Origin of the sequence: Sinomonas cellulolyticus, assembly GCF_014656475.1 — a bacterium.
In the GTDB taxonomy this organism is placed as follows: Bacteria; Actinomycetota; Actinomycetes; order Actinomycetales; family Micrococcaceae; genus Sinomonas; species Sinomonas cellulolyticus.
Window position 1 is genome coordinate 57,672 of sequence record NZ_BNCM01000006.1, and the last position, 54,441, is coordinate 112,112.

The following is a 54,441-nucleotide window of genomic DNA, read 5'->3' on the forward strand; positions in this document are numbered from 1 at the left end:
CGCCGTCGAGGCCATCCATCAGACCCTATTGCGGGGCGTGAAGGGCTTCGACGTGAGGCAGTCTGCCCTCGAGGACATCGTCGGGAAGGTCGACGCCGCGAACGCCACGCGCGCCTGGGGGCGGCCGCAGGTGCGCAGCTGGTACAAGAACCGCCACGGCCGGGTGTCCCAGATCTGGCCTTTCAGCCACCTCGAGTACTGGCGACTGACTCACGAGGTCGATTTCGACCGCGATTTCACGGTTCGCCACTGATCGACGCGACCTGCCTGGACAACGGGAGACAACGTGCCACTTGACGCGGCCAGCCAGAAGATGCTCGAAACGATGCGTGCGGCCGGCGGCCTTCCCCTGCACGAAATCCCACTGGCCGAAGCCCGCAAACGAGCCCTGCGCAACCTCCCGGCACTCGGAAACGGCCCGAAGATGAGCCATGAGGAAGACGTCCTCATCGATGCGGAAAGGCCCCTCTCGGCCCGGATCTTCAAGCCCTCCCGCCACACTCTCGGGGTGGTCCTCGTATTCCACGGAGGAGGCTGGGTACTGGGCAGCGTCGATGCTGTCACCCCAATGAGCCGCCACCTCGCGCAGCTTGCCGACATGACCGTGGTGGCGGTCGAGTACCGCAAAGCTCCTGAACACCGCTACCCGGCAGCCTTCGACGATGCGGTGGAAGCCGTGGACTGGGCAGCAGCACACGCTGGCACCCTCACCGGTTCCTCAGCAGCACCCGTGATTGTCCTCGGCGAGAGCGCGGGCGGCAACCTCGCGGCAGCCGTGGCTCTCCGCCGAGCCGAAGTGGTGGCGTGCCAGATCCTGTGCTGCCCGGTAACCGACTGCACGATGGACTACCCGTCCTACGCACACCAGGCCAATCAGCTCTCGCTGACTCGGGAAACGATGGGCTACTTCTGGGACCAGTACGTCCCCGAGGTCGCACGCCGAACCGAACCGAACGCCTCACCGCTTCGCACGACAGGTCTGGCCGGGGCTCCGCCGGCCATGGTGATCTTGGCCGAGTACGACGTTCTGCGAGACGAGGGGCAGGCCTATGCTGACCGCTTGGCTGCTGCCGGAGTTCCGGTCAGTACCCGTCTCATCGAGGGCCAGCTGCATGGCTTCCTCGCCAACGTGAACCTGCTGCCCGGTGCCCTCAGCACTCTCGAAGACATTGCCGCCTTCCTGAAGACGGCGGGGTCGCAGGGGTAGGCCTCGTCAGGGAGACCAGTTTCCAATCCATGCGGCAGCCCTCGTCCCCTCCCGTGTGCGGCATTACGATCGCGCCATGGCGGGTACCTATTCAGCCCAGACGTCGATCACGATCAACGCCCCGATCGAGCGGGTGTGGGATGCGCTCGTCGACCCCGAGACCGTCTCGCTGTACCTCCACGGGACCACGCTCGAAGCCGACTGGCGTCCAGGCGGCTCCGTGACCTGGAGCGGGGAATGGAAGGGGCAGCCCTACACCGACAAGGGCACGGTCCTGCGCTACGAGCCGCCCAGGGTCGTCAGCACGACCCACTGGAGCCCGTTGGCCGGCACCGATGACTCGCCCGAGAACTACCACCATGTCACCTACGAGCTGACGGAGCACGACGGCGCCACAACGCTGACCCTGACCCACGGCAACAGCCCGACCCAGGCCGACGCCGAGGAGATGGTCGCCAATGCGTGGGCGCCCGTCCTGGCGGACATCAAGCGGGTGGTCGAGGAGGGCCGGCCCTAGGGCGGACGCTCCGGTGACGCCGCGCACCCGAGCCGGGGAAGCGCCGTCGTGCGTGCGACGGAACTTCCTGAGCGCCGGGGACCGAGCACAAACGCCATGCCGGCAGCCGGTCTGCCTCAGCAATGCATGCATCGCGACGGTCCGGGGGTCACGCGCGCGCTGGGAAGAAAGCCGCGCAGGCTCTGGGCATTGCGGCACTTGCACAGCTGGTTGGGGAGGCGCCGGATGTGGAAGCGGCAAAGTTCGCAGCTACGGCGCTCGACCCGATCGTCTTCCCGGGTGACGAGATCGAGCTCGTAGACGGTTCGCAGCAAGCCGGGGCACAATCAGAGGACCAGCAGACGGAGGAATCGTGATGGCCGAAGGCACCAAGCGCAACGTCACTGGCACTGTGCGTAAGACCACGTCCGGCAGCCGGTTCGTATCCAAGAAGGCTGCCAACCGCGCCGCAGCTGCCAAAGTCTACGTGGCTGCTCTGAAGAAGGCCGGTCAGGAAGCGCCCGAGTCGGTCAAGAGGCTCGCCCAGCAGGCCCGCTGATCGCCGCGGCATCAGGGAATGCGGGGGCCGGCCCGCTGAAGGCGATCACGCCGGCGACGTTGATGATTGTTCCCTCGCCCCTTTCCTGCATGCCCGCGACGGCGGCGCGCGTGAGCATCGTGGGCTGGGCGCGAGGACCTTGACGTTGACAAGCTCGGCGGCTTCCTCCGTCTCTATTCGCCTGCGTGCGCCGCACGTCGCGGCGTCAGTCCCGCGCGAAGGTCATGTGCACGACGCCGCTCTCGGCGACCTCGCTGCTGACGGTGTAGCCGGCCTCGAGCCCGCGCAGGTCCTCCCACAGGCTCTTCCCGCGGCCGAGCAGGATGGGCGAGATCGCCACGTGCAGCCGGTCGACGAGCCCAGCCTCCAGGAACTCCCGCACCGTGTCCACGCCGCCGCCGATCCGCACGTCGGCCCCGCCTGCGGCCTCAGTCGCCTTGGCCGGCGCCTCCTCGGGGGTGGCCGAGAGGAAGTGGAACACCGTGCCGTTGTCGAACTCGATGGGCGCGCGGTCGGCAAAGCCGTCGAGCGGGAGAAGGCTCCACCGATCCGTGGAACCCACGAACGGCGGGTGCGTGCCCGCCGTCGTGCGCCCCCAGCAACTGGTGCGGTAGCAGGTCACGACCGTGCCGCTTCCCCGCATTCATCCGCCACTGTGGCCACGGGTAGTCCTGCAGTCATGTAGGGCTGGGGCGGCAGGCCGTCGGACTTCACGCCGAGGTCAGGCGGCGCAGCCAGTCTGCTAACGCGTCGACGCTTTCCGGTCCCTTGTCTGCAGGGCGGCGGACCAGGCCGATTTGAACTTGGGCAGTCGGACCATTGACCGAGAGCTCGACGAGCGGGGCCATGACCGAGCCGCGGGCGTAGGGGGGGATGAAGGTGGCGACCACGCCCAGGCCGGCCTCGGCCGCAAGCACGCGGGCCTGCATGCCGTCCACTTCGATCACGGAATGCTCCCCGATGATGCCGCTCTCCCTGAGGATCTGCCGGTAGTACATCGACTCGAGGCTTGTGAGAGGGCTGGCAATCAGGCCAGCCTCCGCGATGTCCTCGATATCAACGGTCTCCTGCCGGGCCAAGGGATGGGACCTTGGGACTAGGAACCTCATGGGTGCTTTGTGAAGCGGTTCGAAGGAAACTTCGGGGGGCAGCTGCCACTTGATTACATATGCAAGGTCCACCTCCCTGTCCAGGACTGCTTGGGCATATTGGCCGCTGTGGCCGAACCGCAGGGAGAGCAATGTCCCCTGATGGCTCCGGCAGAACGGGACGATCACTTGGTCCAGAAAGTACCGCTGCTCGAAGGCGATGCTGGCTCCGAGCCGGACCCTGCCGCGACGGCCGTGCTTCAGGTCCTTGAGCGATTCCTGCAGTGACTCCTGCTCACGGAGCATGAGCAGGGCCGAGTTGTACACTTCCTGGCCGGCGGGCGTCAGGTGTATCGCCCGCTGTTCGTAGCGGAGAAGGTCCGAGCCGAGTGCCTTCTCGAGTTCCGCCACGTGGTGCGAAACGGTGGGCTGCGCTAGGTGGAGGTGGCGGGCAGCGGCGGAATAGCCGTTGCGTTCCACCACCGTGACGAAGACCCGCAGCCGGAAGAGGTCGAGCGCCAGAAGGTTGGGGGATCCCATCTGGCAACAATAGAACAGTGGCTCGATGCGGGCGGGTGCGGCCGGACGACGATCCGCTCATGAGGACTGAGGCGAGGGACGCCGGGCCATTGTGCCGACGCTGGACGTCCCGGTCCCCTAGATCAGGCCTTCTGGGCTGGAGGCCATAGATAGCTTCCATAAGTCCATCGATGTGAGCCCGTTGAGGGTGTAATTCACGCCACATAGGCTCGCTGGCATTGACGCGTATAGGAGGCGCCGTGCAATTCTCAACTTCCAGCCCCGGCCGCGGGGTACAGCTGCTGTGTTGGTCGTCAGTCGCCCTTGACGGGTTCGACCTTATTGCGTTGGCCGTAGTATTTCCGGTCCTCTTGAAGGGCAACGTTTGGGGACTCACCGCGGCCACGGCGTCGGTCATAGCCATGATCGGTCTGGTCGGCATGACGGTCGGAGCCATCGTCATCGGCAGCGTTGCCGAAAGAATCGGCCCGGCCAAGGCGCTGGTGGCATCTGTGGCCTGCTTCTCCGTGTTCACGCTGCTCTCAGCAGCAGCACCGTCGGCGATCCTTTTCACGATCCTGAGGTTCCTCGCGGGTGTGGGTCTCGGTGGCTGCATGCCCATCGCGGTCGCCATCGTGGCCGCGCACCGAGCTGGCCAGGGCAAGAGCAGTAGCGCCACCACAACACTCATGACTGGATACAACGTCGGTGCCGTGCTCTGCGCGCTGCTCGGAATGTTCCTGATCCCCTGGCTTGGATGGCAGTCCATGTTCGTTGCCGGAGCATTGCCGGCGCTAGTGCTCGTCCCCCTGATGATCCGCTACCTTTCAGACCCTGATGCTCAGGGGACCCCCGCGGTGCCCGTGGCGAGAAGCGGCCGCGCGAGCCGCGCGACCATCAGTGGCCTCTTCCGGGGCGTTCAGCTGCGAGCGACGCTAGCGTTCTGGATCGCCACGTTCATGGGTCTGTTGTTGATCTACGGGCTCAACACCTGGCTTCCCGAGATCATGCGCGCTGCAGGGTACTCGGTAGGAAATTCACTGGCGTTTCTGCTGACCCTCAACCTGGGAGCAATTCTCGGCTATCTTCTCGGAGGACGTTTCGCTGACCGCGGAGGAGTTCGTCGAACAACCATCGGCTGGTTCGCTGGAGCTGCGATCTTCTTGGCCGTATTCGCGCTTCCGTTGCCAGAGCCGATTCTCTACGCAGCCCTGTTCCTTGCAGGTTTCTTCGTCTTCAGCTCGCAGGCGTTGACCTATGCCTACACGCAAAAGGTCTACCCGAATCACCTCCGCGCAACGGGCGTCGGCTGGACAGCGGGGGTGGGTCGCCTGGGTGCAATCTGCGGGCCTCTGCTCGGAGGAGTCCTATTGACCGCAGGCATCGCCTATCCGTGGGGTTTCTACGTCTTCGCCATCGTTGGTGTCCTCGGGGCAGCGGCCGCCTGGATCGTGCCAGCGCAGGCTCCGCAACAGCACAAAGCCACAGATGACCTGCCAGTTGCCATCGATCTCACCCCGAGAGGTAGCGGAACCGTATAGGTCTCTGGCGGCCTTAAGGCCCAGAGAACCATTTCACTAACATCTCGTCACGCCCTTTCGGGGTGGCCGGCCCACCTAGCAACACGGATGTATTAGAGGAGAACCAGAATGGATCATCGTGCGACTCGAGTCGCGATCATTGGCGGGGGGCTGGGTGGACTCACTGCCGCGATCGCACTCATGAAGATTGCTGGGGCCGAGGTCACGGTGTTCGAGCAGGCTAGGAAGCTGGCTGAAGTGGGCGCAGGTGTCGGGATCGCCCCGAACGGCCAGCGCGGGCTCGACAGGTTGGGTCTGCTTGATGAGGTCAAGCTCGCGGGTGCGCCATGGGACGGGCCGGGTGTGAACCTGAGCACGGATGGCAGGCCGGTGGCGGAGGTTGCTTGGTCGGACTCTGCCGGGCGGTACCAGAGTTTTGGCATTCACAGAGCCGATTTCATCGATGTCCTGCGCCGGTCAATTCCCAGTGATGCGGTTCGTCTGGGGCACAGGTTGGCATCGATTCACGCATTGGACTCGAGCGTCCGCCTTGAATTCGAAAATGGTGTGAATGCCGAGTTTGATGCTGTGGTGGGTGCGGACGGAGTCCATTCGCTGGTCCGGGATTCGATCGTCCAGCCCTCGGCTCCCATCTATTCCGGATCCATCGCATATCGCGGAGTGCTTGACGCGAGCCTCCTTCCCGAAGACTGGCCGATGAGGAGCCAGGTCTGGATGGGGGGTGGAAAGCATTTCATGTGCTACCCGCTGCGCCAGCGTAAGCTGTTCAACTATGTTGGCTTTGTCCCAAGTGACAGGCCCCTCAAGGAATCATGGTCGGCCGAGGGGGATGTAAGCGAACTCGCCGCCGAGTTCGGGGGCGAGGAATGGGACCCGAGGCTCCGCGAGTTCATCAAACTCATCGACAAGACCTTCTGGTGGGGACTGTACGACCGAGAGCCTCTAGCCAACTGGTCACGAGGTCGAGTCACATTGCTCGGCGACGCAGCACACACCATGCTGCCTTACGTCGGCCAAGGCGTGAACCAGGCAATTGAAGACAGTGTAAGCCTTGCCATCTTCCTCAGGGAGGCTGAAGGCCCCGAGGGCATCATCGATGCCTTCAAACGCTACACGACGGCTCGCTTGCAGCGAACAGCCATTATGCAGGCAAGCTCGCGCAGGAGCGGTTCACAGCTCGACTCCCAAGCTGAGTATGAGGACATCAAGAAACGCGACGCCGACGTGCGCGCCGGACGAGATTTTCGCAGAAGCTTCTTCTACGACTACGACGCAGCAGCTGTCGCTGAGAAGACTCTAATGCGATCACGCAACGCAAGAAGGGCACTGTTCGCATGACATCGATCAGCATAATCGGTACCGGCAAGATGAGTTCGGCGATCGCCGATATGTCCGTGAGGGCGGGGGCTGATATCCAAATAATCAGGCGCCGGGCCGGTGCCAGCTCCTCGCCCGAGCGGCCCGATGCCAGGTACGGGGTGATGGGCGATGAGCTCACAGGTGACCTCGTGGTCCTCGCAGTTCCCTACGAAGCGGTCGCGGACGTGCTTACGCATTACCCGGATGGACTCAGCGGGAAGGTCGTCATCGACATCAGCAACCCGATCGACTTCACCACTTTCGATGAGTTGGTCGTGCCATCTGACTCCTCTGCAGCAGCTGAAATCGCCAAGGACATTCCGGATGCGGCGGTCGTCAAGGCATTCAACATCAACTTCGGAGAAACCTTGGCCAGCGGCACCAATGGTGGAGCGCGCACGACTGTTGTGCTGGCCGGGGACGATGCCGACGCGAAGATCGCAGTCATCGCCCTCGTCGAGGCCGCGGGTCTCCGGGCGGTCGACGCCGGACCACTTTCGCGTGCACGGGAGCTCGAGGCGTTGGGTTTTCTGCAGATCACCATGGCAGCCCTCGCAAAGACCAGTTGGGATTCCGGGTTCGCGCTAGTGCCGTGAGCAAGGAGCGACGATTCTGCGATGAACGACGGGCCTCAGACCGCCCGGCGCCGCGAGAACGGACCGGCCTTCCACACGGATGGAGAGGCCGGTCCAGGCCCGGCAGGCCCGTGGTAGGGGAGGGTCATCTACGAGCTGACGGAGCACGACGGCACCACAACACTGACCCTGACCCACGACAACAGCCCGACCCAGGACGACGCCGAGAAGATGGTCGCCAATGTGTGGGCGCCCGTCCTGGCGGACATCAAGCGGGTGGCCGAGGAGGGCCGGCTCTGAGCGCGTCGCGGTGTCAGTCCCGCGCGAAGGTCATGTGCACGACGCCGCTCTCGGCCACCTCGCTGCTGATCGTGTAGCCGGCCTCGAGCCCGCGCAGGTCCTGCCACAGGTTCTTGCCGCGGCCTAGGAGGATCGGTGAGATGGCCACGTGCAGCCGGTCCACGAGCCCGGCCTGCAGGAACGCCCGCACGGTGTCCACGCCGCCGCCGATCCGCACGTCAGCCCCGCCCGCGGCGTCGATCGCCTTCGCGAGGGCCTCCTCGGGAGTGGTCGAGAGGAAGTGGAACACCGTGCCGTTGTCGAACTCGATGGGCGCGCGGTCGGCATCGTGGGTGAGGACGAAGACCGGCGCGTGGAAGGGCGGTTCGTCGCCCCACCACCCGCGCCAGTCCGGATCGTCGGGGAAGGTGTGCAGGCCGAACATGCCCGCACCCATGATCTCCGCGCCGATGCCCTCGAAGTACTCCGCGCCGTAGCGGTCGTCGACCCCGGTGGTTCCCTCGCCCGAGCGGTCGCCGAGCACCCTCTCGCGGAACGTCCTAGTGCCCGTGTAGGCCGCGACGAGTCGCGGCCAGTCCTCGCCCATCGGGTTCTCCGGCGTCTGGTCCGTGGTCGAGGCGTAGCCGTCGAGTGAGATGTTCAGGTCGGCGCGAACGGCCATGGGTGGCTCCTTGGCAATGGTGGGTGGCGTCGTCGTCCAGAGCCATTGTGCTACCTGGCCGCGGTCTGGGGGCGCGGCGGCGCGGTATCTCGAGCTTCGCCCGGCGGCCGCCCGGTCGAGGCGCGGGGAATCACCGTCGGCGCCAGGACCCGCTGACGCTGCGGTGAGGCGGGCTGGCCGTTGATCGAGGTCAGGAGCTCGTCCACCGCGGCCGCGGCGATCTCCCGGAACGGGACGCGCACGCTCGTCAGGGGCACGGCGAGGCGCGCCACAAGCGGGATGTCGTTGTAGCCGACCACCGAGAGGTCCTGCGGGATGCGCAGGCCGGCCCGCTGGATCACTGAGGTGAAGCCGATCGCCGTGTTGTCGTTGACCGCGAACACCGCGGTGGGCCGGCGCGAGCCCGCCAGGAACGCCTCGGCAGCGGCCTCCCCGCTCTCCATGGAGAACGTCGACGGGTAGACGAACTCTGGCCGCTCCTGAAGCCCCCCCTCGGCCAGGGCCCGGCGGTACCCCTCGCGCCGCCCCAAGGCCGTGGGCGCCTCGTCCGGGCCGGCCACGATCCCGATCTCCCGGTGCCCGAGATCGATGAGGTGGCGTGTCGCGAGGTAGCCGCCGAGCGGGTCGTCGCCCGTCACGCTGGGGCTCGCGCCGTACGCGCGCAGGGCGAGCACGTGCGGGATGCCACGCTCCAGGAGCTCGGCGCACAGGCCGCCCTCCGTCGTCGCCGTCGTGAGGATGAGGCCGTCGACTCGTGAGGCGAGCATCGCGTGGCCGTTCTCGCGCTCGAGCCCGGGGTCGCCGTATGTCGTCGCGACTAGCGCGTGGTACCCGCGCGCAGCGCAGGCCGCGGCGATCTCCTCGTACAGGGTGGCCATCACCGTGTCGGTGAGGCGCGAGACGAGCACGCCGATCGTGTTCGTCTGCCGGCGCCGCAGGTTCGCCGCGGACGGGTTCGGCTCGTAGCCCAGGGACTCGGCCACCGCGCGGATGCGCGCCGCGGAGTCGCTGCGGTAGAACGTGTGCTCGCGGTTCATGGCCCGGGACACCGTGGACCTCGCAACCCCGGCCGCCTCCGCGACGTCGGCGATCGTGGGCCGCGACCCCGCGCGGGCCTCCTTGCCAGCCACCGCAACCTCCTTGAAATCGACCCTTGACGTGCTCCTGTGACCCAGCTTACCGTTGAAGCAATCGATAACGGAATCGATTCCCTCAGCCGAAGGAAACCTTCCGGACGGCATGAACCACACTCGAAGAGGAGCAACCATGAGCACCATCGACCTCCGCGGCCTCGTCCCCGCACCGGTCACCCCGTTCACCCGCGACGGCGACGTGGACGTCGACGCGATCCACCGCCTCGGCAGCTGGCTCGGCAGCGTTGAGGGCGTCAAGGGCCTCGTGGTCCTCGGCCACGCCGGCGAGGGCACCTTCCTGACCCAGGCCGAGCAGGCCCTCGTCATCTCCTCGTTCCGCGACGCGGTGGACGGCCGGCTGCCGATCATCGCCGGCATCACGGGCGAGGGCAACAAGGTCGCCGCCGAGGAGGCCCAGCGCGCCGTCGACGCCGGTGCTTCCGCCGGCCTGGTCTACCCGTCCCACGGCTGGCTGCGGTTCGGCTACCAGGAGGGCGCGCCCCAGAGCCGCTACAAGGAGATCTACGAGGCCAGTGGCCTGCCGCTGATCCTGTTCCAGTACCCGGACGCCACCAAGGCCACGTACAACCTGGACACCCAGCTCGAGATCGCCGCCCAGGAGGGCGTCTTCGCCACCAAGAACGGCGTGCGCAACATGCGCCGCTGGGACACCGAGATCCCCGTGCTGCGCGCGGCCTTCCCCGAGCTGCAGATCCTCACGTGCCACGACGAGTACCTGCTGCACACCATGTTCGACGTGGACGGCGCGCTCGTCGGCTACGGTGGCCTCGCCCCCGAGCCCCTCGTGGAGCTCATCGCCGCTGGCAAGGCCAAGGACTACGCTGCAGCCCGCGCGATCCACGACCGCCTCCTGCCCGTGACCAAGAACGTCTACCACCGCGGCTCGCACATGGAGGGCACGGTCGCGCTCAAGGAGGGCCTCGTGGCCCGCGGCATCCTCGAGCACGCCACGGTGCGCACCCCGCTCCTGCCGCTGGCCCCGGGCGCGCACGAGGAGATCGCCCTCGCCCTCACCTCGGCGAACCTGGGCCGCGCCACCGTCCCGGCCCGCGCCTGAGCCGAGTCCCATCCCGGCAGAGCGCGCGACGGCGGGTGCCCGCCCGCCGTCGCGCGCCCACCCCGAGCGGAAGCTCACCTAGGATTCAATAGAGCCTCAACGACGAGGAAGCGCACGTGATTTCCACCATCAAGGGAGCCCCGATCGTGGGCACCGCCACCATCTACTCGCGCCGCGAGATCCGCTTCATCCTGGCCTTCGCCCTGCTCGGCACCCTCTTCGACGGCGCGGAGCTGAACCTGATCGGCTACCCGCTCGTCTACATCTCCGGCAGCCTGCACGTCTCGACCATCGCGCTCATCACGGTGGCGACCGTGCAGGGGTTCGCCTCGATCCTCGGCGGCTTCGTCTTCGGCACCCTGGGTGACACGCTCGGGCGCCGCCGCACCTTCGCGATCTCTGTCGTCGCCTTCGGCATCGCAGCCCTCCTCGGCGGCCTCGCCGTCAACTACGAGATGTTCATGGCCACGCGGGTCCTCGCCGGCGTGGGCATGGGAGGCCTCTTCGGCCTGTCCTTCTCGATGTTCACCGAGTGCTGGAAGACTGCACGGCGCGGCACCATGGGCGGGATCATCCAGGCCATGTACTTCGTCGGGGAGATCCTCACCGAGGGCGTCCTCTTCCTCTTCCTCACCGTCCTCGGACACGATGTCGGCTGGCGCGCCGGGTACGTAGGCATCGGCGCCATCAGCATGGTCATCGGCATCGCCTCCCTCTGGCTCCTGCCTGAATCCAAGCAGTGGCTGGCCTACCAGCAGCACCTCAAGGCAGGCACCCTCCCCGACGAGCTCCAGCGCACCAAGGTCCCCGTGGTGGACATCTTCAAGCCGCAGTTCGTCATCGGCACCGTGCTCTTCATGGTCCTCTCGACCGCGATGTTCCTCACCACGAACTCGGTCGGCGCCTACCTCTCGACGTACCTGCTGGCCACCCAGAAGCTGCCCCTCGACACCGTCAGCCTCGTCGTCCTCATCGGCTACGTGGCCACGATCATCGCCTACACCCTCACCGGCGTCGTCTCGGATGCCATCCGGCGCAAGTACGCCTTCACCCTCGCCTCCGCCGTGGGCACGGTCGGTTTCGTCTGGTTCCTCATCCTCCTGGCGACCCACTCGGCCCATGTCGGCGCGGACTTCTGGGCCTGGCCCACGTTCTGGGCCCTCATGCTCTGCGCCGGCGCCGCCGGCGGCTTCGGAGTCCTCGGGGTGTGGATGTCCGAGTACTTCCCCACCCGCATCCGCTCTACCGGCTCGAGCGCCAGCTACTACGTGGGCCGCGGCCTCGGCGCCGGCATCTTCCCCCTCTTCGCCCTCACCATCGCCGGCAGCGTTCCCTTCGCCCTTGCACTCGGCATCATCGGTCCGGTCGCCGGCCTGCTGTTCTCGGTCATCGCCCCCGACCGGACCGGCCGTGCGATCGCCGACCTCGAGTAGCGGAAGGGACCGGCGGAAGGGCCCGGGTGCTGGCAGAGCCAGCGCCCGGGCCCTTCTCGCGCTCCGCATCTCCTTCGGCTTCTCACCGCCAGTGGAATCCTGTGGCGCGCCGCGCCCTTGTAGACACGCCGCGCCCTTGTACGCGCTCACCCGTCGGCGCACGATGGACCTGCGGGCTCACGCGGCGTACGTGCGCGGGGCCTCTGCGAAACGCCGGAGCGGATAACGGCTGGGGCACACCGCATCACGCACGAGACACCCTCGCGCTCTATGGCCGCACCTTTTGGAATCGAGCGCCCATCATGCCCACCACCGACGACAGCATCCTCATCAACGCAACCCCCGAGCGGGTCTTCGACTACATCACGGAGCCAGCGAACTTCCCGTCATTCCAGGCCAACACCGTCCGTGCCGAGCTCGAAGGTGACGGCCCCGTTGGCGCCGGGTCCAGGATCAGGGGAGCGAGCAGGATCCTCGGCCGCACGTTCGACTGGACCATGGAGGTCAGCGTGCACGACCGCCCTACAACCTCGGCCTTCAAGTCGGTCGAGGGCAAGGTCGGCATCTCCGGGGCCTACACGCTGACCCCCGAGGGAGGCGGCACGCGCCTCAACTACCACCTCGACGCGGCCCCGGGCCTTGGTGGGGTCTTCGGCCGGATCGCCGACCCCCTCGTCAACAAGGCCTATTCACGCCAGGTCCACGCCGATCTCGAAACGCTGGCGCAGATCCTCACCGAGCACGACGACGAGTGACGGGAGGGGCCCAGAGCGGCTCACGGCGAGCGCACGACGGCGGATGGGAGCCCGGCGTCGTGCGCTCGCTCTGACTGGGGCAGACGCGCGGATGGCCATCCTGAACGCAGCGGCGGCCCTCGCCCCCTCCGTGGCGCGGCAGTAGCATCACGCCATGGCAGACACGTACTCAGCTCAGACGTCGATCGAGATCAACGCCCCGATTGAGCGCGTGTGGGACGCGCTGATCAACCCTCAGACCGTCTCGAAGTACCTGCACGGGACCACGCTTGAGGCTGATTGGCGGCCCGGGGGTGCCGTGACCTGGAGCGGCGAGTGGAAGGGCCAGTCCTACACCGACAAGGGCACTGTTCTACGGTTCGAGCCGCCGAGGGTCGTGAGCACGACCCACTGGAGCCCGATGGCCGGCAGCGAGGACGCCCCGGAGAACTACCACCACGTCACCTATGAGTTGGCGGAGCACGACGGCGCCACCATCCTGACGCTGACCCACGGGAACAGCCCGACCCAGGCCGATGCCGACACCATGGTCGCCAACTCCTGGGCGCCTGTCCTGGCGGACATCAAGCGTGTAGTTGAGGCGGGGCCCGACACTCGGCGTGGCGTCTGAGGCGCCATGACGGAACAGCAGCCCTACGAGCTTGTGCGGCGGTACGCGGACTTCGAGCTGCGGCGTTACCCGGCGTATGCCGTGGCCGAGGTGGAGGTCCGCGGCACCTTCGACAGGGCGGGCAACGCTGCTTTCCGCTACCTGTTCAACTACATCAGCGGCAACAACACGTCCCGCCAGTCGGTGGAGATGACCGCGCCCGTGCTCCAAGCCTCCGCGCCCCGGACGTCCCAGTCGCAGAAGGTGCAGATGACGGCGCCGGTGCTCCAGGAAGGGCCGCTGGGTCTCGCTGAAGGCGGCTCGGACGAGGGCCGGTATGTGGTGGCCTTCGTGCTCCCCGCGGGAATGACCGAGGATGCGGCCCCGATCCCCGCCGACCCGCGGGTGAGGATTCGGACGGTGCCCGCCTGCGTCGCAGCCGTCGTCCGCTTCTCCGGCAGGGGAACCGAATCCGACTTCGCCAAGCGCAATCGCCAACTCCAGGATGCCCTGGCCGCAGCCGAAATGAGACCGTCCGGGCCACCCCGCTTCGCCCGATTCGACCCGCCGTTCAAGCCATGGTTCCTCCGCCACAACGAGGTCGTCCAGGACGTGGTGCCCGGCGACGCCGCGGGGCCGCAGGCGGAGAGCTGACGACGGCGGGTGCCCGGCCGCCGTTGTGCGCCGAAGGCTGAGAGCTGATTCGCACTTAATTTCTCAGGCTGTCATAGGCAAAGCCGCACGCTGTATCGACGTTTACGGACGTGCGCGGATAGTCTTCGGGATGTCGCGACTGCCCATCGCATCGACCGGCGACCCGGTGGCGTTGGCGCAAGTCCATCGACGCGGGCCATGGCAGCCCGGGAGATCGAGAAGATTCTGGAGTTCATCAAGTCGCACCTCTGAGGAGGAGCCAGGTCGGATTCTTCTTCCCGTCAGAGGGCGCGGCTGAACAGTTCGAGCGCGTGCTGCACCACAGCGTCGGGACGGTCGTCTGCGAGGAAGTGCGCGGCGCCGTCGACCATGTGGCCGGTGAGGTCGTCCGCGCGGTCCCCGTCCACGGCCAGCATGTCCGGGAGGACGGCGCGGTCGTCGCTGCCCAGGAGGGCGACTGTCGGTACCGTGAGGCGGTTCTGGCCGTACTTGCCCGAAACCAAACGCCCCATCTCCGGCAGAATCAGGTTCCTGTACAGCGCGGACCCCGCCTCGGGATGCCCCGGAGCATGCAGTCTCCGGGTGAAGACCGCGGTGTCCTCCTCGCTGATGGAATCGGTGAAGCCGCTGAGCAGGTGGTGGGGAAGTGCCCGGCCGCTCAGCACCCATGGCCCCAGCCCGGGCGCGGCGACCACCGGCTGGAACCACAGCTGGGCCAGACCCGCCAGCATCTGTGGCTTGAAGCCGAGACGGATGTAGGGATGCGGGCCGAGGCAGAGGTAGGCGCCGATCCGATCGGGGTAGTCGAAGCAGAGGCGATAGCCGATGAACGCACTGAAGTCGTGCGCGATGAGCCCCACCCGGGGGAGCGCCAGCGCATCGAGCAGGGCCACGACGTCGGCAACCATCCCGTTGACCGTGTAGCCCTCCGCGGGCGCGTCCGTCCATCCCGCGCCGCGCAGGTCCGGCGCGATCACCCGATAGCGCTCGGCGAGCTGCGGGATCACCTTGCGCCACTCCCACCAGTTCTGGGGGAACCCGTGGAGGAGGACGACGGCGGGCGCCTCCCGCTCGCCGGCCTCGGCGACGTGCATCCGCAGACCCGAGGGAAGCCCCACGAACCTGTGGGTCACTCCGGGGAGCTCGGGAAGGTCGCTCGGGTGTCCGTGCCCTTGGGGTGTATTGGGAGCATCCGGCATGTCGTCCACGACACCGTTGTACTGCTCGCAGCGCTTCGGGTCACTAGATCGCGCGGTCGTCGCTCTGAGGAGCCTCCGCGACCGCGGAGGCTCGTGAGCAGGCGGGCCGTCGAATGGTTCATGCGGTAGTACGTGCCCGACTCTGCCGATCGTCTCACCCTTACTTTGCTGCCCTCGCCTCAGACAGTGTGGCGCACCGGCAAGCCATTCCATCTTTGGCCCGTGGCGGGATTGATCCGGTTGTCATGGCCTGGAAGGAAGCGCGAGGTCGGCCGTGCAGGAGGGCCGCCGCACCCGCACTGGCACTCTCGGCGGTTCTCGTCGACGACGCGACGCGGGGTTTCGCGTCTGCTGCTGTGAGCTGGCGTCGCGGGGACGCGCTCGTACCTGTCGTGCAATTCGCGCACCGGAATGAGCATGGCGTCCCGGTCCTCACCGACCCAGGTGTGCGCTCCCTCGAGGGCGATGAGTCCGGTGAGGGCGCCGACAGCTGCATCTACCAGGTCGGCGCCAGCCAGTTCCGACTCCTTGATTCCCTGTGTGGCGAGCACCTGCCGGCGGAACCGGACCTTGTCGGTGAATTCCCCGATGTGCCCGGCCAGCGCGACCGCGGACGCGTGCGGATAGAACTCGGCCGCGGTCCAGAGCACGCTGCCGCCGGTGTACCGCGGGTAGTCATCAGCGAGTGCTGCGTAGACAGCCATTCCGTCGCGCATCCAGAGGTGGAACTGGCGGACGCGGTCTTCCGACGGCGTCGCATACAGGTTGATTCCCCGTCGCGTCAGATCCAGCTCGGCAGGCCTGCGGACGCCGCGCTCAGCCCATTGCGAGGGCGAATCAATGCAGACAACGTCGGGTGCCAGCGCGTCGACGGTTCGTTTGAGCAGGCCGAGATCCCGAATGTGGCGGATGCTCTCGACTATCCGGCGAGACGAGTCCAACGCCACGAGGTCGTGTCCCCTGCCGCCGATAAGAGCGACGTCGATACCGATGGCTGCAGCCTTCACTCAACAAGTTCACCGCCGTCGGCACCAAGCTGCAAGGGTCGCGTTCCCCCGGCCGGCACTCCTCTCCTTGCGGCCACCCACCCCGAGCCCTACCGTCGTCGCATGAGCGAACCGGCGCGTGCGCCTGCAGTTCAGGCCGTGGTGCTGGTCCACGGCATGTGGGGGGCGCCCCAGGACTGGCAGTGGGTGCGGGACCGGCTGGCCGCCCGCGGCGTTGAGGTTGTGGTCCCGGATCTCGTGTCCCATCGGGTTCCGGGGGCAGGGCTGCTCGACGACGTCGAGGTGGTGAAGGCTGCCTTGCGCTCTCTCGGCAGGGGACCGATCGTCGTGGCGGGCTGGTCCTACGGGTGCGATGTCGCCGGGATCTCCGCTGCGGGACACGAAAGCGTAGCGAGGCTGGTCTATGTCTCCTCGGTCCCCCAGCCCGTGCAGCCGCACACCCGCGACTCCTCGCTTTTAGACGGGAACCCTGCAATCGTCTGGGATGAGGAGGGCCAGTTCCTCCCGCGCGGCGGATGGTGGAATGAGGACCCGGGACTCACGGCGGCGGCGCGGGCCTTTCTGGACTCCCATCCCCGCAGGCCCGTCGGCAGGCGCACGCTCTCCGATCCGGTCCCTGCTGCGGCGTGGGAAAGCATTCCGACGACGGTCCTGCTCGGCGACAGCGATCCATTCAACGACCAGCAGAATGTGGCGCTTGCACGTCAGAGGGTCGCCGATGTGCGCATCGTGGCGTGCAACCACTTCATTCCCTTCAACCTGCCAGACCTCGTCGCGGACGTCATCCTGGAAGGGGCGGCCGGACTGACCGCGTCACCGCGGAACGTTCTGCACAGCAGAACAAACCGGCAGAATTCGCGTTACTCGGGTGTCAAGTTCTGCACAACAGAACTTTTTTGAGCCCACGACGTGCCGTACCTCACCCTGAGATGCATGTCACAAACCTCCTCGCCCGTTTCCGGCAACGACGCCGTGGGCCGCGCGGACGCCCCCTCGGGCCCGAGCCGGCGCGCCGCCGTCATCGCCGTCGCCATCTGCTGGGCCCTGGTCGTCTTCGACGGCTACGACCTCATCGTCTATGGCTCCGTGCAGAACAACCTCATCGAGAACACCGGCTGGGGCCTCAACGCGGCCTCGGCCGGCACCATTGGCTCGATGGCGTTCGTGGGCATGATGCTCGGCGCCGTCTTCGCCGGCCGGCTCTCGGACAGCTGGGGCCGAAAGAAGGCCATCATCCTGTGCACCGTGGTGTTCTCGGTGGCGACCGTCCTGTGCGCGTTCGCCCCCGGTGCGATCGCCTTCGCGGCGCTGCGCCTCGTCGCCGGCCTCGGCCTCGGCGGCCTCGTGCCGTCGGCGAACGCCCTCGCCGCCGAGCTCATCCCCGCCAAGTGGCGCGGCTCGATGGCCACCCTCATGATGTCCGGCGTGCCGATCGGCGGAACCATCGCCGCACTGCTCGGCCTCGGCATGATCCCGGCCTTCGGCTGGCAGTCGATGTTCCTCGTCGCTTTCATCCCCCTCGTGGTCTTCGTGCCCCTCGGCCTGCGGTTCTTCCCCGAGACGCTCGGCGCAGCGCGGACGGCAGCCGAGGACGCGGCGTCGGCCGCTGCCGTCTCGGAAGGCGCCCCGCGCGGCGGGTTCGGTGGCCTGTTCCGCAACGGGTTCGGCTGGATCTCCGTCCTGTTCGCCGTCTCCACGCTCTTCACGCTCTTCGCGTGGTACGGCCTCGGCACCCAGCTGCCCAAGATCATGCGCGACTCGGGCTCCGACCTCGGCCCCGCACTGACCTTCACGATCGCCCTCAACCTCGGCGCGGTGGCCGGCTCCATCATCACCGCGTGGGCCGGCGACAAGTTCGGGACCGTCAAGGTCTCCGTCATCGCCGCGGCGCTCGCCGGCGTCGGACTCGTGGCACTCATCGTGGCGCCCGCCTCGAACACCGTGTTCATCTACGCCGCCCTCGTGGTGGCCGGCGTGGGCACCCACGGCACCCAGTCCCTCGTGATCGGCGCCATCGCCTCGCACTACCCGAGCGAGCTGCGCGGCACCGCGCTCGGCTGGGCCCTCGGCGTGGGACGCATCGGGGCGGTCCTGGCCCCGCAGCTCTCCGGCCTCCTCCTGGCCACGAAGACCATCCCGCCCGCAACGAACTTCCTCATGTTCGGCGGCGCTGCGCTCCTCTCGGCAGTGTTCCTGGGGGTCATCGTGGCCCGCGACGTCCGCGGACGCCGCTCCGCCGCGGCGCTCACCCCGGAGCCTGTCGCCTAGGAGCACTGCACCTTCCTGACGCACGACGGCGCGTGGCCGGCTTCCGCACGGAGGCCCGCCGCGCGCCGTCGCGCGTCACGGCGTGACGTCAGGGAAGGACCAGCACCCGGCCCCGGACGCCTCCGGTGGCCATCGCCTCGTGCGCCTGCGCCGCGTCAGCGAGGCGGAACGTCGCGCCGATCCGGGAGACCAGCCTCCCTGCCGCCAGGAGGCCGTTGATCACGCGCGCCGCCCTGGCAAGGTCGGTGACCGAGGCGTTGCTGATGGCGAAGCCCAGCAGCTTGGCATCCCGCGTGTACAGGTCGCCGACGGGCAGGACCGGCGCGGCATCCATGCCAGCCATGAGGATCGCCCGGGCGCCGAGGCGCAGGAGCGGCGCGGTGGTCTCGAAGTCGTGGTGGCCGCTGGTGTCCCACCACACGTCGATCCCGTCCGGTGCCGCTTCGGCGATCCTTCCCGCGAGCCCCGGCTCGCGGTAGTCCAGCGTGACGTCCGCTCCCAGCGAGCGGCACCATCCGGCGTCGGCCGCCGATGCGGAGGTGAGGACGCGGGCGCCCATGGCCTTGGCCAGCTGGATGGCCGCCCCGCCGACAGCTCCGCCGCCCCCGGCCACGTAAACCGTCTCGCCCAGCTGGAGCTCCGCCTCGCGCACGAGGCCCAGATAGGCCGTCGCCGCGGCGTGCAGGACGGGAGCGGCGGCCGAGGGGGCGACGCCCGTGGGCAGGGGATAGAGCCTGTCCTCCGCCACCACCGCATACTCAGCGAAGGCGCCCTGCCGCCCGGCGTGCCCGAGGCTGTTGGTCCAGACCCGGTCTCCGGGGACGAACCCGACGACGCCCGGGCCCGCCTGCTCGACCGTGCCCACGAGGTCCCGCCCGATCACGAACGGGAAGGGAGTCGCGGTCCGGTACGCCCCGGAGCGGACGAACAGGTCCACGTGGTTGACGGTGCTGGCCTCCATCCGCACGAGCGCGTCGGTCGGCCCGATCTCCGGCACGGGCAGGTGCCCCACCTCAATGTTCTCGGTGCCGCCGAGCCGGCGGACGAACGCCGCCCGCATGGTCCGCGCCGTTCCTGCCATCGGATCCTCCCGCCTCGAGTGGCCTCATCCGACCGTACGCCCTCTCACGGAGCGAGCATCGCCTCACAGGCGCGTGGGTACGCTTGGTCCATGGCCCCTTCCGCACCGACTCCCGAGACAAGACGCGATCCTCTCGCGCCGCAGGCTGTTGCGGACCTGCTCGCCGCATCGCCCGTCCGCTGGTGGCTCTCGGGCGGCGTCGCGCTCGACCGCTGGCTGGGCGAGCCCATCCGCGAGCGGCCCAACACGGACGTGAGCGTGGTGCACGGCGACCTGCCGCAGCTCGTGGCAAGCCTCCCCGCAGGGTACGAGGCGTGGGCCGTGCGCGACGAGGAGGAGCTCGTGCCGTTCGCGGAGGTCGGCCCGAGCGACGAGGTGCAGCCCGTGCTCGTGCGCGACGTCGAGAAGGACGCGTGGGTGCTCAGGATCAACGTGGAGGACGGCGCGCCGCGCGCGTGGGTCTACAAGCGGGACCCCCGCCTGCAGCTGCCGTGGGACCGTGCGGTGCTGGACATCGGCGGCATTCCGACCGGCGCCCCCGAGGTGCAGCTCGTCTGGAAGGCCCTGCGACCGCGGCCGGAGGACGACGTCGACAAGGACGCCGTGGTGCCCAAGCTCAGCGACGAGGCGCGCGCCTGGTACGAGCGCTGCATCCTCTCGATCCACCCGCACTCCTCGTGGTCGATCCACGTGCGCAGCCCGTTCGCCCCGGCGAAGGCGAGCTGGAACCGCAAGCGGAGCAGCTGAGGGCCGCCGCTACTGCTCCGGCCCCTACTCGCGGACGGCGCCCAGGACCAGCGAGCGGAACCACCGCTGCGCCGGCGTCAGGCTCGCATCGCGCCGGGTGTACAGGGACACGGGGGTGCTCTGGCCGGGCCACGGCAGATCGGCGATCAGCAGGCCGGGGAACCAGCCGCAGAAGACCTCGGCCACGTGCCTCGGCAGCAGCACCACGAGGTCCGTTGCCTCCAGCACGGCAGGCACCGTCGCGTACTCCTCGACGGTGAGCACCACCTGCTGCATGAGCCCGTTGTCGGTGAGCACCTGCAGCGGGAAGATGTGGCCGCCGCGGGCCGAGACCCGGAGGAAGTGGCGGCCCGCGAACATCCCGGGCCCCGTGGGCGGGAGGGGGTGGGCGCCCGAGACGAGGGCCACGTACTCGACCGCGCGCACGTGCGAGCGCCAGAGCCCGGGGCTGCCGATCATCGAGACCGTGATCGCGAGGTCGATCGTCCCCCGGGTGAGCCCGTCCTCGACCTCGCCCGAATCGAGTCTCTCCACCTGAAGGTGCGGGCGCGCGCCCTCTTGCGCGAGCGCCGTCATGATGGGCGGCAGGAAGGTCTGCTCGCCGATCGAGGTGAGTCCGAGCATCAGCTCGCCGGTGAACTTGGCGGGGTCGAACGCCTCCGTCTCGTTGACGGTCGCGTCGATCTGGGCGAGTGCCTCCTGGATCGGCCCGAACAGCTGCGTGGCCCTCGAGGTCGGCACCATGTCGTGCCCCTCGCGCCTGAACAGCTCGTCCCCGAACCGCGTCCGAAGCCGCCGCAGCGTGTAGCTGACGGTGGGCTGCGTGACATGCAGCCGCTCGGCCACGGCGGTGACGCTGCGCAGTTCATAGAGCACCACAAACGTGCGAAGCTGGTTCAGATCGGTGAAGGCCACCTATAGATGGTATCTATGTGGGCCGCGGGAAAAATCTATTCGACTGCATCCGGGCCCCTCCCTAGCATTGAGATATACCCAGCCTCAACGTGACAAGGACGACACTCGGTGATCATCGACATCCACGGCCACTACACGACGGCGCCGGCCCAGCTCGGTGCTTGGCGCGATCAGCAGATCGCCTTCACCGAGGGCAAGGGTGAAGCCCCTGATCCGGCGGCGCTGAAGATCTCCGACGATGACATCCGCGAGACCATCGAGGCCAACCAGCTCAAGCTCATGAACGAGCGCGGCAGCGACCTCACGGTCTTCAGCCCGCGCGCCTCCTTCATGGCCCACCACATCGGCGACCTCGAGGTCAGCAAGACGTGGGCCCGCATCTGCAACGACCTGGCCGCACGGGTCAGCGAGCTCTTCCCCGACCGCTTCCTCATGGGCGCCATGCTGCCCCAGTCCCCGGGCGAGGACCCGGCCACCACGGTTGAGGAGCTGACCCGCGCCGTCGAGGAGCTCGGCGCCGTCGCCGTCAACCTCAACCCCGATCCCTCCGGCGGCAAGTGGACCGCCCCGGCACTGACCGACCGCTCCTGGTACCCGGTGTACGAGAAGCTCGTTGAGTACGAGATCCCCGCGATGGTCCACGTGAGCACCTCGTGCAAGCCCGTCTTCCACACCACCGGCGACCACTACCTCAACGCCGACACCACGGCCTTCATGCAGCTGCTCAAGGGCGACCTCTTCCGCGACTTCCCCGACCTCAAGCTCGTCATCCCGCACGGCGGCGGTGCGGTGCCCTACCACTGGGGCCGTTTCCGGGGCCTCGCGATGGCCCTGGGCAAGCCGGAGCTCGAGGAGCACCTGCTCGGCAACGTCTTCTTCGACACGTGCGTCTACCACCAGCCGGGCATCGACCTCCTCACCAAGGTCGTCCCGACGGACAACATCCTCTTCGCGAGCGAGATGATCGGCGCCGTCCGCGACATCGACCCGCGCACGGGCCACTACTTCGACGATACGAAGCGCTACGTCGACGCCACCGAGAACCTGACCGACGCGCAGCGCGCGCAGGTCTTCGAAGCCAATGCCCGCCGCGTGTACCCGCGCCTTGACCGCGCCCTGACCGCGCGCGGGCTGTGAACAGGAGGAATCCCTTGCGACTGAACAACCTCGGCATCATCCGCACCAACATCGAGCGCCCAGACCCGAAGGACGTGGCCCGCCTCTCGCAGTTCGGCGTCGCCACGATCCATGAGGCGATGGGCCGCGTCGGGCTCCTGCGCCCCTACATCCGCCCCGCCTACACGGGCGCGAAGCTCTGCGGCCCGGCCGTGACCGTGCTGCTGCAGCCGGGCGACAACTGGATGTTCCACGCCGCGGCCGAGCAGGTACAGGAGGGCGACGTACTCGTCGCCGGCTGCACCACGGAGAGCGAGGACGGCTTCTTCGGAGAGCTGCTCGCCACGTCGCTGACCGCCCGCGGCTGCAAGGGCCTGGTGATCGACGGCGGCGTGCGCGACGTGGCCGACCTCGAGAAGATGGACTTCCCGGTCTTCTCCCGCGCCATCAACGCCAAGGGCACCGTCAAGGCCACGCTCGGCTCCGTGAACGTCCCGGTCGTCGTGGCCAACGCGCTCGTCAACCCCGGTGACGTTGTCGTCGCCGACGTCGACGGCGTCGTCGTGGTGCCCCGCGAGCTCGCCGGCGCGGTCGCCGACGCGAGCCAGAAGCGTGAGGACAACGAGGAGTCGAAGCGGCAGAAGTTCCGCGAGGGCGTCCTCGGCCTCGACCTCTACGGCATGCGCGAGCCGCTTGCCGCCGCCGGCCTGACGTACGTGGAGGAGTGACCATGGCACACGGAGACACCACCGGCGGCTTCGAGAAGACCCCCGGCTGGCTGGACTGGTACGACGGCCCCACCAAGCCCACGTTCCAGCTGCCGCCCGGGGCGGTCGACGCCCACTGCCACGTGTTCGGCCCCGGCGCCGAATTCCCCTACGCACCGGAGCGCAAGTACACCCCGTGCGACGCCTCGGCGGAGCAGCTCTTCGCCCTGCGCGACCACCTCGGCTTCGAGCGCAACGTGATCGTCCAGGCGACCTGCCACGGCGCGGACAACCGCGCGCTCGTGGACGCGCTGCGCCGCAGCCAGGGCCGTGCCCGCGGCGTCGCGACCGTCCGCCGCGACGTCACGGACGAGCAGCTCGCCGAGCTGCATGAGGCCGGCGTCCGCGGCGTCCGCTTCAACTTCGTCAAGCGCCTCGTCGACCGGGTCCCCACCGACTCCCTCGAGGAGATCGTCGCCAAGATCGCCCCTCTGGGCTGGCACGTCGTGATCTACTTCGAGGCCGCGGACCTGCCGGACCTCTACGACTTCTTCTCGAGCATCCCGACCGACGTCGTGGTGGACCACATGGGCCGCCCCGACGTGACGAAAGACCCTGACGGCCCCGAGTTCGAGCTCTTCCTGCGCTTCATGCGCGAGAACCCGAACGTCTGGACCAAGGTCTCCTGCCCCGAACGGCTCAGCGTCACCGGGCCCCGCGCCCTGGACGGCGAGCAGCACGCCTACACGGACGTGGTCCCGTTCGCCCGTCGCGTGGTTGAGGAGTTCCCCGACCGCGTCCTGTGGGGTACCGACTGGCCCCACCCCAACCTCAAGGACCACATGCCCGACGACGGGCTCCTGGTCGACTATATCCCCCAGATTGCGACGACCGAGGACCTGCAGCAGCGGCTCCTCGTCGACAATCCCCAGCGCCTCTACTGGCCCGAAGGAGCATGACATGGCACTCGACAAGCCGTACAAGCAGGTTCCCGGCACGATCATCTTCGACGCCGAGATGGCCCGCAAGGGATACCATCTGAACCAGTTCTCGATGTCGCTGATGAAGCCCGAGAACCGCGAGCGGTACCTCGCCGACCGCGAGGCGTACCTCGACGAGTGGCCCCTCTCGCCCAAGCAGCGCCAGGCTGTGCTCGACATGGACCTCAACGCCATGATGGCGGAGGGCGGCAACATCTACTTCCTGAGCAAGATCGGCGCCACCCACGGCCTGAGCTTCCAGCAGATGGCCGGCTCCATGACGGGCATGTCAGAGGCCGCCTACCGCGACATGATGATCGGCGGCGGCCGCCGCCCGGAGGGCAACCGCGCCAAGGACCTCGACGGGTGGGTGCCGCCGGCGCCGCACGAGAAGTCCGAGACCATGCGCGAGAACGCCCCGGCGAAGTACACCTCGGCGCTGTTCACCTCCCACGTGCCGGCGATCGGCGCCGCGATGGACCTCGGCAAGACCCAGGAGCCGTACTGGAAGAAGGTCTTCGACGGCTACGAGTGGACCCGCAAGTGGGCCAAGGAGAACACGCCCGACGTCGTCATCCTCGTCTACAACGACCACGCGACCGCGTTCGACTCCTCGATCATCCCGACCTTCGTGCTCGGCACGGGCGTCGAGTACCCCGTGGCCGACGAGGGCTACGGCCCCCGCCCGGTCCCGGATGTGAAGGGCTACCCCGAGTTCGCCGCGCACATCGCGCAGTCCGTCATCCAGGACGACTTCGACCTCACCCTCGTCAACGAGATGGTCGTGGACCACGGCCTCACCGTGCCGCTCTCGCTCGTCTTCGGCGACGTCAAGGAATGGCCCTGCAAGGTCATCCCGCTGGCCGTCAACGTCGTGCAGTACCCGGTGCCCTCCGGCCGCCGCTGCTACGAGCTCGGCAAGGCCCTGCGCCGCGCCCTCGACAAGTGGGACGGCCCCGAGCTCAACGTGCAGATCTGGGGCACCGGCGGCATGAGCCACCAGCTCCAGGGCCCGCGCGCCGGCCTCATCAACGAGGAGTGGGACAACGCGTTCCTCGACCACCTCATCGCCGATCCGCTGGGCCTGACCGAGTGGGACCACATGGAGTACGTCGACGAGGCGGGCTCCGAGGGCATCGAGCTCGTGGACTGGCTGATCGCCCGCGGCGCGATGGACGACCAGTTCGGCGGCCAGGCGCCCCGAGTCGACCACCGGTTCTACCACGTGCCGGCCTCCAACACGGCGGTCGGGCACCTCGTGATCTCGAACCCGGTCGCACCGCACGTCGACTCCGCCGACGACACGGTCGTGGCCGAGCCCGCGGATCAGGCGCCGGCCCCCGAACCCGCGGAGACCGCGGCCGTTCCGAACGCCTGACACCCTCATCCGGATCCGCGAAAAGGAGTAACGAATGACCGACACAATCCGCGTCGCCGTCGTCGGTGCCAACGGCGCCTTCGGCATGAAGCACCTCGACGGACTGAAGAACATCGAGGACGCCGAAGTGACCGTCGTCAGCGCCACCTCGCAGGAGAAGGCGGACGGTGTGGCCGCGAAGTACGGCGTGGCGAACGCCGTCGTCGGGCTTGACGCCGTGCTCGAGCGCGACGACGTCGACGCCGTGATCCTCGCGACCCCGACGGGCCTGCACGCGTCGCAGACGCAGGCCGTGCTCAAGGCCGGCAAGCACGTCGAGGTCGAGATCCCGCTCGCCGACTCCCTCGCCGAGGCGGAGGCGACCCTCGCCGCTGCCGAGGCGGCAGAGGCTTCCGGCCGCGTCGCGATGGTGGGCCACACGCGCCGCTTCAACCCCTCGCACCAGTTCGTGCACAACCGGATCACCGCCGGCGAGTTCAACGTGCAGCAGATGGACGTCCAGACGTACTTCTTCCGCCGCACCAACACGAACGCCAAGGGCGAGCCCCGCTCGTGGACCGACCACCTGCTGTGGCACCACGCCGCCCACACGGTGGACCTGTTCGCCTACCAGGCCGGCAAGATCGTCCAGGCCAACGCCATCCAGGGCCCGATCAACCCCGATCTCGGCATCGCCATGGACATGTCGATCCAGCTCAAGAGCGAGACCGGTGCCATCTGCACCCTGTCGCTGTCCTTCAACAACGACGGCCCGTTCGGCACCTTCTTCCGCTACATCGGCGACACCGCGACCTACATCGCGCGGTACGACGACCTGTACACCGGCAAGGACGAGCAGATCGACGTGTCGAAGGTGGCTGTGAGCATGAACGGCATCGAGCTGCAGGACCGTGAGTTCATCAGCGCGATCCGCGAGGGCCGCGAGCCGAACTCCTCGGTCCGCCAGGTCATCGACTGCTACCGCGTGCTCGGCGCGCTCGAGGAGCAGCTCGGATGACGTTGGCCCTTCCGAGGATCGGCCTCGGCTGCATGTCGCTGAGCCACGCCTACGGCGTTCCGCCGACCGTCGAGGAGGGCCTGGCCTTCCTCCGCACGGCGCTCGACGAGGGCGTGAAGATGCTCGACACCGCCACGCTGTACGGGGGTGGCCGGAACGAGGAGCTCGTGGGCCAGGCGATCGCCGGGCGCCGCGACGAGGTGCTCCTCGCGAGCAAGTGCGGCATGGCGATCGTCGACGGGGTCAAGAGGATCGACGGGCGCCCCGAGACGCTGCGCGCGCAGGTGGACGCGTCGCTGGGGCGTCTCGGGGTCGACCACATCGACCTGTACTACCTGCACCGCTGGGACAAGCAGGTGCCGATCGGGGAGAGCGTCGGAGCGCTCGCAGAGATGGTGTCCGCCGGCAAGATCGGCGCGATCGGCCTGTCCGAGGTGTCGGTGCAGCGCCTGCGCGAGGCCCAGGCCGTCGCGCCGATCGCAGCGGTGCAGAACGAGTACTCGCTGTGGAGCCGCAATCCCGAGCTCGGCATGCTCGACGCGACCCGGGAGAGCGGCGTCGCACTGGTGGCGTTCTCGCCCCTCGCGCGGGGCTTCCTCAGCGACGGGTTCGCGGACCCGGACGAGTTCGCGCCGAAGGACATCCGCCGGAACATGCCGCGGTTCCAGCCGGAACACTGGCCGGCCAACGCGTCCCTCCTGCCGCAGTGGCGCGCCCTTGCGGCCGAGGCTGGCTGCACCCCGGGCCAGCTCGCGCTTGCCTGGGTGCTCTCGCGCGGAGAGAACGTCGTGGCGATCCCGGGGACGACGCGGGTGGACCACTTCCGCGAGAACCAGGCCGCGGCGGACCTCACGGTCGACGCCGGTCTGCTCGCCCGCGCGGGCGAGCTCATCGGAACCTCGACCGTCTCGGGCCCGCGGTACGCCGAGGCTGCATCCCGCGAGGTCGACGCGGAGTCCTTCGAGGACGCCGCGTGAAGGCGATCTCCTCGATGGCCACCCGCCACGTCCTGGCCGATCTGGGCTCGGCCGCCGTGGCGGCCGGCCTGCCCGAGGTGGAGCTGGAGTCGGTCGGCGGCGTGGACGCCGCCCAGCGGGTCGCGGACGGCGAGCAGCTCGACCTCGTGTTCCTCGCCCAGGATGCGCTCCAGCGGCTCGCCGACGCCGGGCACGTGGAGGCGGAGTCGCTGACGCCGCTCATGCTCTCCCAGGTCGCGGTGGCGGTTCCCTCGGGCTCCGACGAACCAGCCTCGCACGGGGGCGGCTACGCGTTCCCCGACGCCGCGGGCCTGCGCGCGGCCCTGCAGCAGGCCGGCCGGATTGGCTACTCGACCGGGCCCAGCGGCGTGGCGCTCGTGAAGATGATCGAGGGCTGGGGCCTGGGGGAGGAGCTCGGGGACCGCATGGTCCGCGCCCGCCCGGGCATCCCGGTGGCCCGCTCCCTCGCCGAGGGCGAGGTCGACCTCGGCTTCCAGCAGCTCAGCGAGCTCGTGGGGCAGACCGGTGTGCGCATCCTGGGGGTGCTGCCGCCTGACTCCGCGATCGACACCGTGTTCGGCGGCGCCGTCGCCACCGCGTCCAGCGACCCGGCAGCGGCGCGCGAGGTGCTGCGGTTCCTCGCCTCGGACGCGGCGGCCCCGATCCTGGCCGCGCACAGCTTCGCACCGGTCGCCTCGTAGCGCAGCCTCACGGGGCAGCGTGGCAGCCTCAGCGTCGCAGCCTCATAGTGCGGCGTCCCGGTGCGCACGACGGCGGGTGCCCGCCCGCCGTCGTGCGCGTGCGACGATGAGGTCTGCTCCAGCGCGGTGCACCCCTACGAGGACGAGGCGACGGCGAAGAGCCCTGCAACGCCGAGCAGGTAGAGGACGAGCACGATGAAGGAATCGGCGCCCATGCCCGCGATCCGGCGCTTGGGCCGGAAGATCAGGCTCATGGTGTAGACGAGGGTCAGCAGGATCGCCAGCGCTGTGAGGTAGATGTCCGTGTTGTGCGCCTGCGGCAGGACGGGCTTGCCGGAGATGAGCACTGCCACGAGGAAGAGCACGGGCAGGAAGGCGTTGCCGCCGAAGATGTCGCTGACGGCGAGCTTGTAGTCCCCCTGCTTCACGGAGGCCAGGCCGGTGGAGATCTCCGGCAGGGACGTGGCCACCGCGAGGAAGGTCGCCCCGAAGAGGACCCCCGAGAGGCCGATCTGACCGGCAATCGCGTCGCCGCTGCGCTCGAGCACGACGCCCGCGACGAGGGTGGCGACCGCGGCGATGAGGAAGATCAGTGCGGCGCGGCCGGTGCTGACTTTGGTGCCCTTGCTGCCGTCTCCCGGGTCCTTGCTGTGCCCCTGCGGCTTGGACTGGGCCCCGGGGGCATTGCCCTGCTCGTGCCATGGGAGCCCCTTCTGGCTGCGCTGGACGGCGAGGAGCCCCACGACCCACACGGCTGTGATGAGGAGGGCTGCGGGAGTCACGTGGAACGCGACGAGGCTCGAGGGCATCTGGCTGCCGGCCACCGCGACTCCGAGCACGCCGACGACGGTCACCGCCTCGATCACGAGGGTCAAGGACGAGGCCCGGTACATCAGCGGGTCACCCCTGTGAGTGCCGAACGCATCGAGGACCACGAGAACCACCGTCTGGACGGCGATGCCGCCGAGGATGTTGCCCACCGCGACCCCGAGGTTGCCCGAGATCGCCGCGCTGACGGTGATGGCGATCTCGGGCAGGTTCGTGGCGAGTGCGAGCAGGATCAGGCCGCCCAAGGCGGAGCCCAGGTGCAGCCTCGCGTCCAGGACGTCGGTCTGCTTGGAGAGCTGGATGCCCGCGATCCAGACGACCGCGGCGGCAGCGACGAAGAGCAGAAGGAGTGCCCATAACGGCCAGGACGACATGCGGGAACCTCCGTTTCCTCGGGGGCCCGGGTGGGATCGTCCGGGCCGGCTTCCGGGGTGCTCATTCCCGCCGTTTGCGCAAAGCAAACAATTGCGTCTATGCAAGCAATGTCCGAAGAAGGGGCTTAGAGCGGTGCAGTACCCTGCGCTCGACCCTTGCGGTCGAGGCTGGGCGCATCTAAAATCTTGAATGAGATCTTTAGAAGAGCGGAGGGCCCACGCCAGCCGCAGACGATCCGAGGCACTGACATGGTCTTCCCGCCGAGAATCGACATCCTCTACATCGAAGGCTGCCCGCATTGGCGCGAAGCCCTCGAGCTCACACGCTCGGCGGCCCGTCTGGCCGGCGCCGCCGAGGTGGACGTCATCGCCGTCGAGGTCAGCAGCCCCGAGCAGGCACTCCGGCTCGGCTTCGCCGGTTCGCCCACCATCCTCGTCGACGGGGTCGACCCCTTTGCCGGCGCCGCGACCGGGAACCTCGCCTGCCGGCTCTTCCGCACCCCGCACGGACCGTCCGGGCTGCCGGACAGCGTGCAGCTGGCGCAGGCCATTCGCGCTGCCATGGCGGGACGGGCCGGCACCCCCACTGCCTGAGGCCGCGCGCCGTGCCGAGTCCGTCCGGCCCTACCGGCCGCGCGCCGTCAGCCGTTGCCCGGCCACCACGAGCCCGACGGCGAGCACGAGCCCCGCTGAACCGCTCACCAGCAGCGGGACCTGCCCGGCGTCGCCCCACGCGAGCCCGGCCCAGACCCCAGCCACGAGGATCGCGCCGCCGGTGAGCCCCTGGAACAGCCCCTGCGCGCGGCCCTGCAGCGAGGCGGGCGCGAGGCTCGAGACCCAGGCCTTCCCCACGCCGTCGGTCGCGGCCGTGAACCCGCCATACACAATGAGGATGGGGAACACCCACAGCGGGTCTCCGATGAGCCCGAGCCCGAGGTAGCCCACCGCGAAGCACACGAGCCCGATCGCGTAGACGTGGTAGCGGGGGATCCGGTCGGACAGGGCGCCCGCCGGGTAGGAGAGCGCCGCGTACGCGACGTTGTACAGGATGTAGGCCGCGATGACGCCCTCGGTGGACAGCCCGAGATCGTGCGCGCGCAGCAGCAGGAGCGAGTCCGGGAAGTTCACGAGGGAGAACACCGTCAGACCGCCGATCAGCAGTCTCAGCCGGGCCGGGAGGCTCGCCGACTGCGCGGGGTGCGCGGCCGTCGTCGTGCGCTCCGCCGCGCCGCGCACGACGACGGCCGGCACCGTGCGCCGTTCCCGCACCGCAGCGACGAGAGCCACCGAGAGGACGGCCGGGACCACGGCGACCCACAGCAGCGGTGGGATCTGCCGGCTGAACGCCTCGTACAGGACGAGGCCGATGCTGGGGCCGATCACCGCGCCGAGCGTGTCCGCCGTGCGGTGGAAGCCGAAGATGCGGCCGCGGTTCGCAGTGTCCGCGCCCTCCATCAGGAGGGCGTCGCGGGGAGCGCCGCGGATGCCCTTGCCCAGCCGGTCAACGCAGCGTGCCACGAGCACCACGGGCCACGACCCGGCGAGGGCGATGATGAGCTTCCCCACCGCGGCGAGCCCGTAGCCGAACCCGATGAGGCGGCGCTTCGACGAGCGGTCGGCCAGACGGCCGGCCCCGATCTTGGTCAGCGAAGCGACACCCTCGGCCGCCCCCTCCACCACGCCCACGACGGCGGCGGGCGCCCCGAGGACCACGGTGAGGAAGATCGGCATGATCGGGTAGAGCAGCTCGCTCGCGGCGTCTTGCAGGAGACTCACGCCGGAGAGCGTTGCGACGTTGCGCGTGAGCCAGCGGGGGCGGGGCATGGCACAAGCCTTGCCGCTAGGGCCCGTGAGGCCAAGGGTGCGTGCGGCACGCGCGCCCGTTTCCGGGCATATTCCCAGCACCACGTGTTCAATGTCCTTCCCTGCGGGTATCCCCTCACCGGCCCCGAACGGGTGCCATGAGTGCGAGGAGGGGCCATGGCGGCTGGCGGTGGCAAGAAGGCGGTCGTGGCCGCGCTGGGCGCAAACCTCGGCATCGCGCTGCTGAAGTTCCTCGCGTACCTGCTGACCGGCGCGTCGGCCATGCTCGCCGAGTCCGTCCACTCCGTGGCGGACTCAGGCAACCAAGTGCTGCTGCTCGTCGGACGGAAGACCTCACGGCGCCTGCCGGACGAGCGGCACCCGTTCGGGCACGGGAGCAGCCGGTACGTCTACGGCTTCGTGGTCTCGATCGTCCTGTTCAGCCTCGGCGGCCTGTTCGCGCTCTACGAGGCGTACGAGAAGTGGAGGCACCCGCACGCCATCGAGGGCCAGTGGTGGTGGGTGCCGCTCGCCGTCCTCGCAGGCAGCATCATCCTGGAGGGCCGCTCCTTCCTCGTGGCCGTCAGCGAGTCGAAGGCCGCGCGCGGGAACCAGTCGTTGGTCCGCTTCATCAGCACGGCGAAGGCCCCCGAGCTGCCGGTCATCATGCTCGAGGACTCCGCCGCCGTCGTCGGGCTCCTCCTCGCCCTCTTCGGGGTTGGCATGACCCTCCTGACCGGCAACGGGGTGTGGGACGCCGTGGGCACGGGCTGCATCGGCGTGCTGCTCGTGCTCGTCGCCGCGGTGCTCGCCGTCGAGATGACCTCCCTGCTGCTCGGGGAGTCCGCCGGGAAGCCGCAGCTCCGCGCGATCCGGGCAGCCCTCGAGGGGGAGGGACGGAACCGGGTGCTCGAGCTCAAGACCATGCACCTCGGCCCCGAGGACATCCTCGTCACCGCGAAGATCGCCGTGCGGGGGTGCGATACCGCCGCTGACCTCGTTGACAGGATCAAGGCGGCCCGTCGCCGGATCCGCGAGGCCGTCCCGGCCGCGAGCCACATCTGCATCGAGCCCGACCTCGAGGGGGAGGGCTCGCGTGCGGAGCCTGCGGAGGGTTCGCAGGCCCGATGACGCACCCCGCGGGGTGCCGTGACACCGCCCGGCGCCTCAGCCGCCGATCTTGGCGCTCGCGCGTAGCGTCTCGAGCGGGATGTGCGCCGTGGCCCGCTCGATCTGCGCCGAGATCCCCCTGAGGGTGGGAAGGTGGCGCAGCATGGTGGGGGCCTGCGAGGAGAGGACCACGATCCCCAGCCCCGCCCCGATGCTGCCGGTGTGGAACACCGGCACCGCGATCGAGGCGGAGCCGAGCCGCACCTCCTCCGCGGTGGTGCCATAGCCCTGCTCGCGGATCTGCGCGAGCTCCTCAGCCAGCCGCACAGGGTTGATGTGGGTGTACGCAGTGGGCTGCTCGAGGTGCCGGTGGAAGTAGGCGTCGCGGACCCACTCCTCCTCGAACGCAAGGATCACCTTGCCCACGGCAGTGGCGTGCATGGGCAGCCGGCCGCCCACCCGGGAGGCACGGGGCACCCGCTTGGTGCCGTACACGCGGTCGATGTAGAGCACCTCGTGCCCCTCGCGGATCGCCAGATGCGAAGTCTCGCCCGTGAGCGAGAACAGGTCCTGCACGAAGGGGTGCGCGGTGTCGCGCAGGGCGCGGCCGGCGTTCTGGCCGAGCTCCCAGAGCCGGATCCCGAGCTGGAGCCTCCCCTGGGGGTCCCGGGCCAGGGCTCCCGAGTCGACCAGCTCCGCTACAAGCCGGTGCGTGGTGCTCAGTGGCAGGTGCGCGGCCTCGGCCAGTTCGGACAGGCTCAGCGAGCGGCGGCCGGACTCGAACGCGAACAGCAGCGCGAGCACCTTGGAGGTGACGCTGCGGCCGGGCTCGCTGCTCCCACCCGCCATCTCGCCTCCCGCAGTGACTCGGCCCGTCCAGGGGCGCCGTGGTCTCAGGGCAACTCTAGCGCCGCTCGCTGAGGCCAGAGGTTCGCCGATTCCACCGCCGCGAGCCCGAGGGCGAGGGCTTTGGCCGCATCGGTGAACAGGTGGGCATGAACCCTGGAGCTGCACAGCCGCAGCGCCTGGCCGCGGTCGAGCCCGAACCAGTCCATGACCGTGTCCAGCCCGTGCGGAGTCAGGCGCCAGACCTTGTCAGCGTCCTTGACGATCGCATCCTCGATCGAGAGCGCCTCGCGCCGCGAATCGTGGCCGTCGATGATCTCCACGATGCGCGCCACGCGCTGCGCCGGGACCCCGATCTCGGCCAGGATCTCCGCGGCGAGCCGCGCGCCTTCCTTCTCGTGCAGGAGCACGAGGTCCGGCCGGCCGCCGCCCGGCGCGATCGCCTCCAGCACCTCGTCCGCCGGCACCCGCGACCAGCCGATGTCGTGCAGCATCATCGCCGGCAGCACCACGCCCGCGTCCGCGTCAGGATGCGCCGCGAGCAGGGACCGCGCGATCGCCACCGCGTACAGCGTGTGCGCATCGTTGCTGCGTACGTCCAGATGCACGACGGCGTGCGGCCAGATCCGCTCGAGCTCGTCGTCGCGCCCGTCCCCCAGGCCGAAGGCCCCCTCGGCCTCCGCCGGGATGGAGGAGGCGACGTCCCGGCCCACGAGGTTTGCAGCAGGAGTCAGCTTGAGACGCATGGAGCCAGTGCATACCGGATCGGGAGTCCGGCGCCACTCCCTGCTTCCACTGGCCGGAACCGGGAGCGCGTGGCCCCCGGTTCCGAGGGCGGTCAGCCCGAGATCACCTCAATCTCCCTGCATACGCAGCTGTCGCCGCTGCAGGCACAGATCCACGCTTTGACGGGAACGGCTTCTGCCTGGAGATTGCTCTTGGTCTCCCTGACCACCAGCGTCTCCACGGGACTTCCTTCCCGCTCTGCCTCGAAGCTGGCGAGCTTCCCGTCCTTGACGACGGCATATACGGCTGCGCCGTCGAGGTGGAAGTCCAATCGGTGCCGCCCGTCTCCCTTTCCGGCGATCTCACCGGTGGAAATGCGCGGACTGTCTTCAAAGGTGTATGTGCGCGGCATTCTTCCTCTCCTTTTTTCGCTAGCAGCGGCCCTCGTAGCTGACGACCCTGCCCTACCGCCCTCCCGGGCATTCGATCGGATAGCAGTTGAATGAGCCGTCGGAGCTCAGGATGCAGACCATGCACCGGACGGGCATCATCTGCGGCTTGAGGGATTCCGCCTCGACCTGGAACGTCTTGGTCTCGAGCGTCTGCCCGTCTCGGGTTCCTTCGAAGCTCATGATCTTGCCGTCCTTCACCACGGCGTAGATCCTGGCTCCGTCATCGAAGCGACCCTCCAGTTCCCGGCGGCCGTCTCCTTGGGCGGCCAACGATGCCGTCGGGTAGGGGTCACCCTCATGGACAACGTACTTGGTGGGCATTTCTCGTCCTATCTCGTGATGGGTGGGGGATTGTCGGCCTCTTGGTCTCGACCCATGTGTTCCCGGGCGGGTGCTTCCGTGGCCCGGGCGGCTGCTTCCTTGTCCAGCGCCTCTAGGGGTATGAGGTTGTTCCGTCGAACGTTCGTGCAGACAGAGCACGCGAACTTCCCGTCTTGGGCGAACCAGCGGCACCTCGAGCGAATAGCGCATCGCGGCAGTTCTCGGTCTTCCGTTTCCGTCGCCACACCGACCAAGGTGTCCACGAGATTGCAGCGCCCACCTCTCCAGTGGGCGCATCCGCTGCTGCGGCACGGGGATGCGAAGCGGAGGAGGTCTCCGACGGCGCTGTGGTCGAGGTCGTGTGCGGCGCTTCCGAGGGGGATCGCGGGACGCAGGTACGCGAGTTCCCCTTCCACGCCTTCCACGGCGAGAATGACGGCACCCTCGCTTGGCGGGGCGCTCGGGCACAGCGGTTCGACGGAAGGACCCCTTCCTGGTTCAGCCTCCATCGCCGGACGCTATGCGGTGGGATCCACGGCGACCAGTCCGCTGAGCTGGCCGCCGCTCGGACCGAGTCCTTCTGGCTTCAGCGGACGGAGGACCTGCGGGAGTCCCAAGCGCGTGATTGACTGCGCCACAGCCGAGCGGATGGCTTCATCAATTGTCTTCGTCTGTTCATCGGTGAGTTCTGCCCCCTCAAACTTCACCACGAATTGCGTTTCCTTGCGCTTGTCCATGATTCAACCCCATCTCGAATCTCGTTGATCGCATCAGGCCGCCCGAGATATCTATCCGCAAAGGACGCCAGACATTGTCCTGGCATCTTCACGTCCAGAAGGTGTGGTATTTCCCCGCAGCGGCGGCTCCGTCTGCTCGAAGCCGGCAGTGATGACGTCTCCGAGAATAAGTCTGTCAACTGGATGATTCAAGATGAGATCCACTGTCAGAAGACTATAAGTTTCTTTACGGATCTAGTAATTACTTGTCATTTCAACATGAATCGCCCGGCGCAACCGGCTGTTCTCCTGCGAGGGCTAGGATCCAGCCGTGAGACAGGCTGTGATCACCGCCGCGGGCGGAACCGACCGGATCGTACCCAGAGAGGCGCCGGACCCCGTCCCGCGCCAGCGCGAGCTGCGGATCCGCGCAAGGGCGAGCGGGGTCAACTTCGCTGACGTCCTGGCCCGCCGGGGCCTGTACCCGGACGTCTCCCGGTTTCCCGCCGTGGTCGGCTACGAGGTCTCCGGGACCGTTGACGCGGCAGGGCCCGAGGCGCCCCAGGAGTGGGTGGGGCGTGACGTCGTCGCGCTCACGCACTTCGGTGGCTACGCCGATACCGTGTGCGTCCCCCAGGAGCAGGTGTTCGAGAAGCCCTCAGGCCTGTCCCACGAGGAGGCGGCTGCGCTCCCGGTGAACTACCTCGCAGCGTGGCAGCTCATGGTCGTCATGGGCGCCCTGTCCGAGGGTGAGACCGTGCTCATCCACAACGCCGGCGGGGGAGTGGGCCTTGCCGCGCTGGACATCGGGCGGCACGTCGGCGCCCACCTGATCGGCACCGCCAGCGCCCGGAAGCACGCGTTCCTCGCGGAGCGAGGGCTCCACGATGCCATCGACTACACGGCCCAGGACTGGCCCAAGGAGGTCATGCGCCTCACGGGCGGGCGCGGCGTCGAGCTCGTCCTCGACCCGTTCGGCGGCCGCCATCTGCGCCAGAGCTACCGCGTGCTGCGCTCCACCGGGCGCCTCGGCATGTTCAGCGTCGCCGGTGCCGTGTCGTCGAGACTGCCGGGGAAGCTGGCCCTGCTCGCCCTCGTGGCCCAGCAGCCGCTCTTCAACCCCGTCCCGCTCATGAACCGGAACCTCGGGGTGTTCGGTGTCAACATAGGGCACCTGTTCGGCGAGGCCGGGAAGGTGCGCACCTGGATGGAGGCGCTGCTGGAAGGGGTCGACGACGGGTGGGTCCGTCCGCACGTGGACCGCGCCTTCCCCCTTGAGGCCGCCGCCGAGGCGCATGCCTATCTTGAGGAGCGTCGCAACATCGGCAAAGTGGTCCTCGTGCCCTGAGCCGGCGCCCTCGCCTTAGGCTGGAGGCCATGACCACAGGTGTAGCGTCGGCCGGATCCCGCTTCGCCGAGGCCGTGCAGACACTCACCCCCGGGTACTTTGCGCTCACCATGGCCAGCGGCATCATCTCTGTGGGCCTCGAGCTCGAGAGCATCCACTGGCTCTCGGCCATCCTGCTCGCCGTGTGCGTGGTTTCCTACGCGGTGATCCTCGTGCTCAACCTCGTCCGGCTCGTCCGGTTCAGGGCCTCCATGCGGGACGACTTCATGCACCCCGGCCGCGCCTTCGGGTTCTTCACGTTCATCGCCGGCACGGACGTGCTCGGCGTCAGGCTCGGCATGGCCGGCTGGCCGGCGGCGACGGCGGCGCTCCTGTGCCTGGCCCTGCTGGCGTGGGTGGTCCTCGGCTACGTGATCCCGTGGACCGCGGTCCTCGGCCGCGCTGAGCGACCTGTGGTCAAGGACGCGAACGGCACCTGGTTCATCTGGTGCGTGGCGAGCCAGTCCGTGGCCGTGGCCGCGGCGACGGTGGAGCCGCTCGCCGGGCCGGACTGGCGCTCCTGGCTTGCGGTCCTCGCCGTGGTCGCGTGGTCGGTGGGGCTCATCCTGTACGCGGCCGTAGGCATCTTCGTCTCGCTGCGGCTCATGACCTACCCGATCCGGCCGGAGGACCTGCGCCCGGCCTACTTCGTGGCGATGGGCGCGATGGCCATCAGCGTCTTGGCCGGCGCCAGGATCGTTGAGATGGCCGGCGCCCCGATGGTGGACGCCACGCGCGGGCTCGTGGCCGGCTCCTCCGTGGTGTTCTGGTCGTTTGCCTCGTGGCTGTTCCCGGTGCTCATCGCGGCCGGGTGGTGGCGGCACCTGGTGCACCGCGTTCCCCTGTCCTACGAGCCGGGACTGTGGAGCGTCATCTTCCCTCTCGGCATGTACGCCGTGGCGGGGATCTACCTGGGCCGCGCGGACAACCTGCCCGTGGTCACGGCCATCGGGCGGGGGGAGCTGTGGGTTGCGGTCACGGCATTCCTCGCCACATTCGCGGGAATGCTGTGGCACCTGTGGAGCACGCTCGTGCGCCCGCGGTCCTCCACCTAAGCCCCCGCTGTCAGGCCTCCTGGCGCGACTGGACGGCGTGCGGGAGCGCCATGAGCGCGAGCACGGCCAGCACGGCAGCCGCGGCGAAGACGTAGAAGCCCCACGGGTAGGCCACGCCGAGAGTCACCAGCGTTCCTGTGACGGCCGGGCCGAGGATGGCTCCCATGCGGCCCACACCGGCCGAGAAGCCGAGGGCCGTGCCGCGCAGGTGCGCCGGGAACAGCTGGGAGACCCACGCGTAGACGAGCACCTGGGCGCTGAACACGAACACGCCGGTGACGAACACGGCGGCGTTGAGCAGGAGCTCGTTCTGCATGCGGAAGCTCAGCGCCGCCAGCAGCACCGCCGAGACTCCGAACCACAGGAGCACGATCCGCTTGGTCCCGTGCTTGTCCGCCAGCCAGCCCGCCACGAGCAGCCCCGCCACAGCGCCGACGTTGAGCACGAGCAGCAGCGTGAGAGAGGAGCTCATCGAGTACCCGGCCTCCGCCATGAGCGTGGGCAGCCACGTGTTGAGGCCGTAGACGAGCAGAAGGCCCATGAACGAGGCGACGGCGATCCCGAGTGCCACGAGCGGGTACGGCTTGCGCAGCAGCGAACGAAACCCGGCCTTTTCTGCGCGCCCGGCGGCCGCAGCGGACTCCGACGGCGCGGCGGACGACGACGGCGCGTCACCGGCGTCGTGCGCGGAACCCGCGGCAGGCGTCGCCTCGGGGGCCGCGGGAAGGGACTCGGGCAGCTTCGCCCACAGGAAGGGGAGCAGCACGAGGCCCGCGATGCCGCCGGCGATGAACATGGCGCGCCAGTCGGGCATGATCACGAGCGCGAGGAACGCAGTGGCGACGGCGCCGGCGTGGTAGCCGGTCATGGTGCGGGTGGTGTTCGAGGCGCCGGAGCCGGCCTTCGCATAGTCGTTGATGTAGGCAAGGGCGGCGGGAAGGCACGCGCCGAGGCCGAGGCCCGCAAGCAGGCGGAAGGCGCTGAAGAGCGCGACATTCGGCGCCGCGACCACGGCGAGCGTGAACACGGAGAACCAGGCGACGCAGGCGATGAGCAGCCGTCGGCGGCCGAACCGGTCCGAGAGCGGCGCGATGAACAGGGCGCCGAGACCCACGCCGACGAGCGAGATCGTGGCCGCGAGCGTCGCGCCGACGGGGTCGAAGCCGAGCTCGTGGGTCTTCAGGAGGGTGGGGATGACGGCGCCCAGGACCACGAGGTCGAATCCGTCGAGCACCATCGCGAACCAGCAGAGCCAGACTGGCCACTGGGAGCGCACGGTAGTGCCGGCGTGGGTGCCGGAGGGGGTGGGCAGGACTGTGGACATGGAGAACCTCGGAAATGCTCAGGGTGGACCTGAGAGTTCTATCACCGTTCCGCGTGGCGCCTGACACGTGTCACCATTGAATGGAATGCGGTGCCGTAACAGAACGAGTACAGAAGGGGCAGTCCATGGCCAACTCGGCGTCCGGCGACTCGGTCGTTGACCGCGTGGTGCGCGTCCTCGAGGCCTTCCCCGAGGGCGTGAGCTCCCTGCCGCTCGGCGAACTCGCCGCCAGGGCCGGACTGCCGCTCACGAGCGCCCACCGCCTCGTCAAGCAGCTTGCCGAACACCGACTCCTCGAGCAGGCGCCGGGCGGGAAGGTCCAGCTCGGGCTGCGCCTGTGGGAGCTCGTCAACCGCAACTCGCCCACGCTCGTGCTGCGCCAGGCGGCCCTGCCGTTCATGGACGACATCCACCAGGTCCTCAACCAGAACGTCAATCTCGCCGTCCTCCAGGGCGACGACGTCCTGTTCGTCGAGCGGCTCTCGCGCCGCGGGTCCGTGGCCAACCGGGCCAAGGTGGCCGGGCGCATGCCCGTGCACATCTCCTCGGCGGGGGTGGCGCTCATGTCCGCGCAGCCCCCCCACGTCCAGGCCGCGTACCTCGCCCGGTTCCGCGACCACACCGGCAAGGCCACGACCGAGCACGTCCGGCAGCTCCTCGCCGCCGCGTCGACCCACGGGTTCGCGGAGCTCGCGGGCGTCGTGGACCCGGACACGTGGGGCATCGCGGTTCCCATCTTCGATCGGCAACGGCATGCGGTGGCGGCGATCGGCGTCGTCGTGCCTCTCGCCGAGGTGCGGATCCAGCAGCTGGTGCCCGCGCTCAAGACCGCGGCGCGGGGCATCGGGCGGCAGCTCGGCGGCCCCGCGTAGCAGGGCCGCCCTCGGTGGGCCCCCCGCGCACGACGGCGGGAACGCATCTCTCGTTTTCGGGATTCGTTTCCAATCAACGGAAATGAGGTTCGCGCTCGGAGCGAGCCGCGTCACACTCGAAGCAGACGCACGGCCGCCGCGGATCCCGCGAGCAGGCTCCGACCCCGAAAGGAACGATCATGGGCGATCGCACCGTCATCACCACCCAGGTGGCCATCATGGGAGCCGGGCCCGCCGGCCTCATGCTCTCGCACCTGCTGCACCAGGCCGGCATCGAGAGCACCGTGGTGGAGATCCGCAGCCGCCAGGAGATCTCCAACACCATCCGCGCCGGCATCCTCGAGGCGGGGTCCGTGGACCTGCTCGTCCAGTCGGGTGTGGACAACGTGCTGCGCAACGGCCACGAGCACGAGGGCACCGAGTTCCGCGTGAACGGCGAGGGCCACCGCATCGACTTCAAGGGCCTCGTGGGCCAGTCCGTGTGGCTGTACCCGCAGAACGACGTGTTCGACGACCTCGCCGCCCGCCGCGAGGCCGACGGCGGCGACGTGCGCTACTCGTGCTCGAACACCGAGGCCTTCGACCTGCTCGACAAGCCGAGGGTTCACTTCACCGACTCCGAGGGCAACGACTTCGAGCTGCGCGCCGAGATCCTCGTCGGCGCGGACGGCTCGCGCTCGTACTGCCGCCACCAGATCCCCGAGGCCGCGCGCAAGACGTACTTCAACGAGTACCCGTTCGCCTGGTTTGGCATCCTCACCGAGGCCCCGCGCAGCGCCCCCGAGCTCATCTACGCCAACTCGGCGCACGGGTTCGCACTCATCTCCCAGCGCACCGACACGGTCCAGCGCATGTACTTCCAGTGCGACCCGACCACCAACCCCGCCGACTGGACCGACGAGCAGATCTGGGAGCAGCTGCGCCTGCGCGTGAACGGCAACGGGTTCGAGCTCAAGGAGGGCCCGGTCACGGACAAGGTGGTGCTGCCGTTCCGCTCGTTCGTGCAGACGCCGATGCGCCACGGCAACCTGTTCCTCGCCGGCGACGCCGCGCACACCGTCCCGCCGACCGGCGCCAAGGGCCTCAACCTCGCGTTCTCCGATGTGCGCGTGCTGTTCGAGTCCCTCGACTCGTACTTCAAGTCCGGCTCGACGGCGCTCATGGACACCTATTCCGACCGCGCCCTGGACCGGGTGTGGAAGGCGCAGTACTTCTCGTACTGGATGACCACGCTCCTGCACACCGTCCCCACCGAGACGAACCACGAGTTCTTCCGGGCCCGCCAGCTCGGCGAGCTCCGCTCGCTGCTCGAGTCCGAGCGCGGCCGCGCGTACATCGCCGAGTGCTACACGGGGTGGCAGTCCAAGTAGCCCGCACTCCCGGGACGTGACCCCCGGGACATGACCCCCGGGACATGACACCCAGAAGGTGACCCCCAGGCTCTGGGAGTCACCTTCTGGGTGTCACGTCCTGGGGGTCATCTCTTGCGGGGTGCGGCCGCCGGCCCGGGCCGCGCGCCATGATGGGTCCATGACGAACCCCGAAGCCGACCTCGAAGAGCCCGCCTCCTTCTACCTCGACAAGGCCAACCCCGCGATCTGGAAGTCGCTCGTGGCGTTCCGGGCCAAGGTCCACGAGGCGACCGACGCGGCGGGAGTCCCGCGCGACGCCGTCGAACTCCTGAGCCTGCGCATCTCCCAGATCAACCGCTGCACCTACTGCCTCGACCTCCACGGCCGCCAGGCCGCCGAGGCCGGCGTCCCCGCGCGCAAGCTCAACGTGCTGCCCGCCTGGCGCGAGGCCGGCATGTTCACAGTGCTCGAGCGGGTTGCCCTCGACATCGCCGAGGCCATCACCCTGCTCCCGGACGACGACGAGCGCGCAGCCATCCTCGACCGCGCCCATGCCGAACTCGGCGACGAGAGGTTCTCCGCCCTCTGCTGGGCCGCGATCTCGATGAACGCGTTCAACCGCCTCTCGATCGTGAGCCGGCACAAGGTCAAGCCGTAGGCCGCCAAGCCAACACATCTGCTGCCCCGGGCCGCATCTCCCGCGTGAATACACCAAGGAGATGCGGGCCGGGGCAGCGCTTGTCTAACCCTCTTGTTCTCTGACACTCAGCGATATATCGTTAAGTGTCGGGTCCGGATCGGGCCCGGCACCGATAACAGCCAACGCAGACATCAGGAGGACGCCATGCGCGGACATCCACACCACCATCACCATGACTTCGAGGCGATGCACCACCACGACGGCCCCCGCGGCCCGCAGGGGCGGGGCTTCGGGCCCGGCGGCTTCGGACCGGGCGGCCCGGGGGGCTTCGCCCCCGGCGGGCCCGGCGGCTTCCCGGGCTTCGGTCCCGGGTTCGGCGGGCACGGCTTCGGCCCGGGCGGCCGCGGGGGCCACGGCTTCCCGCCCGGCTTCGGACCCCGCGGAGGACGGCGCGCGAGCCGCGGCGACGTGCGCGCCATGATCCTCTCGCTCCTGTCCGAGCAGCCGCTCACCGGCTATGGCATCATCCAGGCCGCGAACGAGAAGACCAACGGCGTTTGGCGCCCCAGCCCTGGCTCGGTGTACCCGACGCTCCAGCAGCTCGTCGACGAGGAGCTCGTCGAGCAGACGGGCGAGGGCAAGCGCACCGAGTACACGCTCACGGACGCCGGCCGCACCTACGTCGCCGACCACGCCGACGAGCTCACCCAGGCGTGGGACGCGGCGCCCGGAAGAAGCGAGGCCACCCAGGCGTTCATGGAGAGCGTCGGCAAGTTCATGGGGGTGCTGCACCAGTTCCGCGGCGCTGCCACGGACGAGCAGCGCGCCCAGGCGGCCGTCAAGATCGACGAGGCACGCAAGGCCCTGTACATGATCCTCGCGGAGTAGCCTCAGCTCAGGAAGGGGGCGACGCCCATGTCCCAACACCCACCCGGGCGACCCGGCGGCGTCGTGCGCGGAGGCCGCATCTCGAGCGGCGACGTTGCCCTGCAGAAGAAGCTCAACGCCGAGGCGCCGAAGATCCCGCACCTGCTGCGGCGCATCGCCGAGCTGTTCCGGCCCCACCGCGGCGCGCTTGTGCTCACGGTGGTGCTCGTCCTCGCGGCGGCGGCGCTGTCCGTCGCGCCGCCGCTGCTCACCCAGCGCATCTTCGACGACGGCCTCTTCCCTCCGAGCGGCGGCCCCAACCTGCCGCGGCTCGGCGAGCTCGTGGGCCTCATGGTCGGCGCGTACGTCCTCTCGGCGCTGCTGGGCGTGTGGCAGACATACCTGACCTCGACCGTGGGCAACCGCGTCATGGGGTCCCTGCGTGTGCGCCTCTTCAGCCACCTGCAGTCCATGGAGCTGAGCTTCTTCACCCGCACCAAGACAGGCGTGATCCAGTCGCGTCTGCAGAACGACGTCGGCGGCGTCGCGAGCGTCCTGCAGAACACCGTCTCCGGCGTGGTGGGCAACATCGTCACGGTCATCGCGGCCTTCGTGGCGATGGTGGCGCTCAACTGGCAGCTGACGCTCATCGCGGTCGTGCTCATGCCGTTCCTCGTCGTGGCGCAGCGCCGCGTGGGGCAGGTCCGCGCGCGGATCGCCACGAAGACCCAGGAGTCGCTCTCGGACATGACGGCGATCACCCAGGAGTCGCTGAGCGTGTCCGGGATCCTGCTCTCCAAGAGCTTCAACCGCCAGCCGGACGAGATCGCCAAGTACTCCGCCGAGAACACGAACCTCGTCCGGCTCCAGGTCCGGCAGGCCATGAGCGGGCAGTACTTCTTCGCGCTCGTGACGATCTTCCTCTCCTCGATCCCCGCGATCGTGTACCTGGTGGCGGGGTGGCTCATCACGGGCGGCAACGTCGCGATCACCGCCGGCACGATCGTCGCCTTCACCAACGTCCAGGCCAGGCTCCTGTTCCCGCTCATCGCGCTCATGCGCGTGGCGCTGGACCTGCAGACCTCGGGCGCGCTGTTCGCCCGCATCTTCGAGTACCTCGATCTGCGTCCCGCCATCGTGGACGCGCCCGACGCCGCGCCCCTCCCCGCCCACGCGCCGCGCCTGGGCGAGGTGGAGTTCGACGGCGTGACGTTCCGCTACCCGGACGCGCGCGGCGTGGACCGGGCTACTCTCGATGACGTCTCCTTCACGATCGAGCCCGGGCAGTACGCCGCGTTCGTGGGCCCGAGCGGCGCCGGGAAGACCACGGTCTCCTACCTGATCCCGCGGTTCTACGAGGCGTCCTCGGGCGCGGTCCGCTTCGCGGGGCACGACGTGCGGGATCTCGACCGCGAATCCCTGGTGAGCCACATCGGCGTCGTGAGCCAGGAGACGTACCTGTTCCACGCGACGATCGCCGAGAACCTGCGCTACGCCAAGCCGGACGCGACCGACGAGGAGCTCGAGGCGGCCGCGCGGTCGGCGAACATCCACGCCACGATCGCCGGGTTCCCGGACGGCTACGACACCGTGGTGGGGGAGCGCGGGTACCGGCTCTCGGGCGGGGAGAAGCAGCGCATCGCGATTGCGCGGGTGCTGCTCAAGGACCCCGAGGTGCTCATCCTCGACGAGGCCACGAGCGCCCTCGACACCATCTCCGAGCGCGTCGTCCAGCAGGCCCTCGACACGGCCGCGCACGGGCGCACCACCATCGCGATCGCGCACCGGCTCTCGACCGTGGTGGCCGCCGACGTCATCTACGTGGTGGACGGCGGGCGGATCGTCGAGCACGGGACGCACGCCGAGCTCCTCGCCGCCGGCGGCGCGTACGCGCGGCTGTACGCGGAGCAGGCGGCGGCCCCGTCCCCGGCCCGCCGCGGTTGACGCCGCCCAGGCCCGCCCCAGGCCCGCCCCAGGCCCGCCCGCGAACCGGCCGCCCGCGAAATGCTGGGTTGAGCAGGGTGGGAGGCGCCCAGACCATGCTCAACCCAACATTTCGGGGGCGACGAGGGAGGCGCCTGCCCCCGGCGAGAGCGGAATCATAGTGCCCCGATTGGCCGCTGGCCAAACGGGCATGGGATGATGGACAGGATGACTTCCGCCGCCAGCACCCCTGACACGTCCCGCCCCGAGGCCCGCGCCCAGGTCCAGCCCAAGGCCGAGGGCTGGGAGCAGCAGCGTACCGCCGAGGGCCGGCCGCTGCTGCAGTTCGCGTCCCCGCGGGTCAAGCAGCCGCCGCAGCACTTCGCGGACCTGAGCCTCGAGGAGCGCCAGGCGAAGGTCAAGGAGCTCGGCCTGCCGGCGTTCCGCGCGAAGCAGCTGAGCACCCACTACTTCCAGCACTGGACCACGGACCCGGACGCGATGAGCGACCTGCCCAAGGCGGGCCGCGGGGAACTCGTCGAGGGCCTCTTCCCGCCGCTGCTCAGCGAAGTCCGCCGCCTCCGCACCGACGATGGCAACACCATCAAGTTCCTCTGGCGCCTCTTCGACGGCGCCCTCGTCGAGTCCGTGCTCATGCGCTACCCCGGCCGCATCACGCTGTGCGTCTCGAGCCAGGCCGGCTGCGGCATGAACTGCCCGTTCTGCGCCACGGGCCAGGCGGGCCTGACCCGCAACATGTCCACGGCGGAGATCGTGGACCAGGTCGTCGCGGCGAACCGCATCATCGCGGCGGGTGAGCTGGGCCAGCAGGAGCACCCCGATGAGCGCGTCACCAACATCGTCTTCATGGGCATGGGCGAGCCGCTGGCCAACTACAAGCGGGTCATGAATGCCGTGCACCGCTTCGTGGACCCGGTCCCGATGGGCCTGGGCATGAGCGCCCGCAACATCACGGTCTCGACCGTGGGCCTTGTCCCCGCGATCCGCAAGCTCGCGGATGAGGACCTCCCCGTCACGTTCGCCCTCTCGCTCCACGCGCCCGACGACGAGCTCCGCGACGAGCTCATCCCCGTCAACAACCGCTGGAAGGTCGACGAGGCCCTCGACGCCGCCCACGAGTACTACCGGAAGACCGGCCGCCGCGTGAGCATCGAGTACGCGCTCATCAAGGACATGAACGACCACGCCTGGCGCGCCGCCCTTCTCGCGAAGAAGCTCAACCAGCGCGGCCGCGGCTGGGTCCACGTGAACCCGATCCCGCTCAACCCGACCCCCGGGTCCATCTGGACGTCCTCCGAGCGCCACGTGCAGGAGGAGTTCATCGAGACCCTCCGCGCCGCCGGCATTCCCACGACCCTGCGTGACACGCGCGGCAAGGAGATCGACGGCGCCTGCGGCCAGCTCGCTGCGGCTGAGTAGGCGCGGAGTGAGGGGGCGGGAAACGCAGGGCCCGGCCAGTACTCCGGCGCACGACGGCGCCGCGCACCCGGGCGGCCCGGCCGCCGGTGGCCTCTCGCGTGCCCGGGAGTTCGCCCATCGGCTGCTGTTCAGCATCGGCCCGGCGAAGAACGACCATCAGGTGGCTATCCGCGTCGCCGCCGGGGTATTCCTGCCGCTCATCACCCTTGTGCTGCTGGGCCGGCTCGACCTCGCAATCTTCGCGAGCTTCGGCGCGTTCACGGGGATCTACGGGCGCAACGAGCCGCACCGCACACGGATTGTGACCCAGATCCGGGCCGGGCTGCTCATGCTTGCCGTGATCCTCGCAGGCACGCTCACCGCGAGGCTCAGCCCCGGCGACGTGATCAGCCCGTGGACCATCGTGGTCGGCACCACCGTCGTCGCGTGGGGCTGTACCGTCATCGTGGGGCACTGGCGTCTGCGCCCCGCGGGCTCGCTGTTCCACATCTTCGCGTACGCCGCGATTGCGTCCGTGCCGCACCAGCCGCCCCTGGGCCAGGCGATGCTCGCGGCCGCGCTCACGGTGCTCGTCGCCGTGCTCATCGGGATGGCCTCCCGGGTGGTGCCCTCGCGGCGCACCCCGCTCACCTGGGCAGGGGTCCGGTCTGCCTGGCGCGTGCGCCTCGCAGCCCACGAGCGCCACGCCCTGTGGCTCGAGTCGGTCGGGTACCTCGTGGCGGCGAGCGTCGCCGGCACTATCGCGACGATCGTGGGCCAGGCCCTCGGGTTCGGCCACAACTACTGGGCGATGGTCGCCGCCGTCGTGCCCCTCGTGGGGCACACGACCCGGCACCGCGTCGCCCGTGGCCTGCAGCGTATCCTCGGCACCGTGGTGGGCCTTGCGATCCTGGCCCTCATCGTGGCGGTGCGGCCGGAGGCGTGGGTCATGGTGGTGCTCATCGCGCTGTGCCAGTTCGGCGCGGAGATGCTCATCGCCCGGCAGTACTTCCTCGCGCAGGTGTGCGTGACGCCGCTCGCGCTCCTCTCAACCCTGCTCGTTGTCCACATCAATCCCCTGGACCTCCTGCACGATCGCTTCATCGACACGGCAATCGGTGCGGTCGTCGGCGTGGCCGTGGTGCTTGCCCCCGACGCGTGGCGGCGCTGGATCCACTGGCGCTCGCGGGAGGAGCAGCTGGAGTGGTGACCCCGGTCTGAGGACCTCGCTCAGACGAGGCGCTCAGACCGGGGCCGCGTGGACCCGTATGGGGTTCATGACCGGCTTGGCGAGGCACACCGACTCCTCGGACTCCTGGTACGGCCCGAAGTTCGGGATGCGCCGGTAGCCGGCCGCCTCGAAGAACGGCTCGCCGCCGGGGCGGGCGGTGGCGGCCTCGGCCACCACGGTGGTGACGCCGGCGGCGTGCGCCTCTCCCTCGAGCGCGGTGAGGATCGACGCGGCGATCCCCGCCCCCCGCGCGTAGGGCAGGACGTAGATCGGCCTTGCCTCCGCGATGGTCGGCTCGAGCCACCGCAGGCCGCCGCACCCGAGCGGCTGGCCGGTGGCGCGCTCGTAGGCGATGAGGAAGACGGCGAGGTCCGCGTCCGTCGGGTCCGGGGCGGCCCCGCGCTCGGCCTGCTGCGCAGCGCGGAGGTCGCGTCCCACGCAGTTCGACCACGGCACTCGTCGGATGGTCAGCTTGGCATGTGTCTGCATGGTTGCCTCCTGCCTGGGCGGGGTGATGGAACAAACACTAGGAGGCGAGTGTTGCGATCGCATGACGGTCCTGTACGGGCCTCGGAACGTTCATGTAAAATCGCGCTGTTACGTTTTAGATGAGGGGAGCTGGGCCATGTCAGGTACACCGGAGGTGCGCACACGGGTTCGGGTCCCGCTCAAGTTCCCCGACGGCTACACCACCGTGGCGGACGTCTTCACGTTCCGCCACCTCGCGGACCGCCGCGAGCACCTGCTGCTCGGGCTCGGGGACTGGGAGGCCGCGCTGGCCCGCTCGCACGACGGCGGCGACGCGCCGCTCGTGCGCCCGCACAGCGAGTGCCTCACCGGGGACGTCTTCGGCTCCGAGCGCTGCGACTGCGGGCCCCAGCTGCGCGAGGCGGCCGAGCGCATCACCGAGGCCGGCGGGTTCCTGCTCTACCTGCGCCAAGAGGGCCGGGGGATCGGCCTGTACGCGAAGCTCGACGCGTACGCGCTCCAGGACCAGGGCCTCGACACGTACGCCGCCAACCGCGCCCTCGGCCGCGCGGAGGACGAGCGCGACTACCGGGCCGCCGCCCAGATGCTGCGCACCCTCGGCGCCTCGAGGATCCGGCTCCTCTCCAACAACCCGGACAAGGCGCACCAGCTCGAGGCCCTCGGCATCGAGGTCACCGAGCGCGTGCCCACGGGCGTGCACCTTTCCGCGGCCAACGCCTTCTACCTCGCCACCAAGCGGGACCACACCGCGCACACCATCGAGCTTCCCGACTACGAGGACGGCCCGCTCGAGCTCGCCGGCTGACCCGCGCACCTTCGGCAGTCGGTCTCAGGTGGAGTCTCCGGGAAGGGCCCACGACGCCGGCCGCCTCGCCTCGAACACGAGCCCGCGGCCGCCGCTGAACGTCACCCCATGGAAGCGCGGGCCCTCCGCGATCTGCCGGAAGCCGAAGTCCGCGTGCATCGCGATCGACGCGGCGTTGTCCGCGTTCGCGATGTAGTAGGCGGCGTCGGAGCGCTCCCAGATCCACGCCAGCCGGGCGACCGTGAGCGCGTGGCCGGCCCCGCGCCGTCGTGCGGCGGGGTGCACCACGACGCCGCCGAGGTAGTTCCCGTCCGGCGCGCCGCCGTCGGGCCCCGCGTAGAAGTGCGTCTTCGCGGCGCCGAGGATCCTCTGGCCGGAGAGCGCCACGACGGCGTACCGGTCGGAGAACGGCGCGAGCGCTAGGGCCCGCCACAGCGGGCGCCCGGCCGCGGCGGCAACCGCGTTGATCGCGTCGAGGTCGGCGGGCTCGGCGCGCCGGACGGTCCAGCCCACGCTCCGGCCCTACGCCGTGTTCTGCCCGGCTGTGTTCTGCCGCGCTGTGTTCTGCCGCGATGCGGCGATTGCCTCTCCGAGCGCCCCGAGCACGAGCGTGATCGACGCCGGGTCTGCATTGGGCCCCATGAGCCCGATCCGCCACACCGTGTCCGCGAACTTCCCCACGCCCGCGCCGATCTCCATCGAGTACTGCTCGAGCAGGATCTGCCGGACGCGGGCGGAGGAAACGCCGTCGGGCACCTTGACCGTGGTCAGGCTGGGCAGGCGGTGCCCCTCGGCGGCGAACAGCTCGAGGCCCATGTGCTCGAGCCCCTCGCGCAGTGCGGCACCGGCGGCCTCGTGCCGCGCCCACACGGCCGGCAGCCCCTCGGCGAGGATGCGGGCCAGCCCTGCCTCGAGGCCTGCGACCATCGTCACGGGCGCCGTGTGGTGGTAGGTGCGCGTGTGCCCCTCGGCCGCGCCGACGTACCCGCCGAGCAGCCCGATGTCGAAGTACCAGGACCGCGGGTCCTTGACCCGCCGCTCGAACGCGCGCTCCGAGACCGTGAACGGCGCGAGCCCGGGCGGGACGCCGAGGCACTTCTGCGTGCCCGCGTACCCGATGTCGATGCCCCACGCGTCCGCGCGCAGCTCGAGCCCGCCGATCGACGTGACGGCATCCACGAGCAGCAGCGCGTCGCCCTTGCCGGCGCCGAGCGCGGAGATGTCCGAGCGCACGCCCGTGGACGTCTCCGCGTGCACGGCCGCGATGATCGTGGGGTTCGGGTGCGCGGCCAGGACGCGCTCGGCGTCCACCGGCTGCCCCCACTCGTGGTCCACGCGCACGACGTCGGCCCCGCACCTCCGCGCGACCTCGGCCATCCGTTCCCCGAACAGCCCGTTGACGGCGACCACCACCGGATCGCCCGGCTCGACGAAGTTCACGAACGCGGCCTCCATGCCGCCGGACCCCGTCGCCGAGACCGGCCACGTGCGCGCGTTCTGGGTCCCCCACACCTGCCGCAGGCCGTCGGAGACCCGGTCCAGGCGGTCGATGAACGCCGGGTCGAGGTGCCCGATCACGGGGTGCGACAGCGCGGACATCACCTCCGGGTACGCGTTGCCCGGCCCCGGGCCGAACAGGTAGCGGAACGGCAGGATCTCAGTGCGGGGAGCGACCATGGCCCCACCCTACCCGCGCACCTCGCGCCCGTCCCCGCACCGTCTGGAAGTCAGCTTCTGGAGGTGACCTCCAGATGGAGCGGTGAGGCACGACGGCGGTGGGCCGGGTACGGGACCCGGCCCACCGCCGTCGTGCGCCCAGTGCTCAGGGAAGCGCGGCTCAGACGCGGGGACCGGCGAGGTGCTCGAGCGCCTCGACGTCTTCCTCCTCGAGCTTCACGCCCAGCCGGCGGCGGAACCCGCGGGTCATGACCAGCAGGCACACGAGCCCGATGACGAGCCACACCACGCCGTACATGAGCGCGTCCATCTGCAGGTTGGCCCACAGCACGCCCGTGAGCACGGTGCCGATGAGCGGGAGCACGACGTTCGTGGCGATCTCCCGCGGGGTCCGGATCTGCTTGCGCCTCAGGGCGAACAGCACGATGACGGTGAGGTTCACGAACGTGAACGCGATGAGGGCGCCGAAGTTGATCATCGAGGAGACGAACTCGAGCGTGAACGGGATCGCCAGGAGCGAGACGGCTCCCACGAACAGCACGGCGTTGGACGGTGTGCGGTGCTTCGGGTGCACGAACGAGAAGAGCCGCGAGAAGGGGCCCGTGCCGTTGCGGCCCATCACGAAGATCATGCGGGACACCGAGGCGTGCGAGGCGAGGCTGGACGCCACCGTCGCGGCGAACGCGGCGGAGGTGAACAGGATCTTGAAGAACTCCCCGCCGATCTTGAGGGCCATCTCGGGCAGGGTGTCGTCGGTGTTGTCGAAGCCGTCCAGCGTCGGGAAGACGGACTGGCCGAACCACGCGGCGGCGAAGAAGATCGCCCCGCCGAGCAGGAGCGCGAGCACGATCGCCTTGGGCACGGTGTTGGAGTCCTTGGCCTCCTCGGAGTACATGGTGATCGCGTCGAAGCCGATGAAGGAGAAGCACACCACGGTGGCGCCGGACATGATCGCGCCGGCATCCACGCCGTCGTGGAACAGCGGGGTCGAGGTGAACGGCGAGCCGGTGCCGGCGCCCTGGGAGAGGGCATTCCAAGCCAGGAAGATGAAGACGCCGATGAGCACCACCTCGAAGATCACGAGGATGCCGTTGATCTTCGACGTCGAGTTCATGCTCCACAGGTTCAGTGCCGTGATGACCACCACGTACCCGACCACCCAGATCCACGAGGGCACGTCCGGGAAGAACGACTCCATGTAGATCCGCACGATCACGGCGTTGACGAGGGGGAGCAGGAGGTAGTCGAGCAGTGAGGTCCAACCGACCAGGAAGCCGACGTTGGGGTGGATGGTCTGGGACGTGTACGTGTACGCGGAGCCCGCGGACGGGAAGATCCGCGTCATCCGGCCGTAGCTGATGGCCGTGAAGACCATGGCCACGAGCGCCACGAGGTAGGCGAGGGGAACGGCGCCGTTGGTCTCGCCGGAGACGATGCCGAACGTATCGAAGACGGTGGTGGGGGTCATGTACCCCATGCCGAGTCCGACGATCGCCCACAAGCCGAGCGACCGCTTCAGCGCGGTGGTGTTCTGAGACATCTTCAGGCCATTTTCTTTCGTGCGATCCGCCACAGCAATGGGGCGGAGGGGCGGTGGATCCGGTATCGCGGACACGGGACCCGTGGGGTTATCACCTCGGGCGGAAGGGTGCTGGAATTTGGGCCGGTCAGGCCCGGGTCGGGGTTGCGGCCCGAGATGTTGCCGGCTGCTGCTGGGTGATGCAGTGGATCCCGCCCCCGCGGGAGAAGAGGACGCGGGCGTCGACGGCGGTGACGTGCCGCCCGCGGTAGGAGTCGGCGAGGAGGCGGAGGGCCTTCTCGTCGTGCGGGTCGTTGAACGCACACGCCACGAGCCCGCCGTTGAGCGCGACGTGGTTGATGTAGCTCCAGTCGACCCAGTCCTCGCCATCGTGCAGCTGGGCCGGGGCGGGGACCTCGATGATGTCCCAGCGGGCGCCGTCCGCGGTCCGCGAGGTGTGGAGCGCCTCGAGGATCTCGCCCGTGACCTCGTGGTCGGGGTGCTCGGGGTTGTGCTGGACGTGGACCAGGAGCGTTCCCGGGCGCGGGATCGCCGCGACGAGGTCAACGTGGCCGCGCGTGCCGAACCGCTCTGAGTCCCGCGTGAGGCCGCGGGGGAGCCACACGGCATGGCGGGCGCCGATGGTGCGCTCGAGCTCCGCCTCGACCTCGGCCTTGGTGATGCCGGGGTTGCGGCCCGGGTCGAGCTGGACCGTCTCCGTCAGGAGCACCGTGCCGAGCCCGTCCACCTGGATGCCGCCGCCCTCGTTCACGAGCCGGCTCGGGACGTTCTCGGCGCCGGCGGCCCCGGACACGGTCCGGCCGATCCTCGCGTCGTTCTCCCACGAGGCCCAGTCCTGGGCGCCCCACCCGTTGAAGACCCAGTCCACGGCGCCGAGGCGCGGGGCACCGCCGGTGCCGCTGCGGCCGGACGCGGCCTCGTCGAGCACGAAGCTTGGGCCCAGGTCCCGCATCCATGCGTCGTCGAGGTCCGCCTCGAGCAGATCGATCCGGCGGTCCAGGTACGCCCGGGCGATCGCGCGGTCCTCGTGCCGGACCACCATGGTCACGGGCTCGTACCGCCGCGCGGCGTGCGCGACGGCGGCCCAGGCCGCGCGGGCCTCGTGCGCGTCCCGATCCGTCTCGCCGAGCGTGTAGCCGCCGGACGGCCACGCCATCCAGAGGCGCTCGTGCGGATCGGTCTCCGCGGGCATCCGCCAGCTCATGCCACCGCCCCCTGCAGCTGGTTTCCCGCGGCGGTGCCCACGGCGTCCGGCGAGACGGACGACGCCGGTGACTCGCCGCCGTCGTGCGTCCCGCCCGGGCGGGTGGCCGGTTCGGGCGAGCCGAACGGGTGCGCCCGGTCGACGGGAGCGGTCAGGGCGGCGTAGGTGTCCGGGCGGCGGGTGGTGAGGAACGGGAAGAGGGTGAGCCAGTCGCGGCGGGCGTCGAGGTCGAGGTCCGCGACGAGGACCGCGGAGCCCTCGCGGGGGGCGCGGGCGAGGATGCGGCCGTACGGGTCGGAGATGAAGGAGGAGCCGTAGAACGTCACGAGGCCCTCGGAGCCCCAGCGGTTCGGGACCACCATGAACGTCCCGTTCGCGATCCCGTTGCCCACGATCACCTGGCGCCACAGCGGCTCGGTGTCGAAGTCGGGGTGGCCGGGCTCCGAGCCGATCGCCGTGGGGTACGCGAGGATCTCTGCGCCCTGGAGCGAGTACGCGCGGGCGAGTTCGGGGAACCACTCGTCCCAGCAGGTGGGCAGGCCGAGGCGCGCGCCGCCGAGTTCCGCGGGGGCGTGGACCGGGTACGCCGGTCCGCTCTCCGGGCCCGGGCGGAAGAACTTGTCCTCGTAGTAGCCCTCCGTGACGGGGATGTGGAGCTTGTCCGTCACCGCGAGGAGCTCGCCAGAGGAGGAGACGAGGATCGCGGTGTTGTAGCCGAGGCCGTCTGCTTGGCCCGCGGCGCCGGGGGCGGCTTTGCGGTAGAGGCTCGCGTGGACCACGACGCCGTGGGTGGCCGCGGCGCGGCGGGCGAACGCGAGGGTCGGGCCGGTCTCGAGGTCCTCGGCGATGCTGCTCGGGGTGTAGTCGGGGAGGGTGTCCGCGGGGTAGCGGGAGAGGGTCAGCTCGGGGAGGAAGACGATCTTGGCGCCGTGGCTCGCGGCCCGGCGGATGCCGTCCTCGAGCTCGGCCTCGGTCGCGGCGGGGTCCTCGTGCCAGCGGTGCTGGACGAGGGCGACGCGCAGCGGCGCGCGCCGCGCCGGCGCGGCACCGGGCGTGCCCGTGGCACTGGGGCCGCCCGCGGCATCCGTGTCCGTGCGGGCCCACGACACCGGGGGCTTCAGGGCGAGGATCTCGTGCATGGGAAGTCCTTCGCGGAGTGGGGGAAAGGAGGATTCGGTCTTCAAAATGAATGACGTTCGTTTATGAGAGCACGTGACCTGCGCCACGGTCAACCCCTCCCCCTGCGTTGAGGGGTCATGTCCCTGCATTGCGGGGTCACTAGACTGGCGAACCATGGACGACCCCGCCCCCGACGTGCAGCAGCCGGTCGCCCCCCGACGCAGGGGCCGCCCGCACCGGCCCCTGCTGTCACGGGAGAAGATCACGACGGCGGCCCTCGCCGTCGTCGGCCGGGCGGGCTACGCAGGGCTCACCATGGCAGCGCTCGCCCGCGAGCTCAA

Annotated in this window: 59 protein-coding genes (2 of these 59 running past the window's edge); 37 read left to right on the plus strand and 22 right to left on the minus strand. The window is 69.3% G+C overall.

Features of this window, described 5'->3' with window-relative positions:
- The 5 genes from IE231_RS09150 to IE231_RS09165 all read left to right on the plus strand — a co-directional run.
- Window positions 1-253 carry the final stretch of a flavin-containing monooxygenase gene (locus IE231_RS09150; protein ID WP_189693657.1) on the plus strand. The gene continues 1,730 nt to the left of window position 1, outside the view, so 253 of the gene's 1,983 nt are visible here — the last part of the coding sequence; its start codon lies off the left edge, out of view; its stop codon occupies window positions 251-253.
- A 33-nt stretch (window positions 254-286) separates the two neighbouring features.
- Window positions 287-1,207, plus strand: a complete 921-nt coding sequence (locus IE231_RS09155; RefSeq protein ID WP_201896966.1) for an alpha/beta hydrolase — start codon at window positions 287-289, stop codon at window positions 1,205-1,207.
- Between the two features lie 76 nt (window positions 1,208-1,283).
- Window positions 1,284-1,724 (plus strand): SRPBCC family protein, encoded by a 441-nt coding sequence (locus IE231_RS09160; protein ID WP_189693658.1) that lies wholly within the window; start codon window positions 1,284-1,286, stop codon window positions 1,722-1,724.
- Window positions 1,725-1,951: 227 nt separating this feature from the next.
- The gene (locus IE231_RS18430; protein ID WP_255430038.1) at window positions 1,952-2,080 is read left to right on the plus strand and encodes a hypothetical protein; all 129 of its coding nucleotides are present in this window, start codon (window positions 1,952-1,954) and stop codon (window positions 2,078-2,080) included.
- Window positions 2,080-2,262, plus strand: a complete 183-nt coding sequence (locus IE231_RS09165; RefSeq protein ID WP_189693659.1) for a hypothetical protein — start codon at window positions 2,080-2,082, stop codon at window positions 2,260-2,262. The genes IE231_RS18430 and IE231_RS09165 overlap by 1 nt, the downstream gene beginning before the upstream one ends.
- A 205-nt stretch (window positions 2,263-2,467) precedes the next feature.
- Here the strand turns inward: IE231_RS09165 and IE231_RS09170 are convergent, their stop codons facing one another.
- Both IE231_RS09170 and IE231_RS09175 read right to left on the minus strand, forming a co-directional pair.
- Window positions 2,468-2,824 carry a dihydrofolate reductase family protein gene (locus IE231_RS09170; RefSeq protein ID WP_229866607.1) on the minus strand — a complete coding sequence of 119 codons (357 nt, stop codon included), beginning with the start codon at window positions 2,822-2,824 and terminating at the stop codon, window positions 2,468-2,470.
- 148 nt (window positions 2,825-2,972) lie between these two features.
- Entirely contained in the window at window positions 2,973-3,890 is a 918-nt protein-coding gene (locus tag IE231_RS09175; RefSeq protein ID WP_189693661.1) for a LysR family transcriptional regulator, read from the minus strand.
- Between the two features lie 239 nt (window positions 3,891-4,129).
- Between IE231_RS09175 and IE231_RS09180 the strand changes: the two genes are divergently transcribed.
- From IE231_RS09180 to IE231_RS18560, 4 genes are all read left to right on the plus strand, one after another.
- The gene (locus IE231_RS09180; protein WP_189693662.1) at window positions 4,130-5,410 is read left to right on the plus strand and encodes an MFS transporter; all 1,281 of its coding nucleotides are present in this window, start codon (window positions 4,130-4,132) and stop codon (window positions 5,408-5,410) included.
- 108 nt (window positions 5,411-5,518) lie between these two features.
- Entirely contained in the window at window positions 5,519-6,748 is a 1,230-nt protein-coding gene (locus tag IE231_RS09185) for an FAD-dependent monooxygenase (protein WP_189693663.1), read from the plus strand.
- Window positions 6,745-7,365 (plus strand): NADPH-dependent F420 reductase, encoded by a 621-nt coding sequence (locus tag IE231_RS09190; protein ID WP_189693664.1) that lies wholly within the window; start codon window positions 6,745-6,747, stop codon window positions 7,363-7,365. Before IE231_RS09185 ends, IE231_RS09190 begins: the two co-directional genes overlap by 4 nt.
- A 126-nt stretch (window positions 7,366-7,491) precedes the next feature.
- Complete coding sequence (locus tag IE231_RS18560; RefSeq protein WP_189693828.1) at window positions 7,492-7,644, plus strand: SRPBCC domain-containing protein; 153 nt, start codon at window positions 7,492-7,494, stop codon at window positions 7,642-7,644.
- 13 nt (window positions 7,645-7,657) lie between these two features.
- Here IE231_RS18560 and IE231_RS09200 read toward each other — a convergent pair whose 3' ends face one another.
- Together IE231_RS09200 and IE231_RS09205 are read right to left on the minus strand one after the other, a co-directional pair.
- Complete coding sequence (locus IE231_RS09200) at window positions 7,658-8,305, minus strand: dihydrofolate reductase family protein (RefSeq protein ID WP_189693665.1); 648 nt, start codon at window positions 8,303-8,305, stop codon at window positions 7,658-7,660.
- Between the two features lie 50 nt (window positions 8,306-8,355).
- The gene (locus IE231_RS09205; protein WP_229866608.1) at window positions 8,356-9,435 is read right to left on the minus strand and encodes a LacI family DNA-binding transcriptional regulator; all 1,080 of its coding nucleotides are present in this window, start codon (window positions 9,433-9,435) and stop codon (window positions 8,356-8,358) included.
- Between the two features lie 136 nt (window positions 9,436-9,571).
- Here IE231_RS09205 and IE231_RS09210 point away from each other — a divergent pair, with 136 nt between their 5' ends.
- The 5 genes from IE231_RS09210 (at window position 9,572) to IE231_RS09230 (ending at window position 13,947) form a co-directional block, all read left to right on the plus strand.
- Entirely contained in the window at window positions 9,572-10,516 is a 945-nt protein-coding gene (locus IE231_RS09210; RefSeq protein WP_189693667.1) for a dihydrodipicolinate synthase family protein, read from the plus strand.
- Between the two features lie 116 nt (window positions 10,517-10,632).
- Window positions 10,633-11,949, plus strand: a complete 1,317-nt coding sequence (locus IE231_RS09215) for an MFS transporter (RefSeq protein WP_189693668.1) — start codon at window positions 10,633-10,635, stop codon at window positions 11,947-11,949.
- A gap of 302 nt (window positions 11,950-12,251) precedes the next feature.
- On the plus strand, window positions 12,252-12,704 hold the full coding sequence (locus IE231_RS09220; protein ID WP_189693669.1) for an SRPBCC family protein: 453 nt from the start codon (window positions 12,252-12,254) through the stop codon (window positions 12,702-12,704).
- Between the two features lie 154 nt (window positions 12,705-12,858).
- A complete protein-coding gene (locus IE231_RS09225) occupies window positions 12,859-13,314 on the plus strand; it encodes an SRPBCC domain-containing protein (RefSeq protein WP_189693670.1) in 456 nt (151 codons plus the stop codon).
- Between the two features lie 6 nt (window positions 13,315-13,320).
- Window positions 13,321-13,947, plus strand: coding sequence for an SOUL family heme-binding protein (locus tag IE231_RS09230; protein WP_189693671.1), 627 nt, complete (start codon window positions 13,321-13,323; stop codon window positions 13,945-13,947).
- Window positions 13,948-14,228: 281 nt separating this feature from the next.
- Here IE231_RS09230 and IE231_RS09235 read toward each other — a convergent pair whose 3' ends face one another.
- Complete coding sequence (locus tag IE231_RS09235) at window positions 14,229-15,146, minus strand: alpha/beta fold hydrolase (RefSeq protein ID WP_189693829.1); 918 nt, start codon at window positions 15,144-15,146, stop codon at window positions 14,229-14,231.
- Between the two features lie 179 nt (window positions 15,147-15,325).
- Window positions 15,326-16,153, minus strand: coding sequence for a DUF429 domain-containing protein (locus tag IE231_RS09240; RefSeq protein ID WP_189693672.1), 828 nt, complete (start codon window positions 16,151-16,153; stop codon window positions 15,326-15,328).
- 102 nt (window positions 16,154-16,255) lie between these two features.
- Between IE231_RS09240 and IE231_RS09245 the strand changes: the two genes are divergently transcribed.
- Together IE231_RS09245 and IE231_RS09250 are read left to right on the plus strand one after the other, a co-directional pair.
- Entirely contained in the window at window positions 16,256-17,053 is a 798-nt protein-coding gene (locus IE231_RS09245) for an alpha/beta fold hydrolase (RefSeq protein WP_189693673.1), read from the plus strand.
- A gap of 33 nt (window positions 17,054-17,086) precedes the next feature.
- On the plus strand, window positions 17,087-18,421 hold the full coding sequence (locus tag IE231_RS09250) for an MFS transporter (RefSeq protein ID WP_189693674.1): 1,335 nt from the start codon (window positions 17,087-17,089) through the stop codon (window positions 18,419-18,421).
- Between the two features lie 88 nt (window positions 18,422-18,509).
- On the opposite strand, the gene IE231_RS09255 is transcribed toward IE231_RS09250, so the two are convergent.
- Window positions 18,510-19,502: an NADPH:quinone reductase gene (locus IE231_RS09255; protein WP_229866609.1), complete on the minus strand. Its 993-nt coding sequence runs from the start codon at window positions 19,500-19,502 to the stop codon at window positions 18,510-18,512.
- 90 nt (window positions 19,503-19,592) lie between these two features.
- On the opposite strand from IE231_RS09255, the gene IE231_RS09260 reads away from it, so the two are divergent.
- The gene (locus IE231_RS09260) at window positions 19,593-20,249 is read left to right on the plus strand and encodes a hypothetical protein (RefSeq protein ID WP_189693675.1); all 657 of its coding nucleotides are present in this window, start codon (window positions 19,593-19,595) and stop codon (window positions 20,247-20,249) included.
- Window positions 20,250-20,273: 24 nt separating this feature from the next.
- On the opposite strand, the gene IE231_RS09265 is transcribed toward IE231_RS09260, so the two are convergent.
- Window positions 20,274-21,164 carry a LysR family transcriptional regulator gene (locus IE231_RS09265; RefSeq protein WP_189693676.1) on the minus strand — a complete coding sequence of 297 codons (891 nt, stop codon included), beginning with the start codon at window positions 21,162-21,164 and terminating at the stop codon, window positions 20,274-20,276.
- A 108-nt stretch (window positions 21,165-21,272) separates the two neighbouring features.
- On the opposite strand from IE231_RS09265, the gene IE231_RS09270 reads away from it, so the two are divergent.
- The 7 genes from IE231_RS09270 to IE231_RS09300 are packed head-to-tail and all read left to right on the plus strand — an operon-like array spanning window position 21,273 to window position 28,020.
- Window positions 21,273-22,301 (plus strand): amidohydrolase family protein, encoded by a 1,029-nt coding sequence (locus tag IE231_RS09270; protein WP_189693677.1) that lies wholly within the window; start codon window positions 21,273-21,275, stop codon window positions 22,299-22,301.
- 14 nt (window positions 22,302-22,315) lie between these two features.
- Complete coding sequence (gene ligK, locus IE231_RS09275) at window positions 22,316-23,008, plus strand: 4-carboxy-4-hydroxy-2-oxoadipate aldolase/oxaloacetate decarboxylase (RefSeq protein WP_201896968.1); 693 nt, start codon at window positions 22,316-22,318, stop codon at window positions 23,006-23,008.
- Between the two features lie 2 nt (window positions 23,009-23,010).
- Window positions 23,011-23,946, plus strand: a complete 936-nt coding sequence (locus IE231_RS09280; RefSeq protein WP_189693678.1) for an amidohydrolase family protein — start codon at window positions 23,011-23,013, stop codon at window positions 23,944-23,946.
- 1 nt (window position 23,947) lies between these two features.
- Window positions 23,948-25,345: a protocatechuate 4,5-dioxygenase subunit alpha/beta gene (locus IE231_RS09285; RefSeq protein ID WP_229866610.1), complete on the plus strand. Its 1,398-nt coding sequence runs from the start codon at window positions 23,948-23,950 to the stop codon at window positions 25,343-25,345.
- A gap of 34 nt (window positions 25,346-25,379) precedes the next feature.
- On the plus strand, window positions 25,380-26,342 hold the full coding sequence (locus IE231_RS09290; RefSeq protein ID WP_189693679.1) for a Gfo/Idh/MocA family oxidoreductase: 963 nt from the start codon (window positions 25,380-25,382) through the stop codon (window positions 26,340-26,342).
- Complete coding sequence (locus tag IE231_RS09295) at window positions 26,339-27,319, plus strand: aldo/keto reductase (RefSeq protein ID WP_189693680.1); 981 nt, start codon at window positions 26,339-26,341, stop codon at window positions 27,317-27,319. Before IE231_RS09290 ends, IE231_RS09295 begins: the two co-directional genes overlap by 4 nt.
- A complete protein-coding gene (locus IE231_RS09300; RefSeq protein WP_189693681.1) occupies window positions 27,316-28,020 on the plus strand; it encodes a substrate-binding domain-containing protein in 705 nt (234 codons plus the stop codon). The genes IE231_RS09295 and IE231_RS09300 overlap by 4 nt, the downstream gene beginning before the upstream one ends.
- A gap of 134 nt (window positions 28,021-28,154) precedes the next feature.
- On the opposite strand, the gene IE231_RS09305 is transcribed toward IE231_RS09300, so the two are convergent.
- Window positions 28,155-29,222, minus strand: coding sequence for a sodium:calcium antiporter (locus IE231_RS09305; RefSeq protein ID WP_189693682.1), 1,068 nt, complete (start codon window positions 29,220-29,222; stop codon window positions 28,155-28,157).
- A gap of 249 nt (window positions 29,223-29,471) precedes the next feature.
- Between IE231_RS09305 and IE231_RS09310 the strand changes: the two genes are divergently transcribed.
- Window positions 29,472-29,816 carry a hypothetical protein gene (locus IE231_RS09310; protein WP_189693683.1) on the plus strand — a complete coding sequence of 115 codons (345 nt, stop codon included), beginning with the start codon at window positions 29,472-29,474 and terminating at the stop codon, window positions 29,814-29,816.
- A 30-nt stretch (window positions 29,817-29,846) separates the two neighbouring features.
- Here the strand turns inward: IE231_RS09310 and IE231_RS09315 are convergent, their stop codons facing one another.
- Window positions 29,847-31,046: an MFS transporter gene (locus IE231_RS09315; RefSeq protein ID WP_189693684.1), complete on the minus strand. Its 1,200-nt coding sequence runs from the start codon at window positions 31,044-31,046 to the stop codon at window positions 29,847-29,849.
- 156 nt (window positions 31,047-31,202) lie between these two features.
- Here IE231_RS09315 and IE231_RS09320 point away from each other — a divergent pair, with 156 nt between their 5' ends.
- On the plus strand, window positions 31,203-32,156 hold the full coding sequence (locus IE231_RS09320; RefSeq protein ID WP_189693685.1) for a cation diffusion facilitator family transporter: 954 nt from the start codon (window positions 31,203-31,205) through the stop codon (window positions 32,154-32,156).
- Window positions 32,157-32,192: 36 nt separating this feature from the next.
- Here the strand turns inward: IE231_RS09320 and IE231_RS09325 are convergent, their stop codons facing one another.
- The 5 genes from IE231_RS09325 to IE231_RS09345 all read right to left on the minus strand — a co-directional run bounded on the left by IE231_RS09325 (window position 32,193) and on the right by IE231_RS09345 (window position 35,217).
- Window positions 32,193-32,984, minus strand: a complete 792-nt coding sequence (locus IE231_RS09325) for an IclR family transcriptional regulator (protein WP_189693686.1) — start codon at window positions 32,982-32,984, stop codon at window positions 32,193-32,195.
- 44 nt (window positions 32,985-33,028) lie between these two features.
- Window positions 33,029-33,727: an HD domain-containing protein gene (locus tag IE231_RS09330; protein ID WP_189693687.1), complete on the minus strand. Its 699-nt coding sequence runs from the start codon at window positions 33,725-33,727 to the stop codon at window positions 33,029-33,031.
- A gap of 92 nt (window positions 33,728-33,819) precedes the next feature.
- Window positions 33,820-34,119, minus strand: coding sequence for a hypothetical protein (locus tag IE231_RS09335; protein WP_189693688.1), 300 nt, complete (start codon window positions 34,117-34,119; stop codon window positions 33,820-33,822).
- Window positions 34,120-34,171: 52 nt separating this feature from the next.
- Window positions 34,172-34,480, minus strand: a complete 309-nt coding sequence (locus IE231_RS09340; protein WP_189693689.1) for a hypothetical protein — start codon at window positions 34,478-34,480, stop codon at window positions 34,172-34,174.
- 518 nt (window positions 34,481-34,998) lie between these two features.
- A complete protein-coding gene (locus IE231_RS09345) occupies window positions 34,999-35,217 on the minus strand; it encodes a hypothetical protein (RefSeq protein WP_189693690.1) in 219 nt (72 codons plus the stop codon).
- Between the two features lie 310 nt (window positions 35,218-35,527).
- Here IE231_RS09345 and IE231_RS09350 point away from each other — a divergent pair, with 310 nt between their 5' ends.
- Together IE231_RS09350 and IE231_RS09355 are read left to right on the plus strand one after the other, a co-directional pair.
- A complete protein-coding gene (locus tag IE231_RS09350; RefSeq protein WP_189693691.1) occupies window positions 35,528-36,544 on the plus strand; it encodes a zinc-binding dehydrogenase in 1,017 nt (338 codons plus the stop codon).
- A 29-nt stretch (window positions 36,545-36,573) separates the two neighbouring features.
- Window positions 36,574-37,638: a tellurite resistance/C4-dicarboxylate transporter family protein gene (locus IE231_RS09355; protein WP_189693692.1), complete on the plus strand. Its 1,065-nt coding sequence runs from the start codon at window positions 36,574-36,576 to the stop codon at window positions 37,636-37,638.
- Window positions 37,639-37,648: 10 nt separating this feature from the next.
- On the opposite strand, the gene IE231_RS09360 is transcribed toward IE231_RS09355, so the two are convergent.
- The gene (locus tag IE231_RS09360; protein ID WP_229866611.1) at window positions 37,649-38,962 is read right to left on the minus strand and encodes an MFS transporter; all 1,314 of its coding nucleotides are present in this window, start codon (window positions 38,960-38,962) and stop codon (window positions 37,649-37,651) included.
- Between the two features lie 125 nt (window positions 38,963-39,087).
- On the opposite strand from IE231_RS09360, the gene IE231_RS09365 reads away from it, so the two are divergent.
- The 7 genes from IE231_RS09365 to IE231_RS09395 all read left to right on the plus strand — a co-directional run bounded on the left by IE231_RS09365 (window position 39,088) and on the right by IE231_RS09395 (window position 47,245).
- The gene (locus tag IE231_RS09365) at window positions 39,088-39,834 is read left to right on the plus strand and encodes an IclR family transcriptional regulator (protein ID WP_189693693.1); all 747 of its coding nucleotides are present in this window, start codon (window positions 39,088-39,090) and stop codon (window positions 39,832-39,834) included.
- Between the two features lie 179 nt (window positions 39,835-40,013).
- Entirely contained in the window at window positions 40,014-41,204 is a 1,191-nt protein-coding gene (locus IE231_RS09370) for a 4-hydroxybenzoate 3-monooxygenase (RefSeq protein ID WP_189693694.1), read from the plus strand.
- A gap of 160 nt (window positions 41,205-41,364) precedes the next feature.
- Entirely contained in the window at window positions 41,365-41,844 is a 480-nt protein-coding gene (locus IE231_RS09375) for a carboxymuconolactone decarboxylase family protein (RefSeq protein ID WP_189693695.1), read from the plus strand.
- 186 nt (window positions 41,845-42,030) lie between these two features.
- Window positions 42,031-42,714: a PadR family transcriptional regulator gene (locus IE231_RS09380; protein ID WP_229230635.1), complete on the plus strand. Its 684-nt coding sequence runs from the start codon at window positions 42,031-42,033 to the stop codon at window positions 42,712-42,714.
- 27 nt (window positions 42,715-42,741) lie between these two features.
- Complete coding sequence (locus IE231_RS09385; protein ID WP_189693696.1) at window positions 42,742-44,637, plus strand: ABC transporter ATP-binding protein; 1,896 nt, start codon at window positions 42,742-42,744, stop codon at window positions 44,635-44,637.
- A 207-nt stretch (window positions 44,638-44,844) separates the two neighbouring features.
- Window positions 44,845-46,056, plus strand: coding sequence for a dual-specificity RNA methyltransferase RlmN (gene rlmN / locus IE231_RS09390; RefSeq protein ID WP_189693697.1), 1,212 nt, complete (start codon window positions 44,845-44,847; stop codon window positions 46,054-46,056).
- A 124-nt stretch (window positions 46,057-46,180) separates the two neighbouring features.
- Window positions 46,181-47,245 (plus strand): FUSC family protein, encoded by a 1,065-nt coding sequence (locus IE231_RS09395; protein WP_229866671.1) that lies wholly within the window; start codon window positions 46,181-46,183, stop codon window positions 47,243-47,245.
- 33 nt (window positions 47,246-47,278) lie between these two features.
- Here the strand turns inward: IE231_RS09395 and IE231_RS09400 are convergent, their stop codons facing one another.
- Window positions 47,279-47,755, minus strand: a complete 477-nt coding sequence (locus IE231_RS09400; protein ID WP_189693698.1) for a GNAT family N-acetyltransferase — start codon at window positions 47,753-47,755, stop codon at window positions 47,279-47,281.
- Between the two features lie 136 nt (window positions 47,756-47,891).
- On the opposite strand from IE231_RS09400, the gene IE231_RS09405 reads away from it, so the two are divergent.
- Window positions 47,892-48,560: a GTP cyclohydrolase II gene (locus IE231_RS09405; RefSeq protein WP_189693699.1), complete on the plus strand. Its 669-nt coding sequence runs from the start codon at window positions 47,892-47,894 to the stop codon at window positions 48,558-48,560.
- Window positions 48,561-48,584: 24 nt separating this feature from the next.
- On the opposite strand, the gene IE231_RS09410 is transcribed toward IE231_RS09405, so the two are convergent.
- The 5 genes from IE231_RS09410 to IE231_RS09430 form a co-directional block, all read right to left on the minus strand.
- Window positions 48,585-49,073: a GNAT family N-acetyltransferase gene (locus IE231_RS09410; protein WP_189693700.1), complete on the minus strand. Its 489-nt coding sequence runs from the start codon at window positions 49,071-49,073 to the stop codon at window positions 48,585-48,587.
- 9 nt (window positions 49,074-49,082) lie between these two features.
- A complete protein-coding gene (locus tag IE231_RS09415; protein ID WP_189693701.1) occupies window positions 49,083-50,237 on the minus strand; it encodes a pyridoxal-phosphate-dependent aminotransferase family protein in 1,155 nt (384 codons plus the stop codon).
- Window positions 50,238-50,397: 160 nt separating this feature from the next.
- Window positions 50,398-51,777 (minus strand): APC family permease, encoded by a 1,380-nt coding sequence (locus IE231_RS09420; RefSeq protein WP_189693702.1) that lies wholly within the window; start codon window positions 51,775-51,777, stop codon window positions 50,398-50,400.
- 127 nt (window positions 51,778-51,904) lie between these two features.
- Window positions 51,905-52,981, minus strand: coding sequence for an agmatine deiminase family protein (locus tag IE231_RS09425; RefSeq protein ID WP_189693703.1), 1,077 nt, complete (start codon window positions 52,979-52,981; stop codon window positions 51,905-51,907).
- On the minus strand, window positions 52,978-54,120 hold the full coding sequence (locus IE231_RS09430) for a nitrilase-related carbon-nitrogen hydrolase (protein WP_189693704.1): 1,143 nt from the start codon (window positions 54,118-54,120) through the stop codon (window positions 52,978-52,980). The genes IE231_RS09425 and IE231_RS09430 overlap by 4 nt, the downstream gene beginning before the upstream one ends.
- Window positions 54,121-54,274: 154 nt before the next feature.
- Here IE231_RS09430 and IE231_RS09435 point away from each other — a divergent pair, with 154 nt between their 5' ends.
- On the plus strand, window positions 54,275-54,441 hold the 5' end (the start) of the coding sequence (locus IE231_RS09435) for a TetR/AcrR family transcriptional regulator (RefSeq protein ID WP_189693705.1). 526 nt of this gene lie beyond the right edge of the window; the window shows 167 of its 693 coding nt (coding positions 1-167); its start codon is at window positions 54,275-54,277; the stop codon falls past the right edge of the window.

Excerpts from the sequence above, each read along its gene's own strand:
- IE231_RS09160 (WP_189693658.1), top strand. The coding sequence starts at position 1,284 with ATGGCGGGTACCTATTCAGCCCAGACGTCGATCACGATCAACGCCCCG.
- IE231_RS09165 (WP_189693659.1), top strand. The coding sequence starts at position 2,080 with ATGGCCGAAGGCACCAAGCGCAACGTCACTGGCACTGTGCGTAAGACC.
- IE231_RS09175 (WP_189693661.1), bottom strand. The coding sequence starts at position 3,890 with ATGGGATCCCCCAACCTTCTGGCGCTCGACCTCTTCCGGCTGCGGGTC.
- IE231_RS09185 (WP_189693663.1), top strand. The coding sequence starts at position 5,519 with ATGGATCATCGTGCGACTCGAGTCGCGATCATTGGCGGGGGGCTGGGT.
- IE231_RS09190 (WP_189693664.1), top strand. The coding sequence starts at position 6,745 with ATGACATCGATCAGCATAATCGGTACCGGCAAGATGAGTTCGGCGATC.
- IE231_RS09200 (WP_189693665.1), bottom strand. The coding sequence starts at position 8,305 with ATGGCCGTTCGCGCCGACCTGAACATCTCACTCGACGGCTACGCCTCG.
- IE231_RS09210 (WP_189693667.1), top strand. The coding sequence starts at position 9,572 with ATGAGCACCATCGACCTCCGCGGCCTCGTCCCCGCACCGGTCACCCCG.
- IE231_RS09220 (WP_189693669.1), top strand. The coding sequence starts at position 12,252 with ATGCCCACCACCGACGACAGCATCCTCATCAACGCAACCCCCGAGCGG.
- IE231_RS09225 (WP_189693670.1), top strand. The coding sequence starts at position 12,859 with ATGGCAGACACGTACTCAGCTCAGACGTCGATCGAGATCAACGCCCCG.
- IE231_RS09230 (WP_189693671.1), top strand. The coding sequence starts at position 13,321 with ATGACGGAACAGCAGCCCTACGAGCTTGTGCGGCGGTACGCGGACTTC.
- IE231_RS09235 (WP_189693829.1), bottom strand. The coding sequence starts at position 15,146 with ATGCCGGATGCTCCCAATACACCCCAAGGGCACGGACACCCGAGCGAC.
- IE231_RS09245 (WP_189693673.1), top strand. The coding sequence starts at position 16,256 with ATGAGCGAACCGGCGCGTGCGCCTGCAGTTCAGGCCGTGGTGCTGGTC.
- IE231_RS09250 (WP_189693674.1), top strand. The coding sequence starts at position 17,087 with ATGTCACAAACCTCCTCGCCCGTTTCCGGCAACGACGCCGTGGGCCGC.
- IE231_RS09255 (WP_229866609.1), bottom strand. The coding sequence starts at position 19,502 with ATGGCAGGAACGGCGCGGACCATGCGGGCGGCGTTCGTCCGCCGGCTC.
- IE231_RS09260 (WP_189693675.1), top strand. The coding sequence starts at position 19,593 with ATGGCCCCTTCCGCACCGACTCCCGAGACAAGACGCGATCCTCTCGCG.
- IE231_RS09280 (WP_189693678.1), top strand. The coding sequence starts at position 23,011 with ATGGCACACGGAGACACCACCGGCGGCTTCGAGAAGACCCCCGGCTGG.
- IE231_RS09285 (WP_229866610.1), top strand. The coding sequence starts at position 23,948 with ATGGCACTCGACAAGCCGTACAAGCAGGTTCCCGGCACGATCATCTTC.
- IE231_RS09290 (WP_189693679.1), top strand. The coding sequence starts at position 25,380 with ATGACCGACACAATCCGCGTCGCCGTCGTCGGTGCCAACGGCGCCTTC.
- IE231_RS09295 (WP_189693680.1), top strand. The coding sequence starts at position 26,339 with ATGACGTTGGCCCTTCCGAGGATCGGCCTCGGCTGCATGTCGCTGAGC.
- IE231_RS09305 (WP_189693682.1), bottom strand. The coding sequence starts at position 29,222 with ATGTCGTCCTGGCCGTTATGGGCACTCCTTCTGCTCTTCGTCGCTGCC.
- IE231_RS09310 (WP_189693683.1), top strand. The coding sequence starts at position 29,472 with ATGGTCTTCCCGCCGAGAATCGACATCCTCTACATCGAAGGCTGCCCG.
- IE231_RS09315 (WP_189693684.1), bottom strand. The coding sequence starts at position 31,046 with ATGCCCCGCCCCCGCTGGCTCACGCGCAACGTCGCAACGCTCTCCGGC.
- IE231_RS09320 (WP_189693685.1), top strand. The coding sequence starts at position 31,203 with ATGGCGGCTGGCGGTGGCAAGAAGGCGGTCGTGGCCGCGCTGGGCGCA.
- IE231_RS09325 (WP_189693686.1), bottom strand. The coding sequence starts at position 32,984 with ATGGCGGGTGGGAGCAGCGAGCCCGGCCGCAGCGTCACCTCCAAGGTG.
- IE231_RS09330 (WP_189693687.1), bottom strand. The coding sequence starts at position 33,727 with ATGCGTCTCAAGCTGACTCCTGCTGCAAACCTCGTGGGCCGGGACGTC.
- IE231_RS09335 (WP_189693688.1), bottom strand. The coding sequence starts at position 34,119 with ATGCCGCGCACATACACCTTTGAAGACAGTCCGCGCATTTCCACCGGT.
- IE231_RS09340 (WP_189693689.1), bottom strand. The coding sequence starts at position 34,480 with ATGCCCACCAAGTACGTTGTCCATGAGGGTGACCCCTACCCGACGGCA.
- IE231_RS09345 (WP_189693690.1), bottom strand. The coding sequence starts at position 35,217 with ATGGACAAGCGCAAGGAAACGCAATTCGTGGTGAAGTTTGAGGGGGCA.
- IE231_RS09355 (WP_189693692.1), top strand. The coding sequence starts at position 36,574 with ATGACCACAGGTGTAGCGTCGGCCGGATCCCGCTTCGCCGAGGCCGTG.
- IE231_RS09360 (WP_229866611.1), bottom strand. The coding sequence starts at position 38,962 with ATGTCCACAGTCCTGCCCACCCCCTCCGGCACCCACGCCGGCACTACC.
- IE231_RS09365 (WP_189693693.1), top strand. The coding sequence starts at position 39,088 with ATGGCCAACTCGGCGTCCGGCGACTCGGTCGTTGACCGCGTGGTGCGC.
- IE231_RS09370 (WP_189693694.1), top strand. The coding sequence starts at position 40,014 with ATGGGCGATCGCACCGTCATCACCACCCAGGTGGCCATCATGGGAGCC.
- IE231_RS09375 (WP_189693695.1), top strand. The coding sequence starts at position 41,365 with ATGACGAACCCCGAAGCCGACCTCGAAGAGCCCGCCTCCTTCTACCTC.
- IE231_RS09380 (WP_229230635.1), top strand. The coding sequence starts at position 42,031 with ATGCGCGGACATCCACACCACCATCACCATGACTTCGAGGCGATGCAC.
- IE231_RS09385 (WP_189693696.1), top strand. The coding sequence starts at position 42,742 with ATGTCCCAACACCCACCCGGGCGACCCGGCGGCGTCGTGCGCGGAGGC.
- rlmN (WP_189693697.1), top strand. The coding sequence starts at position 44,845 with ATGACTTCCGCCGCCAGCACCCCTGACACGTCCCGCCCCGAGGCCCGC.
- IE231_RS09400 (WP_189693698.1), bottom strand. The coding sequence starts at position 47,755 with ATGCAGACACATGCCAAGCTGACCATCCGACGAGTGCCGTGGTCGAAC.
- IE231_RS09405 (WP_189693699.1), top strand. The coding sequence starts at position 47,892 with ATGTCAGGTACACCGGAGGTGCGCACACGGGTTCGGGTCCCGCTCAAG.
- IE231_RS09415 (WP_189693701.1), bottom strand. The coding sequence starts at position 50,237 with ATGGTCGCTCCCCGCACTGAGATCCTGCCGTTCCGCTACCTGTTCGGC.
- IE231_RS09420 (WP_189693702.1), bottom strand. The coding sequence starts at position 51,777 with ATGTCTCAGAACACCACCGCGCTGAAGCGGTCGCTCGGCTTGTGGGCG.
- IE231_RS09425 (WP_189693703.1), bottom strand. The coding sequence starts at position 52,981 with ATGAGCTGGCGGATGCCCGCGGAGACCGATCCGCACGAGCGCCTCTGG.
- IE231_RS09430 (WP_189693704.1), bottom strand. The coding sequence starts at position 54,120 with ATGCACGAGATCCTCGCCCTGAAGCCCCCGGTGTCGTGGGCCCGCACG.